This is a genomic window from Streptomyces sp. NPDC051219 (assembly GCF_040682335.1).
In the GTDB taxonomy this organism is placed as follows: Bacteria; Actinomycetota; Actinomycetes; order Streptomycetales; family Streptomycetaceae; genus Streptomyces.
On sequence record NZ_JBFBAS010000018.1, the window covers coordinates 1 to 56,493 of the forward strand.

47 protein-coding genes, 2 tRNA genes and 5 pseudogenes are annotated in these 56,493 nt (G+C 70.5%); 31 read left to right on the top strand and 23 right to left on the bottom strand.

The window, feature by feature from the left end:
- Nucleotides 1-29 precede the first annotated feature (29 nt).
- Together AB0M62_RS20930 and AB0M62_RS20935 are read right to left on the bottom strand one after the other, a co-directional pair.
- Nucleotides 30-260 (bottom strand): annotated as a pseudogene (locus AB0M62_RS20930) (recombinase family protein); the annotation flags it as partial.
- Between the two features lie 222 nt (nucleotides 261-482).
- Nucleotides 483-1,304, bottom strand: coding sequence for an SDR family NAD(P)-dependent oxidoreductase (locus AB0M62_RS20935; RefSeq protein WP_366075759.1), 822 nt, complete (start codon nucleotides 1,302-1,304; stop codon nucleotides 483-485).
- 95 nt (nucleotides 1,305-1,399) lie between these two features.
- Here AB0M62_RS20935 and AB0M62_RS20940 point away from each other — a divergent pair, with 95 nt between their 5' ends.
- From AB0M62_RS20940 to AB0M62_RS20970, 7 genes and pseudogenes are all read left to right on the top strand, one after another.
- The gene (locus AB0M62_RS20940) at nucleotides 1,400-2,059 is read left to right on the top strand and encodes a TetR family transcriptional regulator (RefSeq protein ID WP_366075760.1); all 660 of its coding nucleotides are present in this window, start codon (nucleotides 1,400-1,402) and stop codon (nucleotides 2,057-2,059) included.
- Nucleotides 2,060-2,201: 142 nt separating this feature from the next.
- A pseudogene (locus tag AB0M62_RS20945) lies at nucleotides 2,202-2,596 on the top strand (MBL fold metallo-hydrolase); the annotation flags it as partial.
- A 153-nt stretch (nucleotides 2,597-2,749) separates the two neighbouring features.
- A complete protein-coding gene (locus AB0M62_RS20950; RefSeq protein ID WP_366075761.1) occupies nucleotides 2,750-4,612 on the top strand; it encodes an ATP-binding protein in 1,863 nt (620 codons plus the stop codon).
- 45 nt (nucleotides 4,613-4,657) lie between these two features.
- Nucleotides 4,658-5,092 (top strand): roadblock/LC7 domain-containing protein, encoded by a 435-nt coding sequence (locus AB0M62_RS20955; RefSeq protein WP_366075763.1) that lies wholly within the window; start codon nucleotides 4,658-4,660, stop codon nucleotides 5,090-5,092.
- A gap of 2 nt (nucleotides 5,093-5,094) precedes the next feature.
- Nucleotides 5,095-5,469 carry a DUF742 domain-containing protein gene (locus AB0M62_RS20960; RefSeq protein ID WP_366075764.1) on the top strand — a complete coding sequence of 125 codons (375 nt, stop codon included), beginning with the start codon at nucleotides 5,095-5,097 and terminating at the stop codon, nucleotides 5,467-5,469.
- The gene (locus AB0M62_RS20965; RefSeq protein WP_366075765.1) at nucleotides 5,447-6,040 is read left to right on the top strand and encodes an ATP/GTP-binding protein; all 594 of its coding nucleotides are present in this window, start codon (nucleotides 5,447-5,449) and stop codon (nucleotides 6,038-6,040) included. The genes AB0M62_RS20960 and AB0M62_RS20965 overlap by 23 nt, the downstream gene beginning before the upstream one ends.
- A complete protein-coding gene (locus AB0M62_RS20970; protein WP_366075766.1) occupies nucleotides 6,037-6,615 on the top strand; it encodes a GAF domain-containing protein in 579 nt (192 codons plus the stop codon). The genes AB0M62_RS20965 and AB0M62_RS20970 overlap by 4 nt, the downstream gene beginning before the upstream one ends.
- A 51-nt stretch (nucleotides 6,616-6,666) precedes the next feature.
- On the opposite strand, the gene AB0M62_RS20975 is transcribed toward AB0M62_RS20970, so the two are convergent.
- Nucleotides 6,667-7,827, bottom strand: coding sequence for a dipeptide epimerase (locus AB0M62_RS20975; RefSeq protein ID WP_366075767.1), 1,161 nt, complete (start codon nucleotides 7,825-7,827; stop codon nucleotides 6,667-6,669).
- Nucleotides 7,824-8,861: a LacI family DNA-binding transcriptional regulator gene (locus AB0M62_RS20980; protein ID WP_366075852.1), complete on the bottom strand. Its 1,038-nt coding sequence runs from the start codon at nucleotides 8,859-8,861 to the stop codon at nucleotides 7,824-7,826. The genes AB0M62_RS20975 and AB0M62_RS20980 overlap by 4 nt, the downstream gene beginning before the upstream one ends.
- Before the next feature lie 206 nt (nucleotides 8,862-9,067).
- On the opposite strand from AB0M62_RS20980, the gene AB0M62_RS20985 reads away from it, so the two are divergent.
- The 3 genes from AB0M62_RS20985 to AB0M62_RS20995 all read left to right on the top strand — a co-directional run bounded on the left by AB0M62_RS20985 (nucleotide 9,068) and on the right by AB0M62_RS20995 (nucleotide 11,851).
- Complete coding sequence (locus AB0M62_RS20985) at nucleotides 9,068-9,940, top strand: ABC transporter permease (protein ID WP_366075768.1); 873 nt, start codon at nucleotides 9,068-9,070, stop codon at nucleotides 9,938-9,940.
- A gap of 69 nt (nucleotides 9,941-10,009) precedes the next feature.
- Nucleotides 10,010-11,026, top strand: coding sequence for an ABC transporter substrate-binding protein (locus AB0M62_RS20990; RefSeq protein WP_366075769.1), 1,017 nt, complete (start codon nucleotides 10,010-10,012; stop codon nucleotides 11,024-11,026).
- A 9-nt stretch (nucleotides 11,027-11,035) separates the two neighbouring features.
- Nucleotides 11,036-11,851, top strand: coding sequence for an ABC transporter ATP-binding protein (locus AB0M62_RS20995; RefSeq protein WP_366075770.1), 816 nt, complete (start codon nucleotides 11,036-11,038; stop codon nucleotides 11,849-11,851).
- Nucleotides 11,852-11,905: 54 nt separating this feature from the next.
- Here AB0M62_RS20995 and AB0M62_RS21000 read toward each other — a convergent pair whose 3' ends face one another.
- Nucleotides 11,906-12,772, bottom strand: coding sequence for a sugar phosphate isomerase/epimerase (locus tag AB0M62_RS21000; RefSeq protein ID WP_366075771.1), 867 nt, complete (start codon nucleotides 12,770-12,772; stop codon nucleotides 11,906-11,908).
- Between the two features lie 77 nt (nucleotides 12,773-12,849).
- Nucleotides 12,850-16,320, bottom strand: a complete 3,471-nt coding sequence (locus tag AB0M62_RS21005) for a ThuA domain-containing protein (protein WP_366075772.1) — start codon at nucleotides 16,318-16,320, stop codon at nucleotides 12,850-12,852.
- A gap of 246 nt (nucleotides 16,321-16,566) precedes the next feature.
- On the opposite strand from AB0M62_RS21005, the pseudogene AB0M62_RS21010 reads away from it, so the two are divergent.
- Together AB0M62_RS21010 and AB0M62_RS21015 are read left to right on the top strand one after the other, a co-directional pair.
- Nucleotides 16,567-16,877: pseudogene (locus tag AB0M62_RS21010) on the top strand (alpha/beta hydrolase); the annotation flags it as partial.
- A 125-nt stretch (nucleotides 16,878-17,002) separates the two neighbouring features.
- On the top strand, nucleotides 17,003-17,365 hold the full coding sequence (locus AB0M62_RS21015; RefSeq protein ID WP_366075773.1) for an MmcQ/YjbR family DNA-binding protein: 363 nt from the start codon (nucleotides 17,003-17,005) through the stop codon (nucleotides 17,363-17,365).
- A gap of 9 nt (nucleotides 17,366-17,374) precedes the next feature.
- On the opposite strand, the gene AB0M62_RS21020 is transcribed toward AB0M62_RS21015, so the two are convergent.
- Both AB0M62_RS21020 and AB0M62_RS21025 read right to left on the bottom strand, forming a co-directional pair.
- Nucleotides 17,375-18,274, bottom strand: a complete 900-nt coding sequence (locus tag AB0M62_RS21020) for a transketolase C-terminal domain-containing protein (RefSeq protein WP_366075774.1) — start codon at nucleotides 18,272-18,274, stop codon at nucleotides 17,375-17,377.
- 36 nt (nucleotides 18,275-18,310) lie between these two features.
- On the bottom strand, nucleotides 18,311-19,015 hold the full coding sequence (locus tag AB0M62_RS21025; RefSeq protein WP_366075775.1) for a transketolase: 705 nt from the start codon (nucleotides 19,013-19,015) through the stop codon (nucleotides 18,311-18,313).
- A gap of 148 nt (nucleotides 19,016-19,163) precedes the next feature.
- Here AB0M62_RS21025 and AB0M62_RS21030 point away from each other — a divergent pair.
- Nucleotides 19,164-19,237: transfer RNA gene (locus AB0M62_RS21030), tRNA-Pro, on the top strand.
- A 246-nt stretch (nucleotides 19,238-19,483) separates the two neighbouring features.
- Here AB0M62_RS21030 and AB0M62_RS21035 read toward each other — a convergent pair.
- Nucleotides 19,484-22,483 carry a BTAD domain-containing putative transcriptional regulator gene (locus AB0M62_RS21035; RefSeq protein WP_366075776.1) on the bottom strand — a complete coding sequence of 1,000 codons (3,000 nt, stop codon included), beginning with the start codon at nucleotides 22,481-22,483 and terminating at the stop codon, nucleotides 19,484-19,486.
- Nucleotides 22,484-22,665: 182 nt separating this feature from the next.
- On the opposite strand from AB0M62_RS21035, the gene AB0M62_RS21040 reads away from it, so the two are divergent.
- The 4 genes from AB0M62_RS21040 (at nucleotide 22,666) to AB0M62_RS21055 (ending at nucleotide 25,390) form a co-directional block, all read left to right on the top strand.
- Nucleotides 22,666-22,986: a hypothetical protein gene (locus AB0M62_RS21040; protein WP_366075777.1), complete on the top strand. Its 321-nt coding sequence runs from the start codon at nucleotides 22,666-22,668 to the stop codon at nucleotides 22,984-22,986.
- 38 nt (nucleotides 22,987-23,024) lie between these two features.
- The gene (locus AB0M62_RS21045; RefSeq protein ID WP_366075778.1) at nucleotides 23,025-23,309 is read left to right on the top strand and encodes a hypothetical protein; all 285 of its coding nucleotides are present in this window, start codon (nucleotides 23,025-23,027) and stop codon (nucleotides 23,307-23,309) included.
- Nucleotides 23,310-23,486: 177 nt separating this feature from the next.
- Nucleotides 23,487-24,626, top strand: a complete 1,140-nt coding sequence (locus AB0M62_RS21050; RefSeq protein ID WP_366075779.1) for an aminotransferase class V-fold PLP-dependent enzyme — start codon at nucleotides 23,487-23,489, stop codon at nucleotides 24,624-24,626.
- Complete coding sequence (locus AB0M62_RS21055) at nucleotides 24,623-25,390, top strand: cobalt-precorrin-6A reductase (protein ID WP_366075780.1); 768 nt, start codon at nucleotides 24,623-24,625, stop codon at nucleotides 25,388-25,390. The genes AB0M62_RS21050 and AB0M62_RS21055 overlap by 4 nt, the downstream gene beginning before the upstream one ends.
- Here AB0M62_RS21055 and cobF read toward each other — a convergent pair.
- Nucleotides 25,359-26,114 (bottom strand): precorrin-6A synthase (deacetylating), encoded by a 756-nt coding sequence (gene cobF / locus AB0M62_RS21060; RefSeq protein WP_366075781.1) that lies wholly within the window; start codon nucleotides 26,112-26,114, stop codon nucleotides 25,359-25,361. The genes AB0M62_RS21055 and cobF overlap by 32 nt on opposite strands.
- An 81-nt stretch (nucleotides 26,115-26,195) precedes the next feature.
- Here cobF and AB0M62_RS21065 point away from each other — a divergent pair, with 81 nt between their 5' ends.
- The 4 genes from AB0M62_RS21065 to AB0M62_RS21080 are packed head-to-tail and all read left to right on the top strand — an operon-like array spanning nucleotide 26,196 to nucleotide 29,465.
- Nucleotides 26,196-26,951, top strand: a complete 756-nt coding sequence (locus AB0M62_RS21065) for a (Fe-S)-binding protein (protein ID WP_366075783.1) — start codon at nucleotides 26,196-26,198, stop codon at nucleotides 26,949-26,951.
- Nucleotides 26,948-28,432, top strand: coding sequence for a lactate utilization protein B (locus AB0M62_RS21070; RefSeq protein ID WP_366075784.1), 1,485 nt, complete (start codon nucleotides 26,948-26,950; stop codon nucleotides 28,430-28,432). Before AB0M62_RS21065 ends, AB0M62_RS21070 begins: the two co-directional genes overlap by 4 nt.
- Entirely contained in the window at nucleotides 28,429-29,064 is a 636-nt protein-coding gene (locus AB0M62_RS21075) for an LUD domain-containing protein (RefSeq protein WP_366075785.1), read from the top strand. Before AB0M62_RS21070 ends, AB0M62_RS21075 begins: the two co-directional genes overlap by 4 nt.
- Nucleotides 29,065-29,078: 14 nt before the next feature.
- Entirely contained in the window at nucleotides 29,079-29,465 is a 387-nt protein-coding gene (locus AB0M62_RS21080) for a VOC family protein (RefSeq protein WP_366075786.1), read from the top strand.
- A 12-nt stretch (nucleotides 29,466-29,477) separates the two neighbouring features.
- Here AB0M62_RS21080 and AB0M62_RS21085 read toward each other — a convergent pair whose 3' ends face one another.
- Nucleotides 29,478-29,963 carry a DUF309 domain-containing protein gene (locus AB0M62_RS21085; protein WP_366075853.1) on the bottom strand — a complete coding sequence of 162 codons (486 nt, stop codon included), beginning with the start codon at nucleotides 29,961-29,963 and terminating at the stop codon, nucleotides 29,478-29,480.
- 183 nt (nucleotides 29,964-30,146) lie between these two features.
- Here AB0M62_RS21085 and AB0M62_RS21090 point away from each other — a divergent pair.
- Nucleotides 30,147-30,220 (top strand) — tRNA-Pro (locus AB0M62_RS21090).
- A 284-nt stretch (nucleotides 30,221-30,504) separates the two neighbouring features.
- Here AB0M62_RS21090 and AB0M62_RS21095 read toward each other — a convergent pair.
- Nucleotides 30,505-30,855, bottom strand: coding sequence for a hypothetical protein (locus AB0M62_RS21095; RefSeq protein ID WP_366075787.1), 351 nt, complete (start codon nucleotides 30,853-30,855; stop codon nucleotides 30,505-30,507).
- Nucleotides 30,856-31,260: 405 nt separating this feature from the next.
- On the opposite strand from AB0M62_RS21095, the gene AB0M62_RS21100 reads away from it, so the two are divergent.
- The 3 genes from AB0M62_RS21100 (at nucleotide 31,261) to AB0M62_RS21110 (ending at nucleotide 34,406) form a co-directional block, all read left to right on the top strand.
- Entirely contained in the window at nucleotides 31,261-31,710 is a 450-nt protein-coding gene (locus AB0M62_RS21100; protein WP_366075788.1) for a DUF1931 family protein, read from the top strand.
- Nucleotides 31,711-31,923: 213 nt separating this feature from the next.
- Entirely contained in the window at nucleotides 31,924-33,945 is a 2,022-nt protein-coding gene (locus tag AB0M62_RS21105) for an NADPH-dependent 2,4-dienoyl-CoA reductase (RefSeq protein WP_366075789.1), read from the top strand.
- A gap of 47 nt (nucleotides 33,946-33,992) precedes the next feature.
- Complete coding sequence (locus AB0M62_RS21110) at nucleotides 33,993-34,406, top strand: PaaI family thioesterase (protein WP_366075790.1); 414 nt, start codon at nucleotides 33,993-33,995, stop codon at nucleotides 34,404-34,406.
- Between the two features lie 13 nt (nucleotides 34,407-34,419).
- Here AB0M62_RS21110 and AB0M62_RS21115 read toward each other — a convergent pair whose 3' ends face one another.
- Entirely contained in the window at nucleotides 34,420-34,842 is a 423-nt protein-coding gene (locus AB0M62_RS21115; protein WP_366075791.1) for a DUF350 domain-containing protein, read from the bottom strand.
- A 96-nt stretch (nucleotides 34,843-34,938) separates the two neighbouring features.
- Between AB0M62_RS21115 and AB0M62_RS21120 the strand changes: the two genes are divergently transcribed.
- Nucleotides 34,939-35,166 carry a hypothetical protein gene (locus AB0M62_RS21120; protein ID WP_366075792.1) on the top strand — a complete coding sequence of 76 codons (228 nt, stop codon included), beginning with the start codon at nucleotides 34,939-34,941 and terminating at the stop codon, nucleotides 35,164-35,166.
- Here the strand turns inward: AB0M62_RS21120 and AB0M62_RS21125 are convergent.
- A complete protein-coding gene (locus AB0M62_RS21125; RefSeq protein WP_366075793.1) occupies nucleotides 35,124-37,058 on the bottom strand; it encodes an AMP-binding protein in 1,935 nt (644 codons plus the stop codon). The two genes, AB0M62_RS21120 and AB0M62_RS21125, sit on opposite strands and share 43 nt — an antisense overlap.
- A 121-nt stretch (nucleotides 37,059-37,179) precedes the next feature.
- On the opposite strand from AB0M62_RS21125, the gene AB0M62_RS21130 reads away from it, so the two are divergent.
- Nucleotides 37,180-39,069, top strand: a complete 1,890-nt coding sequence (locus AB0M62_RS21130; RefSeq protein ID WP_366075794.1) for an ABC transporter ATP-binding protein — start codon at nucleotides 37,180-37,182, stop codon at nucleotides 39,067-39,069.
- A gap of 329 nt (nucleotides 39,070-39,398) precedes the next feature.
- Here AB0M62_RS21130 and AB0M62_RS21135 read toward each other — a convergent pair.
- Nucleotides 39,399-39,707 (bottom strand): annotated as a pseudogene (locus AB0M62_RS21135) (ABC transporter ATP-binding protein); the annotation flags it as partial.
- Between the two features lie 523 nt (nucleotides 39,708-40,230).
- Between AB0M62_RS21135 and AB0M62_RS21140 the strand changes: the two are divergent.
- Nucleotides 40,231-41,883 (top strand): N-6 DNA methylase, encoded by a 1,653-nt coding sequence (locus AB0M62_RS21140; RefSeq protein ID WP_366075796.1) that lies wholly within the window; start codon nucleotides 40,231-40,233, stop codon nucleotides 41,881-41,883.
- A 39-nt stretch (nucleotides 41,884-41,922) separates the two neighbouring features.
- Here the strand turns inward: AB0M62_RS21140 and AB0M62_RS21145 are convergent, their stop codons facing one another.
- From AB0M62_RS21145 to AB0M62_RS21165, 5 genes are all read right to left on the bottom strand, one after another.
- Nucleotides 41,923-44,049: a UvrD-helicase domain-containing protein gene (locus AB0M62_RS21145; RefSeq protein ID WP_366075797.1), complete on the bottom strand. Its 2,127-nt coding sequence runs from the start codon at nucleotides 44,047-44,049 to the stop codon at nucleotides 41,923-41,925.
- Between the two features lie 40 nt (nucleotides 44,050-44,089).
- Nucleotides 44,090-45,328 (bottom strand): restriction endonuclease, encoded by a 1,239-nt coding sequence (locus AB0M62_RS21150; RefSeq protein WP_366075798.1) that lies wholly within the window; start codon nucleotides 45,326-45,328, stop codon nucleotides 44,090-44,092.
- Nucleotides 45,325-47,151: a DUF4357 domain-containing protein gene (locus AB0M62_RS21155; RefSeq protein WP_366075854.1), complete on the bottom strand. Its 1,827-nt coding sequence runs from the start codon at nucleotides 47,149-47,151 to the stop codon at nucleotides 45,325-45,327. The genes AB0M62_RS21150 and AB0M62_RS21155 overlap by 4 nt, the downstream gene beginning before the upstream one ends.
- A 210-nt stretch (nucleotides 47,152-47,361) precedes the next feature.
- A complete protein-coding gene (locus tag AB0M62_RS21160; RefSeq protein WP_366075799.1) occupies nucleotides 47,362-47,763 on the bottom strand; it encodes a hypothetical protein in 402 nt (133 codons plus the stop codon).
- 2 nt (nucleotides 47,764-47,765) lie between these two features.
- On the bottom strand, nucleotides 47,766-50,204 hold the full coding sequence (locus AB0M62_RS21165) for an AAA family ATPase (RefSeq protein WP_366075800.1): 2,439 nt from the start codon (nucleotides 50,202-50,204) through the stop codon (nucleotides 47,766-47,768).
- A gap of 312 nt (nucleotides 50,205-50,516) precedes the next feature.
- On the opposite strand from AB0M62_RS21165, the pseudogene AB0M62_RS21170 reads away from it, so the two are divergent.
- Nucleotides 50,517-50,891, top strand: a pseudogene (locus AB0M62_RS21170) (hypothetical protein).
- Nucleotides 50,892-51,081: 190 nt separating this feature from the next.
- Nucleotides 51,082-51,222 carry a hypothetical protein gene (locus AB0M62_RS21175; RefSeq protein ID WP_366075801.1) on the top strand — a complete coding sequence of 47 codons (141 nt, stop codon included), beginning with the start codon at nucleotides 51,082-51,084 and terminating at the stop codon, nucleotides 51,220-51,222.
- A gap of 1,016 nt (nucleotides 51,223-52,238) precedes the next feature.
- On the opposite strand, the gene AB0M62_RS21180 is transcribed toward AB0M62_RS21175, so the two are convergent.
- Nucleotides 52,239-52,736, bottom strand: a complete 498-nt coding sequence (locus AB0M62_RS21180) for a hypothetical protein (RefSeq protein ID WP_366075802.1) — start codon at nucleotides 52,734-52,736, stop codon at nucleotides 52,239-52,241.
- Nucleotides 52,737-53,304: 568 nt separating this feature from the next.
- Here AB0M62_RS21180 and AB0M62_RS21185 point away from each other — a divergent pair.
- The gene (locus AB0M62_RS21185; RefSeq protein WP_366075803.1) at nucleotides 53,305-55,530 is read left to right on the top strand and encodes a protein kinase; all 2,226 of its coding nucleotides are present in this window, start codon (nucleotides 53,305-53,307) and stop codon (nucleotides 55,528-55,530) included.
- A 42-nt stretch (nucleotides 55,531-55,572) separates the two neighbouring features.
- On the opposite strand, the gene AB0M62_RS21190 is transcribed toward AB0M62_RS21185, so the two are convergent.
- Both AB0M62_RS21190 and AB0M62_RS21195 read right to left on the bottom strand, forming a co-directional pair.
- The gene (locus tag AB0M62_RS21190; RefSeq protein WP_366075804.1) at nucleotides 55,573-55,809 is read right to left on the bottom strand and encodes a hypothetical protein; all 237 of its coding nucleotides are present in this window, start codon (nucleotides 55,807-55,809) and stop codon (nucleotides 55,573-55,575) included.
- A gap of 53 nt (nucleotides 55,810-55,862) precedes the next feature.
- The gene (locus tag AB0M62_RS21195; protein ID WP_366075805.1) at nucleotides 55,863-56,246 is read right to left on the bottom strand and encodes a hypothetical protein; all 384 of its coding nucleotides are present in this window, start codon (nucleotides 56,244-56,246) and stop codon (nucleotides 55,863-55,865) included.
- Between the last annotated feature and the right edge of the window lie 247 nt (nucleotides 56,247-56,493).

Consider the following 56,493-nt stretch of genomic DNA (forward strand, 5'->3'; position numbering starts at 1 on the left):
GATCGGACTGAGCGGCTTCTTACGCTCGTTCACTCCGCGGCCGCCTCAAGCGCTTTCTGCGCGCGGTTCCTCGCGGAGCGGCGCCCGTACAGGCGGGCGCAGAACGAGGTCAGGACCTCGGTCATGTCGCGGACCAGGTCGTCTTCGACCTCGCCCTCGTCGAGGATGACCAGGCGACGTCCGTGCGCGGCCAGCGCGGCCTCGACGAGTTCGACGTTCATCCGCCCGAGGCGGTCCTTGTGCTCGACGACCACCGTACCTTTGCCCAGGTCAGGCGGAGTGGCCAACTGTGGTACTCAGGATGGCCAAGTAGGCCACAGTCACATCAGTGATAGTCCGCCATGCACAGCGATAGTTGGCACGTGCTATCCCGTGCCCCGAGGATCGAGGGGTCTCATCGAAGCCCGTCCCGGCGGTCCGGGCGGGTTCAGCGGTCCGGGCGCCTGAAGCTCTGCACGCACCCGGACCACCCTCGAGGGGGCTCAGCTCCGGCCGGCCTCGGCCTCGGCGGACACCTCGGCCCACTCCTCCCAGGTCTTGAGCCGCTCGGCGTAGACCTGCGGGACGACCTGGTGGGGGAAGGAGCCGAAGAAGACACGCAGCGGGGGGTTGTCGGCGTCGACGATCTTCAGCAGCGCGGGGCCGACGCCGGCCGGGTCGGGATTCGGCATGGTGGCGAAGCCGGCGTTGACCGCCTCCCGTACGCCGTCGTAGGCGGCTACGGGCTCGGACCAGGCGGAGGACGTGGCGAACTCGGTGCCGAAGGGGCCGGGTTCGACGACGGTGACCTTGATGCCGAAGCCGACGACTTCCTGGGCCAGGGAGTCGGAGAGCCCCTCGATGGCGGCCTTGGAGGCGGAGTAGCCGCCCGTGGCGGGGAAGGCGGCGAGGCCGAGCAGGCTGGACACATTGATGATGTGGCCGCTGCCTTGAGCGCGCAGGTAGGGCAGGGCCGCCTGGGTCACCCACAGGGTGCCGAACACGTTCGTCTCGAACTGGGCCCGGACGTTCTCTTCGGTCAGTTCCTCGACCATGCCGAACAGGCCGTAGCCGGCGTTGTTGACGACGACGTCCAGGCGCCCGAAGTGCTCGTGGGCCTGCTTCACCGCCTCGGTCACGGCGGCCTTGTCCGTGACGTTCAGGGCCAGCGGCAGTATCGCGTCGCCGTGGGCGGCGACCAGGTCGGCCAGCGACTCGGTGGTGCGGGCGGTCGCCGCGACCTTGTCGCCGCGCGACAGCGCCGCCTCGGCGAACCGGCGGCCGAAGCCGCGGGAGGAACCGGTGATGAACCAAATCTTGCTCATGAAGGTACTCCTGGGGAGGTGGTACGAGGCCAACATGAGGGACTGTAATCCATGATGGAACTAAGTACCACTTAGGGCCCGTGTACACTTGTGGCGTGGCCGAGACATCCAGGACTTCAATCGCTCGCGGCGCCGCGCAGTCCGCGCGCTCCTCGCTGCGCGAGCGGACCCGCGCCGCGATGCGCGCCGAGGTCAGCGAGGTCGCGTTCCGGCTCTTCGCCGAGCAGGGCTTCGACAAGACGACGGTCGAGCAGATTGCCGCCGAGGCGGGCCTGTCGCGCACCACCTTCTTCCGGTACTTCGGCACCAAGGAGGAGGTCGTCCTCGGCAAGTTCGGAGAGTTCGGCCACGAGGTCGCCGCGACGCTCGCCGCCCGCCCCGCAGGCGAGCGGCCCTGGGATTCGCTGCGCCGCGCCTTTGACGTGGTCACCCAGGCCGATCCCGACGAGCCCGAGCAGGCCCTGAGTCTGATGCGGCTGCTCAGCGACGCCTGCGCCTTGATGACCCGCCAGTGGGAGAAGACACAGGGCTGGCAGAGCGTGCTGGTGCCGGAGATCTCCCGTCGGCTCGGCGGCGATTCGGAATCCGCCGACGATCCCCGCGCCCGGGCACTCGTGGCGTCAGCGATCGCCTGCCTGGACGCCGCCACCGACGCCTGGACGGCCGGCAATGGGACGACTCCGCTGTCCGTACTCCTGGACCAGGCGATGGGCGCGCTGAGCGAACTGAGCGAAGAGAACTCGACCGGGCGATGACGAGGCGCTGGACGGCAGCGCGACTTTCTGAGCCCCCGTAGCGGACTCCCGAAGTGGAGACTGCGGTGGCCAACTACCTCTGAGCGAAATGGCCAACCACCGTTGAACATCGGCCGCTCACCAGCGGGCTTCTCGACGTCTCTGGCCCGACATCCCATGACTCCGGCGGAAGGTATGAGGGCGCATCTGGACCTCCAGGGCGGCCGGCCCGCCGGTACGATGCTGCCCATCCACTGGGGCACCTTCAACCTCGCGCCGCATCCGTGGGCCGAGCCCGGGGAGGGCACGCTCGAGGCCGGGGCCCGGGCGGGCGCCGCGATCGCGCTGCCGCGCCCCGGTGAGCCTTTCGAGCCGAACACCGAAGGCGTCCCCGCCGCACCCTGGTGGCGTGCTGTCGCGCGAGTGCCGGCCGGGGGGTGGCCCACGACCGCGACTGCGGTGGATACCGGCCGGCCGCCGGCCGCCGGGTCCGCTGCCGAGCCGCCCGGAGGTCGGCCGACCGGGACCGGCGAACCCGAAGCCGTTACGTCCGTGTAGCCACTGGCATATTCGGGCTGTCGTACGAGGAGTCATACCAGAGCGGGAAGCGCGGCGCGGAAGTTTGTCAACTGCCCATCGGCGGGCGGATTTTGCCGACTACTGTGTGTGCCCGGTGATCAACGCTGGGCACCCCCACTTCCGAGGACGCCGATGTCTCAACTCCGCGCACCCGCAGCGCGCGCCGACCGCCGGGAGGGCGGACGGCACGGCCGGCCGGCCACCCGCCTCGTGCTGATGACGCCCGAGACCCACATCCGCTCCCAGCTCGTCCGCACCGCTGTTCTGCCCGCTCTTGCCACCGGTCTCAGCGGCGCGGCCGCCGTGCTCATCACGCTCCGGGCCGGCTCCGTCAGGCCGACGACGGAGCTGTGGGCACTTCTGCTGGGTTGTGCCGTGCTGGCAGTCGCCGCCCTGGCCGCCGCGGCGCTGGGCGCGAACCGCACGGCCAAGGCCGTCCTGGACCGCTGCAACGCCCTGCGCCGCTCGAGCGCACGCGGACAGGCCGAACTGCGCGGTGTGGTGGAGCAGTTGCGGCGCGGGGAGGGGCCGCCCGCCCCCAGCGCCCCCAAGTCCCCTCCGCCCGCGGGTGATGAACTGGACCTGTTGGGCCACGAGCTGGGGCGGGCCCAGGAGCTGGCCGTGGCCGCCGTGGTACAGGCCTCACAGCTCTCCAGCAGCGCGGACAACGACCAGAGGGTCGAAGTCTTCGTCAATCTGGCCCGCCGCCTCCAGTCGCTCGTGCACCGCGAGATCCAGCTGCTCGACGAGCTGGAGAACGAGGTCGAGGACCCGGACCTGCTCAAGGGTCTCTTCCATGTGGATCACCTGGCCACCCGTATCCGCCGGCACGCGGAGAACCTTGCGGTGCTCGGCGGTGCGGTCTCGCGCCGTCAGTGGAGCCATCCGGTCACCATGACCGAGGTACTGCGCTCCTCCATCGCCGAGGTCGAGCAGTACTCGCGGGTCAAACTGGTGCCCCCGATCGACGGAACGCTGCGCGGGCACGCCGTCGCCGACGTCATCCACCTCCTCGCCGAACTCGTGGAGAACGCCACGGCGTTCTCCGCCCCCCACACCACCGTGCTGCTGCGCGCCCAGCACGTCACAGCCGGTCTCGCCGTGGAGGTCGAGGACCGGGGCCTGGGCATGGCTGTCGGCGAGCAGCACAAGATGAACGCCCTGCTCTGCGACCCCGACCAGGTCGATGTCGCTCATCTGCTGGAGGACGGGCGCATCGGACTCTTCGTGGTCTCCGCGCTGGCGCGCAGGCACGGCATCGCCGTCCGGCTGCAGACCAACATCTACGGCGGTATCCAGGCGGTTCTGGTGCTGCCGCAGGGCCTGTTGGGCGCCGAGCCCGAGACCGGCACGTCCCAAGCGGTGGAGGGCAGGACGGCCGGTCCCCGCATGCACGCGTCCACCGGCCCCATGTCCACCGGCCCCATGTCCACCGGCCCCGTGTTCACCGGCCCCGTGTTCACCGCTCCACCGGCCGCCCGGCCCGTGCCCGCCACTCCACAGCGGTTACGGCAGCCGCAGGCCGCCCCACCCGGCGTTGCCACCCCTCGAACCGAGTCCGGTGCCGGCATTCTCCCCGTACGGGGGATTCGGTACGACCGGCCCAACCCCGCCGGGGCGCGGCCCGGCCCGGTCCCGGCGGCCACGCCGGAGCACTCCGCGGCCGATGCGGCACCCCTGGCCCCCCACGTCCAGCCCCCCGGCGTCGTGCGGGGCACCATGGGCCGGCCACAGTTGCCGAAGCGGCGCAGCCAGGAGCATCTCGTCCCGCAGTTGAGGGACGCGCCCGCCAGGCGCAAGGAAACCGAGCAACCGGTCCACGATCCGGGCCTGATGGCGGCCTTCCAGCGGGGCATCGGCCTCGCCGAGGCACAGCCGGCCCGCGGGCCTGTCCGCGAGCCGGCCCGGGAACCCGCGCGGCCGCCCCGCGAACCCGGCGGTGTGTCCCGCGAGCCCGGCCGGGAACCCCACGGCGACGAACACGTCGGTCACTGACCCACCCCCCCACTTCCGTCCAGTCCCCCAAGGAGTCGATCCCCCATGGCGAGCGATGTGCCGACCGGACAGGTTTCCGACCTCAGCTGGTTGTTGAGCGGTCTGGTCCAGCGCGTGCCGTACACCCGCAGCGCGGTGCTGCTCTCCTCGGACGGACTCGTGAAATCGGTCCACGGCCTCGACACCGACAGTGCCGACCACATGGCCGCGCTCGCCTCGGGGCTGTACTCACTCGGCCGCAGCGCGGGTGGGCGCTTCGGCGACAGCGGCGAAGTCCGGCAGATCGTGGTGGAACTCGACTCCACTCTGCTGTTCGTCTCCGCCGCCGGCTCCGGTACCTGTCTGGCCGTACTGGCCGGCCGGGAGGCCGACGCGGCGGTCCTCGGCTACGAGATGGCGATGCTGGTCAAGAGCGTACGGCCGTATCTCGTGACTCCCCCCAGGCAAGGGGCCGGACCGGCCGGCGCCACGGGGCACTGACGGTGCCGGCCAAGCACGACCGGCCGTGGCTGGACGAGGCCTGCGGCCGGCTCATCCGTCCGTACACGGTGAGCGACGGGCGTACGCGCCCCACCACCGCCCTCGATCTGCTTTCGCTGGTGATGTCGACCGGCACGGTTCCGCAGACGCATCTCGGCCCCGACCATGCGCAGGCACTGCGGCTCTGCTCGGGGCCGACCTCGGTCGCGGAGATAGCCGCGCGCCTGCGGCTGCCGGCCGTGGTCACCAAGGTGCTGTTGTCCGACCTGGTGGACTGCGGGGCGGTCACCGCGAAGGCCCCGCGCTTCCACGACGACTCGACCGATGACCGGTCACTGCTGGAGGCGGTGCTCGATGGCCTTCGACGACAGCTCTGAACTCTTGCCCACCGCGCTGAAGATCCTTGTCGCGGGAGGCTTCGGCGTCGGCAAGACGACGTTCGTGGGCGCCGTCAGCGAGATCGCGCCCCTCAGCACGGAGGAGCTGCTCACGCAGGTCAGCGTGGGGACCGACAGCCTGGAGGGGGTCGAGTCCAAGGCCACAACGACCGTCGCCATGGACTTCGGCCGGCTGACGCTCGACTCGCGGCACGTGCTGTATCTGTTCGGCACGCCGGGGCAGGCGCGCTTCTCGTTCCTGTGGGACGAGCTCTCCGAGGGCGCGCTCGGCGCCGTCGTCCTCGCGGACACCCGCCGCCTGGAGGACTGCTTCTGCGCGGTCGACTTCTTCGAGCGGCGCGGCATCGGATTCGTCGTCGCCGTGAACGAGTTCGACGGTGCCTTCCGCTACGACGCGGACGAGGTGCGGGCGGCCATCGACCTCCGGCCGGAGGTCCCCGTCGTACTGTGCGACGCCCGGCGCTCCAGCTCCGGGATCAAGACCCTGGTCATCCTTCTCCAGTACTTGCTCAACTCCACCACGGCGCCGAACCACGGAGCACCCTCATGACGTACGACCCCACCGGGCACCTGCTGCTGACGCCGATCGACCGGGAGGCGCCCGTGCGCGTGAAGCGGCTGCGCCGGCTGGGGCTCGGGGACCGGCCCGACCCGGCTTTCGACGCGTTCGCCACCCGGCTCGCGGAGGTGACGGGAGCCCTGTACTCGATGGTCAACTTCATCGACGAGAACCGGCAGTTCTTCGCGGGTCTGCACATCCCTTCGGACAGGCACGGCGGTACGGACCGGAGGGATCCCACCGCGGCGGCAGCAGCCGCGGCACCGGGCCGGGTGATGGCCCGTGACCACGGCTACTGCCCGCACGTCGTGGTGCGGCGGAAGGCACTGGTGCTGGAGGACGTGCGCGACTACCCGCGTTTCGCGGGCAACCCGGTGGTCGACGAGATCGGCATCCGGTCGTATCTCGGCGCGCCGCTCATCGACCGCACGGGCATCGCGCTCGGCACCATCTGCGTGGTCGACACCGAGCCGCGGCCCTGGGGGCGGCCGGGGCTCGAGACGATCAAGTCGATGGCGGCGGAGATGGTGGATCAGATCCACCGTCGGGAGGACGGGGGGATCTGACGCCGCTCCCTCAGCAGGCGACAGGGGCTGCACAATCGCCTCGCGCGCCCCTCAGGGCCGGCGCTCCAGCACGTCCACGGCCAGAGCCCGTACCACCTCCTCGTCCACCTCGACCCCGAGTCCCGGTGAGTCGGGTACCTGGGCCATTCCTTTCTCGATCCGCACGGTCGGCCCCGCGTACGGGGATTCGATGAACTGGCGGCCGTTGAGGTCCACCGGTGAATCGATTCCGTAGGCGGCGAAGAGGTGCAGCGAAGCGGCGAGCCCGAGGTCGGAGTCCGTCAGTCCCGACCCCATCAGCCGCACGCCGCTGTCCTCGGCCAGCGAGCACAGCCGCCGTGACAGGGTGAGCCCGCCGCTGCGCTGGACCTTGGCGATGGCCACGTCCACCGCGTCGAGCCGTACGAAGGTGGCGAGGTCGCTGGGATGGCGCAGGCTCTCGTCGAGCGCGACGGGCACCGGGGAGGCGTCGCGCAGTCTGCGCAGCCCGGCGATGTCGTTGGCGGGCAGCGGCTGTTCGAAGGCGGTGACACCGAGTTCGTCGAGCCGGCGGGCGACCCGCAGGGCGGTGGAGGCGGTGTAGGCCTGATTCGCGTCCACCCAGACCGGGGCGTCCGGGGCCCGTTCGCGTACCGCCCTGACCACGGCGACGTCCGTGTCCTCGTCGTGCAGGCCGATCTTGACCTTGAAGGCGCGATGGCCCGCGTCCGCGCCCTCCGCGACGCTGTCCCCCGCCTCGGCGGGGGACTGGCCCGAGACGATCCACCCGAGCTCCACCGTCTCGCTGCGGCGCTGTCCCCACAGCGCGCCGAGCGGGACACCCGCGGTCCTGCCGAGGAGATCGTGCAGCGCGACGTCCACGGCGCTCTTGGCCAGCGGTGCGCCGATGGTGAAGCCGCGGTTGACCGCCCGGTCGAAGGCCGTGTCGACCGCGTCGAGGTTCCAGGCGGGGCGACCGAGCACGGCGGGGGCCAGATAGCGGTCGATGGTGGTCACGATGGACTCGGCGGTCTCGTACGTCCAGGCCGGGATCGGGGTCGCCTCGCCCCAGCCGTGCACACCGTCGGCGCTCACCTTCACCAGTACGCGGATGCTCGGGCGGCCCGCGACGGCGACCGAGCCGCCGGAGACGCCGAAGGAGCGGCGGGTGGGCAAGGCGACGGCGAACGTCTCCACCCGGTCGATGACCGGGCCGGTGAGCAGCGGCATCATGAAGGAGTCCTCTCTGCGGACGGGCTGGGCGGTGCGGTACTGGCGCGCAGGACGACCTCTCCGCCGATGCGTTCCACCCGGGAGCGCCGGCCGCGGCTCTCACGCAGCGCGAGCGCGATGACGCTGCGGCCCATCAGGGTCAGTGGCAGTGAGACGGTGGTCAGCGGCGGGGAGAGGTCCTGGACCAGCGGGATGTCGTCGAACCCGGCGAGCGAGATGTCCTCGGGGACCCGAAGGCCGCGCTCCCGGAACGCTGCCAGTGCCCCGACGGCCATCACGTCAGTGACGGCGAACACGCAGGTGGGACGGACTCCTCGGGCGAGCAGCTCATGGGCCGCCGCATACCCGCCCTCCCGTGTGAAGGCCCCGCCCACGACCTGGCCGGCGGGGAGTGGCACCCCTGCCTCGGCCAGCGCCCCGCGGAACCCGGCGAGCCGGTCCGCGACCGTGGTCAGCGCCGGCGGCCCGCTGAGTACGGCGAACTCCCGATGCCCCAGGGCCAGCAGGGCTCTGGCCAGTTCGGCCGCGCCGGCCCGGTTCTCGGGCAGAACGGTGTCCACGCGCAGGCTCCGGTGCCGGCTGACGGCCGCGACCCGCCCGCCTCCGCGGAGGTAGCCCTCGAGCTCGGTGCTCATGGCCCGCTCCCACGCGCGGTCCTCGAAGCCCGAGCCGATCAGCAGTATGGCCCGGGCCCGTTGGGCCCGGAGAGCGGAGACGTAGGCGATCTCCCGGGCGGGCTCACGGAACGTACTGGCCAGCATGACCAGCAGGCCCCGCTCGGCGGCGGCCCGCATCACCCCGCTGGCTATCGCGGCGAAGTAGGGGTCGCTCACGTCGTGGCAGATGACGCCCACCGTGTTGCTGGAGGCGCTCGCGAGCGCCTGGGCGTGGGCGTTGGGGATGTAGCCGAGCAGATCCGCCGCCTCCAGCACTCGGGCCCGCAAATCCTCGCGCACCCGGGTGGTGCCGTTCAGGGCCCTGGAGGCCGTTGCCGGCGAGACGCCCGCGGTGCGGGCGACGGCATGCAGCGTCACATGGGCCTGTGCTTCCTGTTCACTCAACTCGACCCCCGGGTCGGTGGTGGGGCCCCGAAACTTCGGGACGACCTATTGACCGTGCGTACAGGCAGTCATTAGCGTGGCGACACCTTAGCAGAAAGCGCTTTCTGGAAGCGCTTTCCGAACACTTCCGATCCCAGGACTTTTCTCAGTAACCGCCCCTGCTCCCCTAGGAGTTCACCGTGAGCCAGAGCGCCGTCGCCAAGACCCCCCCGACTGCCGGGCCGGTCGCGGGCGTTGCCGAGCGCGGCCGGCCGGGGGCGCGCGACCGCGCCGTTCGCGCGGCGGAGCAGACCTGGCGGCCGGCCGTACTCCTGCTGGCCTGTTTCGGCGCCTGGTGGGCGATCGCCGCCACCGAGGTGGTGGAGGCGTACCTCGTCCCCTCGCCCGGCGCGACCTTCGACGTGCTCGCCGAGAAGGGCGGCTACGTGTGGCATCACACGTGGGTGACCACCTACGAGACGCTGCTCGGCTTCGCCATCGCCGTCGGGGTCGGCGTACTGGCCGCCGTGATCATGGTGTACTCGTCGACCGTCGAGAAGACGCTCTATCCGATCCTGCTGTTCGCGCAGGTGGTGCCGAAGATCGCCATCGCCCCGCTGTTCGTCGTCTGGCTCGGTTTCGGTATCGCGCCCAAGATCCTCATCGCCGTGCTCATCGCGTTCTTCCCGGTCGTCATCTCCATGGTCACGGGCCTCAAGGCGGTCGACCCGGAGATGCTGCAACTGTCCAGCACCATGGGGGCGCGGCCCTGGCAGACGTTCGTCAAGATTCGCTTCCCTGCCTCGCTCCCGCACCTGTTCTCCGGTCTGAAGGTCGCCGTCACACTTGCCGTCACCGGTGCGGTCGTGGGGGAGTTCGTCGGAGCCAACGAGGGCCTCGGCTATGTGATCCTCCAGGCCAACGGCAACCTCGACACCCCCATGCTCTTCGCTGGGCTGCTCGTCATGTCCCTCATCGGTGTCGTCCTGTTCGTCCTCGTCGAGATCGCCGAGAAGCTGATGCTCCCGTGGCACGCCAGCCGCCGGGACGCCTCCGTCACCACCACCTACTGACACCTACTGACCCTTTGCCGGTTCGGGCAGTGAACCGAACCGGCCTCCCGCTCCGAGAAGGGCCGCACCATGCACGTGCGCAGAGTTCTGACCGGCCTCGTCCCGTTGCTCCTGGTCGCCACGGCCTGCGGCGAGGACGGCTCCGGGTCCACCACCAGCGATTCGGGCAAGAAACTCGACAAGGTGACGCTGACCCTCAACTGGTACCCGTACGGCGAACACGCCCCGTTCTACTACGGCAAGCAGCAGAAGATATTCGAGAAGCACGGCATCGATCTGGAGATCCGGGCGGGCCAGGGCTCGCAGAAGACCGTCCAGGCCACCGGCGCCGGGCAGACCGACTTCGGCTGGGCGGACACCCCCGCCCTGCTCGGCGGCGTCGACCAGGGCATCAAGGTCAAGAGCCTCGGAGTCTTCCTGCAGACCACTCCTTCGTCCGTGCAGTTCTTCGAGGCGCAGGGCATCAAGACGCCGGCCGACCTCAAGGGCAGGACGATCGCGGGGACCGCGGGCGACGCCCTCTCCAAGACCTTCCCGATCTTCCTGGAGAAGAACGGACTGAACGAGTCGGACGTCAAGGTGCAGAACACCGACCCGGCAGGCAAGATCGCGGCCGTCATCTCGGGGAAGACCGACGCCCTCCTCGGCTACGCGAGCGACCAGGGGCCGACCATGCAGAACAAGGCCGGCAAGGAGGTGTCGTATCTGCGCTTCTCCGAGCACGGACTCAACTTCTACTCCAACGGGCTGATCGCGGGCACGAAGACGCTGGCCCGGGCCGACCTCGCACAGCGCATGGCGCAGGCCGTCAGCGAGTCCTGGACCGCGGCGGAGAAGGCGCCGGACCCGGCGGTCGCCGCGATGGACGGCGCCTCGGAGCAACTGCCGCCCAAGGAGGTACTCGGCGAGCAGCTCAGGACGACGCTGACGCTGCTGCACACCGATGCCACGAAGGGGCGGGCGCCCGGGGCCAACGCCGAGGCCGACTGGAAGCAGACGATCGACGTCTTCACCGAGGCGGGCCTGGTCAGGAACGCCAAGCCGGTGGGCGACTACTGGGCCGCGGACGCGGCACCGAAGGGCTGAGGGCTGAAGATGGCAGGCGAGGCGACTCTCCGGAAGCGTGCAGTGGGCAAGGACACCGCGGCGGTCGGGCTGGACGGCGTCGCCGTCCGGTTCCGTACCAGGAACCGGGACGTCACCGCGCTGCGGGACATCTCGCTGGACGTGGCGATGGGGGAGTTCGTCGCCCTCGTCGGTCCGTCGGGCTGCGGCAAGTCGACCCTGCTCAAACTGGTGGCCGGGCTACTGCAGCCCTCGGCCGGCACCGTACGGCTGCGCGAGGAGCAGGTGAAGGGGCCCCGCCACGACGTCGGTTACGTCTTCCAGCGTGCCGCGCTGCTGGAGTGGCGCTCGGCCCGCCGCAACATCCTGCTCCAGGCCGAGATGCGGAAGATGCCGGCCGCCAGGGCCCGCGAGCGCGCTGACGAGCTCATCACGATGACCGGCCTCGGCGGCTTCGAGGACGCGTATCCGCACGAGCTGTCCGGCGGGATGCAGCAGCGGGTGGCGCTCTGTCGCGCGCTGCTGCACCAACCGCCGGTGCTGCTGATGGACGAGCCGTTCGGTGCGCTCGACGCGCTGACCCGCGAACAGATGAACGTGGAACTCAACCGCATCTGGCGGGAGACGGGCACCACCGTGCTGCTGGTCACCCACTCGATCTCGGAAGCGGTCTATCTGGCCGACCGCGTGGTCGTGATGAGCCCGAGGCCCGGCACCATCACCGAGATCATCGACGTGGGCCTGCCGGCCGAGCGGGACTACGCCGAGACGATGGGCCGTCCGGAGTTCCGGGAGGCCACCGACCGGATCCGCGGCCTGCTGGGCGCGGTGTCCGCGGACGGCTGAGTCGGAGCAGGACGGAAAGAGCGGGGGGTGGCCGGCCACCCCCCGCCCTGCTTCTCAGTACCGCAGGTCGCTCAGGTGGTTGTAGCTGTTCCTGGCGGTCGCCAAGGGGTCGGCGGGCCGGTCGTGCTCGACCAGCCACTGCTTGACACCCCCGCTTCGCGCCTCGTCGAACATCGCGGCGAAGTCCAGGACCCCGGAACCCACGTCCGCGAAGTCTCCGTCCGGCGCCATGTCCTTGACGTGCAGCGCCGGGAAGCGGCGGCGGTGGCGTGCGAAGTACGTGGCCGGGTCGGCCCCGCCCTTCACACCCCAGTACACGTCGAACTCGAAGCCCACCAGGTCGGGATCGGTTTCCCTGACGAGGATGTCGAAGAGATTCTCGCCCTCGACGACCGCGTGGTCGCTGCCGTGGTTGTGGAACAGCACCTTCAGCCCGGCCTCGCGTGCGGCGAGTCCGGCCCTGTTGAACTGCCGCGCGGCCTCACGGAATCCGGCCGGTGTGTGCATCGCGGCGGGCAGGCTCGGCACCACGATCCACTTGCCGCCGAGGGTCGCCACGTCGTCGAGTGCCTGCGGCAGCCCGCTGCCGGTGACCGTGTCGTAGCCGACGTGCTCGAGCACCGCCTTCAACCGCGTCTCGTCCAGCATCCGCCGGATCTCCGCGGCGGTGTGGCCGTGGCGCCCGCTGACTCCGACCGTCGCGTAACCGATCTTCGCGAGCTGTTCGAGCGTGCCCCGGAAGTCCTGGGCCAGGGAGATACGCATGGTGTACAGGTGCATGCCGATGCCGCCGGGCGGGATGCGCCGCCCGCGGCGCTCCGCGTCGTGGGCGACGGCCGGCGAGCCCAGCGCCGCCGCCGCTGTGACGCCGAGGGCCGTACCGAATGCCTTGCCGAGGAATGCGCGTCGTGTGCCGTCCATGTCCTTCACCTCTCTGCCAGCACCCTTCCGTGACCGCCCTCTTGCTCTGTGCAAGCCCTTCTGCCGATCCCCGGCCGTCACCGGTTCGGCCCGCTCACCTGGATCCGGACGGCTCCCGTCGTCGCGTCCCCCTTGTCGTCGGTGACGGTCAGCCGGGCGGTGTACGTCCCCGGCCGCGCGTAGGTGTGCTGCGCGGTCGCGCCCTCCGGGCCCGCGGGCTCGGTGTTGTCGCCGTAGTCCCAGTGGTACGTGGTGATCGTGCGGCCGGACAGCGTCTCGACCCTGCCGGCCAGCTGAACCGCGAGCGGGGCGGCCCCGGTCGTGGGTGCGGCCGTGACCGACACCCTTGTACCGGGGCGCTTCTCCACACCCGGGCCGTTGAAGTGCAGCCAGTCCACGGCGAAGAGGTCGGGCCGCTCCGCCGACCACTGGGGGTTGGTGAAGACCGCGTACAACGCGACAGTCCGGCCCGGATCCTTCAGCGCGACCGTCGGCGACACGACATTGCCCCAGTCGCCCGTGTACGGCACGGTCGCCCGGCCGAGCAGCGGTCCGGCCGGGGAGCCGGCACGGAATTCGATGTCACCGCCCAGGCCGCCCGAGGCCGCGCCGACCGTCACCGACCCGATCCCCTTCAGGTTCACCGGATCGAACCTGACCCAGTCGCCGTGCTCGATCTCGGTCAGCCGTTTGCCGCCCGAGGCGTCCGTGCGACTGCCGACGACCGCGCCGTGGTGAGCACCGCCCGTGGCCGTGAAGTGCTCGGCCTCGCGGAACGCCGTCCGCAGCGTCAGCGACGACGAGCCGGTCAGCGCCGGGGCACCGGTTGCGCCCCGGTCGGTGTACTGCGCGGTGATGCCGTAGTAGAGGTTCTGCCCGGGGCCGTGGCTGTCGCCGGCGTCGGTCACGATCTCCCCGGCACATCCGGTGTAGTTGTCGAGCGGATGCAGATGCGAGTCATGGCCGAGCTGGGACTGTACGACCACGCGCGAGCAGTCGATCCTCCCGTCCTCCGGGTCCTTCACCTTGACCCGGAAGGGAATGGTGTCGCCGAAGCCGAACATGCCGCCGTTCGGCGGCTGCTGGATCGTCACCTCGGGCCTGGTGTTGCCGACGGTGATGTCCTGCACGGCCAGGCCCGTCAGCTGCCGGGGGCCGGTGACTTCGAGACGGGCGCTGAACTGCCCCTTCGTACGGTAGGTGTGGACCGGGTCGGGCTCGGTCGAGTCGGTGGTGCCGTTGCCGTCGAAGTCCCAGGCGTAGGTGACGGGCTTGCCGTCGGGCAGTCCGGAACCCGCGCTGGAGAACTTCACGGTGAGCGGTGAACGTCCGTTGTCCCGGTCGGTGGTGATTTTCGCGTCCGGCAGCCGCCCGTCGGCCACGTAGTCGATGCGGTAGATTCCCGATCCTTCGTTGCTGCCGCCCCGTCCCGTACCGCTGCCGAGCCCGAAGTCGATGACGTACAGCGCGCCGTCGGGACCGAAGTCCGCGTCGAACGGCTGGTTCCACTCCATGTCCTCGAACACGCCGTTGATCGACTGGAGATCGCCGCCCCTGGCGGGCGGGAACCGGGCATCGGTGAAGGTCTGGTCCTTCTTCTGGACCGAGAAGGCCTTGAACCACTTGCGGGTCAGCTCGTAGTTCAGCCACTTCCCGTCGAAGTACTCCGGAAACTTGGTGCGAGAGGTGTTGGCCGGGTCGTAGTCGTACACCGGACCGCTCATCGGACCGCCGCCGCCCGTACCCAGCTCCGGGAACCGGTCGGAGGCCGAGTACGCGTACCAGACGTTCGCGGGCTGGGCGGGCGGCAGCTCACGCAGCCCCGTGTTGTTGGGCGAGTCGTTGACCACGTTGCCGCAGTCGAACTTCGCACCGGAGGTCTTCGTCGCGAAGTCGTAGTCGCTGAAGGGGGTGTTGTCCCCGGTGCAGTACGGCCAGCCGTAGTTGCCCGCGCCGGTGATGCGGTTGTACTCGACCGTCCCTTCCGGGCCGCGGTCCGGTTTGGCCTGCCGCGCGTCCGGCCCGTAGTCGGCCACCAGCAATGCACCGCTCAGCGGATCGGTGGTGATCCGGAACGGGTTGCGCATGCCCATCGCGTACACCTCGGGACGGGTGCGGTCCGTGCCGGGGGCGAAGAGGTTGCCCGCCGGGACGGTGTACGTGCCGTCGCCCTGCGGGGTTATGCGCAGGATCTTGCCGCGCAGGTCGTTGGTGTTGCCCGAGGTGCCCTGGGCGTCCCAGGCGCGGCGTCCCTCACGCTCGTCGATGGGAGCGAAGCCGTCCGACGCGAACGGGTCGGTGTTGTCGCCGGTCGCTATGTAGAGGTCACCCTTCTTGTCGAAGGCGATGGACCCGGCCATATGGGAGTTGGCCCGTCCCTCCCCTCGCAGGGTGGGCACCGTGAGCAGCCGCTTCTCCGAGGCGGGGTCGACCTTTCCGCCCGTCTCGGTGAACCGGGAGAGGTTGATCCGGTTCTCCGTCTTGTCGGAGTGCAGCAGATAGAGCCAGTGGTTCGTGTTGAAGTCGGGGTCCAGGGCCAGACCGAGCAGGCCGTCGGACTGGCTCGTCATCTCCGGCGTGTACGCGAAGTCCAGCGCGGTGGTGACCTTCAGCGTCTTCTGGTCGATCACCTTGAGCTTGCCGGTGCGCTGGATGAAAAACACGCGGCGGTCGGGGGCGACCGCCAGCTCGAACGGGTCTGCGAGGTCGCTCGTGGCCAGCGGTGTGCGCTGGAAGCTGCCGGTCTTCGTGGCGGTGCAGTCACCGGGCTTGTGACCGGCGGCCCACTGGATGCCGCCCAGGAGGTGCTGGAGGAAACCGGCCTCCTGGAATGCCGACTCGGCATGCCCGCCGGCGGTGAACCAGGAGCGCCCGCCGTCGTAGTTCTGGCACCAGGACCACGGATGGTCCACGCCCTCGTCCAGCCCGGCGATACCGTCGCGCACCTTGATCTGGGCGAGCGTGTGCACCTTGCCGGTGGGGTTGGTGCGCCAGTTGTACCACTCCTCGGTGCGCTCCCAGAGCTCCGGGAGCCCCTTCGTGGAGGGGTGGGCGTGGTCGAGCACCTTGATCCGGCCCGTCTGTACGGCGGGGTGCTTGTCGAAGATCGCGCCTACCAGGCCCTCGTACCAGTCCCAGTCGCGCTCGCTGGCGGAGGCGGCGTGCAGTCCGACCCAGCCGCCGCCCGCGCGAATGTACGTCTGGAGCGCGGCGCGCTGATCCGCGTTCAGCAGGTCGCCCTTCTCCGGTGTGGAGTTGGTGTTGTTGAAGACGATGGCCTGGAAGCGGGCGAGGTTGGCGTCGGTGAAGGCCGTGGCGTCGTCGGTGGCCTCGACCTCGAAGCCGTTCTCGTTGCCCAGGTTTTTGATCGCTGCGACGCCGGCCGGTATGGAGTCGTGGGCGAAGTTCGTGACTTTGGAGAAGACGAGAACACGGAACGGTGCTGCATCGGCGGGGGGCGGGGAAACCGTCCCGAGTCCGAGGAACAGGGCCAGAACTGACGTGACGACGGAGATGGGCCGGAGGAATCTTCGCTTCGGACGACTCATGGGCGCTCCCGGTGCTGGTGAGGCGGCTGCGGGGATAGAAAGCGCTTTCTAAAGTGCGTCGTTCAGCGTAGGTTGTCGGGCTCCGGGGGGTCAATGGGTGCGGAGTGGGTGCTGTGGCACGGGAGTTGGGCGCTGCGGCGGCGGGAGTGGCAGCTGCGGTAGGGGAGTTGACAGAAACCGCATGAGCGGTGCGCGGCGGGGGGAGGGTCGGGAGACAGACCCGGCCATCCGAAGGAGGCGCGACACATGACTCTCCGCCCGTCGACCGGTACCACCCATACCGCGGGCTTGCTGAATGCCGCGGACGGCGTACAGTTCGCGACGTACAGCTGGCTGCCCGACCACGGCAGGCCCCGCGCCCTGGTTCAGATCGCGCACGCCGCCGCGGAACACGCCCTGCGCTACGACCGGTTCGCCCGTCACCTGGTGGCCCACGGTAACGGGTGATCGCCTCCGACCACCGTGATCACGGTGCCACCGCCGCTGCCACCGGTGGCTGGGGAGTGACCGGGGAGGACGGCTGGCGCGCGATCGTCGACGATCTCAAGGGCGTCGGGTGGCTCGACAAGCGGGTATGACCGGGCGCGGGTCATGGCCGGGGGCGGTTCTGGCCGGGCGACTGTCAGTGGGCACGGCTACGGTCGTTTCCGGACCGCAGTTCCCGCCGGAACGGAGACGCTGGATGGCCACCGCCGACGATGTACGTACGATCGCGCTCTCACTCCCCGACACCTCGGAGAAGCTTTCCTGGGGCATGCCCACGTTTCGCGTCGCGGGCAAGATCTTCGCCGCCCTCGGCGACGACGACGCGTCGATCGGCTTCAAGTGCCCCAAGGAGGACCGGGCCGAGCTGATCGCCGCGGAGCCGGAGAAGTTCTTCGTACGGGAAGGGCACGACGACAACTACGCCTGGCTGCGGGTGAGGCTGGCGGTCCTGGAGGACGCGGGCGAGCTGCGGGCGATTCTCGTCGACTCCTGGTTGCAGGCCGCCCCGCGCAGACTGGCCGACGCGCACCCGGATTTGGGGAGGTCCGCGGCGAGCTGAGCCGGTCCGTCACCGGCTGAGGAAACCGTTGATCCGCTCGCGCAGCGTGGTCGCGTCCAGACCGTGGGCCGCGAGGTGCTCGGGCAGCTGTCCGTAGCGGCGCAGCTCCTGGCGCTGTACGCCGAGTCCCAGCACCCGGTGCGGGATGTCGTTGAGCGCGTCGCCCGCTGCCCCGCTCGACGTGCCCGCCAGATACGGCTCGACGATCACGACGTCCGCACGCCCCCTGCCGGTCGCCGCCCGCACAGCGGCGCCGTCGAAGGGGCGTACGGTCGTCGCGTACAGCACGCTCACATCCAGCCCCTCGACGGCCGCGAGGACGTTGTCGAGCATCGGGCCCACGGCGACGACCACCCCGTCGCGCCCCTCGCGCACGCTCAGCAGACCTGCCCCGTCGACCGGCCGCGCGGCCGCGTTGGACTGCATCGACAGTCGGACGTACACCTTGTCGTCCCCGGCGGCCGCGGCGTGCCGGAGAAGCGTCTCTGCCTCGTCGGGATGGCCCGGCACATGTACGGTCCAGCCGTCCAGAGTGTCGAGCAGCGCCACATCGCCGGGTGCCATGTGCGTGAATCCGCCGGCCGGCCAGTCGTAAGAACCGCCCGCGCTGACCAGGATCCCGCCCACGCCCTGATGGCCGAAGTCCAGCTTGACCTGCTCGAAGGGCCGCTCGACGAGGAAGGCGGCAAAGGTGTGCATGACCGGCCGCATCCCGGTGAGGGCGAGGCCGCCGCCCGTACCGATGAGCAACTGCTCGCGGATGCCGACGTTGATCACCCGGTCTGGGTGCTTGTGCTGAGCCTGCCGGAAGCCGTCGGCGCCGATGTCGGCGAGCACGAGCGCGAGCCGCGGGTCCTCGTCGAGCAGCCGGGAGACGGTGGACGTGAAACGTTCACGCATGGTGTCCATGGGGGGAAGAACCTTTCGGAGAAGTCGTCCGGCGAGTCAGGAGCTCTTGGGCTCGACGCGGGCCACCACGGCGCGCGGCCGGCCGGGATGCGGGGCCGTGAAGGCGGCATGGAGGGCCGTGTGGTCGCGGCCGTCGACGGTCTCGGCGGACCATCCGGCAGCCTCGAAGCGGGCCGCGATGCCGCCGGGCCAGCCGTGGGTGGACGAGGCGTTGTCGATCACCAGGGTGTGCAACCGCGCCAGACCGGCCGGGCCCGCGTATGCGAGCGCCTCGTGGTTGCTGCCTTCGTCCAGCTCGGCGTCGCCGACGAGGACCCACACACGGGGATCGGTGAGTCCCTGTGCCCGCAGCCCGAGCGCGGTGCCCACGGCGAGTGGCAGCCCGTGGCCCAGGGAGCCGCTGCCGATCTCGGCCCCGGGAACGAGAACGCGGTCCGGGTGGTGGCCGAGGGGGGAGTCGTAGGACCCGAAGCCCGGCAGCCACTCGACCGGGAAGAACCCCTTGGCGGCGAGCACCGTGTAGTAAGCCATCGGGCCGTGACCCTTGGAGAGCAGGAAGCGGTCCCGGTCGGCGGCCCCGGCAGTCGCGGGCGTCACCCGCAGCACCCGGTCGTACAGCACCCAGAGGGCGTCGAGGGTGGATGTGGCGGCCGGACCGTGCTTCTCGTCGCCCGTCATGAGGCTCATCAGCGCGGGCAGGTCTTTGTAGCGGTACGGGCCGGCGAACGTCGTGTGTGTCATGCGTAGACCCTGCAACCTCAAGTTTGATTGAGGTCAAGAGCGGGCCGTACGGCGAGGGGCGAGTTGAAACCGGTGCGCGACCACCCGGGGAAGTGCGGTATTGTTTCCGTGCGCGTTCGGTCGGGGGAAACCCCAGGTCAGCGGGCATCGGGACGTGGCGCAGCTTGGTAGCGCACTTGACTGGGGGTCAAGGGGTCGCAGGTTCAAATCCTGTCGTCCCGACTTGCGAAGTTGCAGGTCGGAGGCCGTGTCGGAGTGATCCGACACGGCCTCGTGATCGTTTGTGGGGCTGCGGTTGGGAAACGCGCCGCTCAGGCGCCTCAGCCGAGTCCCGTGTCCCGGCGGTCGGTCCGCTCAGGTCGGTGCCCACTCGAGCCATCAGCATGGGCGCGCCGCGGCCGTGCTGCCGCACCACCCACGAACACCCCGGGGGCCACACGGCTGCACCCGGGCTCGCGCACCGTTGCATCAGTGAGCGGCCGGCGCGAGGTGGCCGCCCAACCTGCGCCGGGACGGGGTGGTTGCCGGGCGCAGGTCGGGGGACAGGCCGAGGGCGGCGCGTAGGGCTGTCGCCTCGTGACGCGCCCGGTCGCCGGGGCCGTCCTCCTCGTGGATGTCGGCGAGGACGTCGAGCGTACGCGCGGTCCAGTAGGGGGAATCGAGCCGCCGCCAGATCGCCAGCGACTGCCGGGCAGTTTCCTTGGCCACGGTGCGGCGCCCGGCGTGCAGGTGCAGGTCGGCCAGTGCGCGCAGGGTGATCGCTTCGCCGAAGCGTTCACCGAAGCGGCGATAGGCGGCCAGACAGCCGTCCAGGATGCCCTCGGCGCGCTCCGTGTCGCCGTACACGTCGGTGAGATGGCCGAGCCACTGCAGGGCGTGCACCTCGCCGACATGGTTCTCCTGCCCGGCGGCGATACGGCGAGCCAGCTCCAAGTGCCGGCGGGCGGCGGCAAGCCGGCCGGAGGCGAGTTCGACGAGGCCGATGCAGCGCTGCGCCGAGAACTCGCCCATGGGGTAGTCGGCCGTGCGTGAGAGCGCCAGCGAGCGTCCGAACGCGATCCGCGCGGCGCTGGTTTCGCCGCGCTCCAGATGTACCGTGCCGAGCGCGCACAGTGCGTAGGCTTCCGCGCGCGCGTTGCCGGTCGCCCGCGCGCCCGAGATCCCGCGTTCCAGGCAGAGCGCCGCCTCGCGGTATCGGCCTCGCAGCCGTAGCAGGACCCCGAGGCCCACGGCGGCCGCTGCCTCCCCCGGATCCGGTTGCCCGCGCCGTGCGTAGGCGTCCAACGATCGCCGGAAGCAGGCGATGGCCTCGGCGTAGCGGTCCTGCGCGGTGTTGAGTTCACCAAGCCCTCGATGCATGACGGCCTCGCCGAGCCGGTCGCCCGCCGCGCGTGCGGAGGTGAGCGCCGTCTCGTGGGTGTCCCGCCAGTCGTCGAAGTGAGCCGCTGATTCGAAGTAGTCGGCCAAGGCCGCGGCGAGCCGCCAGGCTGTGCCGGGCTCGGCCTGGCGCACAAGCGCGCACAGGGTGGTCCGTTCCGAGCTCAGCCAGGCCAGTGGCCGAGCCGGCAGACCGCCGGCGTGGTGCGGCTGCCAGGGGGGCGTCGGGGTGGGTACGGGGCCGGCCAAGCCGGAGGTGAGCATTCGGTCGGCGCGCTGAGCGAGTTCGAGGTAGGCAGCGCACACCCGGGCGAGTGCGGCGGCCTGTTCGTGCGGCGGCTCGTGCGCGGCGGCCTGCTCCTGCGCGCACAACCTCACGAGGTTGTGCATGCGGAAGCGCGGTTCTCCCGTGGCGTCGGGCGCGGCGACCTCCAGCAGCCGGTTGTCGACGAGCTGGTCCAAGGCGCGTTCAGCTTTCGCAGGCCCGCAGCCGAGGAGCGCGCCGACAACCCAGCCCGGAACCGTAGGAGCGGACAGCACGCCGAGTAGCCGGAATGCGCGTTCCGCGCTCGGTTCGAGGACCTCGTAGCTCAGCGAGACGCTGGCCCGTACCTCCAGATCCCCGGCGACCAGCTCGTCCAGGCGTCGCCGCTCGTCGGCGAGCGCGTCCGCGATGCGGGCGGGGGAGAGATGGGGGCGGGTGGCCAGCCGCGCGCCGACGATGCGCAGTGCGAGCGGGAGATTCCCGCACTGGCGGGCGATGCGGGCGGCGGCGTCGGGGGAGTGCCGCGTACGGTCGTCGCCGGCAGCGCGTGCCAGAAGTGTGAGCGCCTCGTCGTCGGGGAGCAGACCCAGGTCGATGCGGAGGGCACCCTCCAGGCCCGCAAGACCAGAGCGGCTGGTGATGAGGATGGCGCTGTCGCCTGTGCCGGGCAGCAGGGGGCGCAGTTGCTGTTCGTTGTGGGCGTTGTCGAGGACGACGAGAACGCGGCGGTCGGCGAGTTCTGAGCGGTAGCGCCGGGACCGTTCCCCGAGCCCTTCGGGGATGGCGGCGCCGCTCACGCCGACGGTTCTCAGCAGGGAGACGAGGATGTCGCCGGGCTCGGCAGGGCGATGGGAGGAGGTGCGCAGATCGGTGTAGAGCTGGCCGTCGGGAAAGGAGCCGCGCAGCAGATGTGCGGCATGCACGGCGAACGAGCTTTTGCCGACCCCGGCCACCCCCGTGACGACGACGATGCGCGGCACGCTCGCATTCGGGCTGCCGAGCAGGCCGAGCATTCGGTCCAAATGCGCCTGCCGCCCCACGAAATCCGGTAGTCGGGGCGGTAATTGGCGCAGGGGATGGTGCTTTTGGCGCTCGGCGTCGTCGAGTACGGTCTTGAGCGCCTCCTGCAGCCTGGCGCCCGGCGCGACCCCGAGTTCGTCGAGCAGGAGTCGGCGGGCCGAGGCGTACGCGTCCAGGGCGTCCGAGCGGCGCCCCGAGCGATGCAGCGCGATCATCAAAGTGGCCCACATCGGTTCGTGCAGCGGCTGCTCGGCCAGCACGGCCCCCAGCTCCGCTGCCAGTTCGCCGTGCATGCCGACGGCGAGTTTGGCCTCGGCCAGAGCCTGCCGGGCGGTCAGCCGACACTCCTCCAGACGCGCGGACTCGGTCAGGACCGACATCGTGGGCGGTACGTCACCAAGGGCCCGTCCGCGCCACAACCCCAGGGCCTCGGCCAGAGTGCCGACGGCTTCCTCCGGTCGCCCGTCGGCCAGCGCGGACTGGCCGGCCGCGGCGAGAGCGGCGAACCTCCCGGCATCCGTCTCACCCGGGCACACGGAGAGTTCGTAGCCGCCGGACCGGGTGAGCAGGGCGCCTTCGGCCGTGCCCAGGGCCCTGCGGAGCCGGTGCACGTACACCTGGAGGGATTTCGCCGCCGACCTGGGAACCTGATCGCCCCACAGCTCGTGCACGAGAGCGTCGGTGGAGACGAAGTGGTTGGCGTTGATGAGCAGGAGACCCAGTACCGCCCGCTGTTTGGCCGCGTTCAACGAAGTCCACTGCGTGCCGTCGAAGACATCGAGCCGCCCGAGGATTCGGTAGCGCATCACACCGCCCAGGTCGCGGTCAGAAGGTTCGGTCGGGGCCCGGGATGGCCTGCCGGTGACCGAAGTGAGCATGTCAAGGCGCGCAACCGTTGCGCAACCACCGCGCAACGCCTCTGCTCCAGAACTGACCTGCGAGCGCCCCTGACCCCCCACCCAACTGATGTGATGCTGGGAGCATTTGCATGAAGAAGAACCTTCGGCAGGTCGTTGTGGCCTGCGCTCTGGTGACCGGTTCCCTGGTGGTCACCTCCCCGACCGCGTACGCGGAGCCCACCACGCCGGAACACGCCGTCATCGTGTGTGACAGCGCCAGCCTCTTCGGCAACTACGACAGCGCGAACGGACCGACCGGCCTGAAGCGCACGCTGTTGCGCGGCAACAAGGTCGGGCACACCCGGGGAGCCCACCCGGTCTACAACGGCTGGGCGGCCACGTTCGACTTCGGCCCCAACGACTGGGGATATGTCCGCCACGAGTGCCTTGGCGGCTTCGGCTCCTGGTAAGTCCCCCGCAGCCCTCAGTACCCTCGAAGGAGTCGTTGATGAAACGTACCGCTCTGCGTGCCGCCGTCCTGCTGGGCTTCGCGCTGGCCGCCACCCTCACCGTCACGCCGGCCCAGGCCGCGAACGGAACCGTCGGGGAACGCGAGACCGTCTGCGCCACTGATCTCTTCGTCCGTGTGACCGCCCCCCACGGAGCCTGGATGGGCACGCTCTACAAAGGGCAGACCTTCCTCGTCGAGAAAGTGAACGGGGACTGGGTCTACGGCTTCGCCTACGGTGACATCAACCGGCGAGGCTGGGTCCAGAACGGATGGTTCTGCTGACCCACGTCAAACGCGGGGGCAGCCGGCGAACAGCGTGACCCGGAGCCGTCGCGGTGAGCATCCGCGCGGAACAGCCCCGGTTATCGGGTGCTGTTCCGCGTGTCCGGGGCCGGTCCTCAGACGGTTGTCCTGCCCCCGAGGCCGCTCTCGCGCCGGATGACTACGCTGAGGCCCACCATGCCTCACTCCTTTCCCGGTGGTCCCGGCCTGTTCCGGCTCGACCCCGCCGTCGCCCACCTCAACCACGGCTCCTTCGGCACCGTCCCGGCCCCCGTTCAGGCCGCGCAGGGCGCCCTGCGCGAGGAGCAGGAGCGCGACCCGGACGCCTTCTACCTCGCCGTGCCGGACCGGGTGGCCGAGGCACGGGCGCGAATCGCCGCCCACCTCGGGGCGGAAAAGGACGGGATCGCGCTGATCCCGAACGTCACCGAGGGCATCAACGTCGTACTGAACAGCCTGCGACTGGACACCGAGGACGAGGTACTGGTCACCGACCACGGCTACGGCACGGTCAGCGAGGCCGCGGGCCGCCGCGCCCGGCTGCGGACCGTGTCCCTCGGTCCGGACGCACCCGACGAGGAGGCGGTACGAGAACGCGTCCTGGCCGCCGTCACCGGCCGCACCAAGGTCGCCGTACTCGACCACATCACCTCGCCCACCGCCCGCATCGTCGCGGGGCCGCGGCTGCTCGCGGCCCTCGCCGAGCGCGGGGTCACCACGGTCGTCGACGGCGCCCACGCCCCCGGAATGCTCCCGCACCCGCTGGCCGGCGCCCCCGACTTCTGGTTCGGCAACCTGCACAAATGGGCGTACGCGCCACGCGGCACCGCCGTCCTCGCGGTCGCCCCCCGGTGGCGGGGGCTCATTCGCCCCCTCGCCCCGTCCTGGGAGGACCACCACGGCTTCCCGCGCTCCCTCGAGTGGCGCGGCACGATCGACTACACCCCCTGGCTCGCCGCCCCCGACGGCCTGGACCTGCTGGCGCGCCTGGACGCGCGGAGGGTCCGCGCCCACAACTTCGCCCTCGTCGCACACGGGCAGCACCTGCTGGCCGAACGCGCCGGCCTGCGTCCGCTGCCGTACTCCGAGGGTGTGGCGATGCGCGCGCTGCGCCTGCCGCCCGGCGTCGCCGAGACCCGTGACAGCGCGCACGCCCTGCTGCGCGAGATCGCGGACCGCCTGCGGACCCGGGTACTGGTGTGGCCCTGGCCGGGCGGCGGGGGCCTGCGGATCTCCGCGCAGATCTACAACCGTCCACGCGAGTACGAACAGCTGGCCACGGGCCTCGCCGCCCTGCTCGACGGCCGCCGCCCATGACCGCCCACGTCCTGATCCTCGGCGGCACCGCGGAGGCCCGCCGACTCGCGCAGGAGCTCGCCGGCCGCCCCGGCCTGCGCGTGACGAGCTCGCTCGCGGGCCGGGTGGCCGAACCCAGAATGCCGCCGGGGGAGATCCGGGTCGGCGGGTTCGGCGGCGTCGCCGGGCTCGCCGGCTGGCTGCGCGCGCACGAAGTGGCCGTTCTGGTGGACGCCACCCACCCGTTCGCCGAGACCATGAGCGCCCATGCCGCCGAGGCGGCCGCCCGTACGGGAACCGAACTGCTGGCGCTCAGCCGCCCCGGCTGGGAGGCGGGCCCCGGCGACCGCTGGCACTGGGCCGCCTCACTCGCCGAGGCCGCCGCTCTGCTGCCCGCGCTCGGCACCCGGATCTTCCTCACCACAGGGCGGCTCGGCCTGGCCGCCTTCGCGGACCTCGGCCGGCTGCGCTTCCTCATACGGTCGGTGGAGGCGCCCGAGCCGCCGCTGCCGCGGCACACCCGAGTCCTTCTCGACCGGGGGCCGTACACCGTCGCGGGCGAGCGCGAGCTGCTCCGTACCCACGCCATCGACGTCCTCGTCACGAAGGACAGCGGCGGACAGGCCACCGCGGCCAAGCTCACCGCCGCCCGTGAACTCGGCGTGCCCGTCGTCGTGGTGCGCCGCCCCGCCCGTCCCGCCGGTGTCACCGTGGTGACCGGCGTCGCGGAGGTGCTCGACCGGATCCGCCGGATCAGCCGCGCCGCAGCAGATACGTGTCCATGATCCAGCCCTTACGGGCACGGGCCTCGGCGCGCAGTTCCTCGATCCGGTCGCAGACGTCCGCGAGCCGCCCCGACACCAGGATCTCGTCCGGGGTGCCCACGTACGCGCCCCAGTAGATGTAGAGATCCTGGTCGAGATGGCGAGTGAAGGCCTGCCGGGCGTCGAGCATCACGACCACGTCGTCCACGTCCTGCGGCCAGCCCTCGGCGAGCCGCCGGCCGGTGGTGATCTGCACGGGGCGCGCCACCCGGTTCAGCCCGGTCCGGTGCCGGGCGAGCAGCGCCGAGACACTGCTGATGCCCGGGATCACCGCGTGGTCGAAGGCCACCGCTCCCCGGTCGAGGATCTCCTCCAGGATGCCGAGCGTGGAGTCGTAGAGGGCCGGATCGCCCCAGACGAGGAACGCGCCGCACTCGTCCTCGGCCAGATCTTCCGTGATGAACCGCTCGTAGAGGTCGGCCCGGCGGCGCCGCCAGTCGTCGACGGCGGGGGAGTAGTCGGAGGTCTTGCGGTCCCGCTCCGGATCGCGTGCCTCGACAAGACGGTACGGGCGGTCCTCGATGTGGGCGTCCAGGATGTCGCGCCGCAGCCGGGTCAGATCGGACTTCTCCTCGCCCTTGTCGAGGATGAAGAACGCGTCCGCCTCGTTCAGCGCCTTGACCGCCTGCAGGGTCAGGTGGTCAGGGTCGCCCGCCCCGATGCCGATGACATAGATCTTTCTCACGCCGTCGAGTCTGCCCCATTCGCCCGTCCGCCCCCGTCGTGGGGGCTGCCACGGCCCAGAGGTGCGACATATCCTCCGACCATGCGCGTCGCCCTGTTCGTCACGTGCGTCAACGACGCGCTCTTCCCGGACACCGCAATCGCCGTCGTCAGGCTGCTGGAACGGCTCGGTGTCCAGGTCGACTTCCCCGTCGCGCAGACCTGCTGCGGCCAGGCGCAGTACAACACCGGCTACCGGCACGAGACCGAGCCCCTGGTCCGCCGGATGGGCCGGGCCTTCGAGGGTTACGCGTACATCGTCACCCCCTCCGCGTCCTGCGCGGCGATGGTCCGGGACAACTACCCGCGGATCGGCCGGAAGGCCGCGGCCGAGGGCCGGGGCGGGGAACTCGCCGAGGTGGCGGACTCGCTCGTCCCGCGCGTGTACGAGCTCACCGAGTTCCTGGTGGACGTCCTCGGCGTCACGGACGTCGGCGCGTACTACCCGCACAAGGTCACCTATCACCCGTCCTGCCACGGGCTGCGCCTGCTCGGACTCGGGGAGCGGCCGCGCAGGCTGCTGGGGGCGGTCAGGGGGCTGGAACTCGTCGAGCTGCCGAACGCGCAGGAGTGCTGCGGTTTCGGCGGCACGTTCGCCGTCAAGAACCCCGACGTCTCGGCGGCCATGGGCGCGGACAAGGCACGCAGCGCCGTCTCGACCGGCGCCGAGGTGCTCTGCGGAGCCGACAACTCCTGTCTGATGCACATCGACGGCATCCTGCGGCGTCAGGGAGCGCCCCTGCGGGCGGTGCACCTCGCGGAGATCCTGGAGAGCACCGAAGAGGAGCCCCACGCGTGAGCGGTACTCACCTCGGCATGCCGTCCTTCCCCCTGGCCGCCCACGACGCCCTCCGGGACCAGAGGCTGCGCGGCAATCTGCGGCACGCGACGCACACGATCCGCGACAAGCGGGCCAAGGCGGTCGCGGAGCTGGACGACTGGGCGCGGTTGCGTGAGGCCGGCCGGCAGATCAAGGACCACACGCTGCGTCATCTCGACCGGTATCTGGTCCAGTTGGAGGAGTCGGTCACCGCGGCCGGCGGCACCGTGCACTGGGCGGCCGATGCCGCCGAGGCCAACCGCATCGTCGCCGGCCTCGTGGGGGCGACGGGTCACCGCGAGGTGGTCAAGGTCAAGTCGATGGCCACCCAGGAGACCGGCCTCAACGAGGCGCTGGAGGCCGAGGGCATCGACGCGTACGAGACCGACCTCGCGGAACTGATCGTGCAGCTGGGCGACGACCGGCCCTCGCACATCCTCGTCCCGGCCATCCACCGCAACCGCGGCGAGATCCGGGACATCTTCCGGAAACGGATGGGAAGTTGGGGCCGGCCGGCGCCCGAGGGGCTCGGCGACACCCCCGCCGAGCTGGCCGAGGCCGCCCGGCTGCACCTGCGGGAGAAGTTCCTGCGCGCAAAGGTCGGCGTCTCGGGCGCGAACTTCATGGTCGCGGAGACCGGCACGATGGTCGTCCTGGAGTCCGAGGGCAACGGCCGGATGTGCCTGACCCTTCCCGAGACCCTGATCTCGGTCGTGGGCATCGAGAAGGTGGTGCCCACATGGCGGGACCTCGAGGTGTTCCTGCAGACCCTGCCGCGGTCCTCGACGGCCGAACGGATGAATCCGTACACGAGCATGTGGACCGGCACCACCGAGGGCGACGGTCCGCAGGCCTTCCACCTCGTCCTGCTGGACAACGGCCGCACCGACACCCTCGCCGACGAGGTCGGGCGGCAGGCCCTGCGCTGCATCCGCTGCTCGGCCTGCCTGAACGTCTGCCCGGTGTACGAACGAGCCGGCGGACACGCCTACGGCTCTGTCTACCCGGGCCCGATCGGCGCGATCCTTAGCCCCCAACTCCGCGGCACCGCAAGCGAGATCGACGCCTCCCTGCCCTACGCCTCGTCATTGTGCGGAGCCTGTTACGACGTCTGCCCGGTCGCCATCGACATCCCGGAAGTCCTGGTCCACCTGCGCGAACGCGTGGTCCAGGGCGGCGCCGTGACCCGCGAGGGAGTGAAGGTGACCATCAGGCCGGCGAAGGGCCACGCGGCCGAACGCGCGGCGATGCGGGCGGCCCGCTGGACGCTGGACCACCCGGCCGCGCTGCGCGCGGGCCAGCGGCTCGCGTCCCGTACCCGCCGCTTCCACCCCAGGCGGCTGCCCGGCCCGGGGCGCGCCTGGACCGCCACCCGGGAGCTGCCCGCGCTGCCCGCCGAGTCGTTCCGCGACTGGTGGCAGCGCAACCGGGGCGAGGGACGCGCGGGAGGTACGAAGTGAGCGGCGGCAGGGAGCGGGTACTGGGTCGGGTGCGGCGGGCACTGGAGGGGGTGGAGCGGGACGGGACGCCGGTGGCGCGCGACTACCTCCGCGTCCACGGGAAACTCAGCCCGCCGGAGACGGTCGATCTGCTCGCGGAGAATCTGGCCGACTACCGCGCGGTCGTGCACCGGACGGACGAGGACGGGCTGCGGCCGCTGCTCGTGCGGCTGCTGGCCGAGCGGGGCTCCGACAGCGTTCTGGTACCGCCGGGGCTGCCGCCCCGGTGGCTGTCCGCCGCCGGCCCTGTCCTTGTTCCCGACCGCCCGGACTCCACCGCGAGGGAACTCGACGCCGTCGGAAGCGTCGTCACGGCCTGCGCGCTGGCCATCGCCGAGACGGGCACCATCGTCCTGGACGGCGGTCCGGACCAGGGCCGCCGCCGCATCACTCTCGTCCCCGACCACCACATCTGCGTGATCCGGGTGCCGGGGCAGGTCGTGGGGTCGGTGCCGCAGGCACTCGAACGCCTCGACCCCACCCGTCCACTGACCTGGATCTCGGGCCCGTCCGCCACCAGCGACATCGAGCTGGACCGGGTCGAGGGCGTCCATGGCCCGCGCACCCTCGAAGTGGTCCTGGTCGGCTCGTGAGCCACAATGGCCCCATGGCTCACATCGCCCTGGTGACTCTTGTCGTCCACGACTACGACGAGGCGATCCGCTTCTACACCGGGGCCCTGCGCTTCGAGATGGTCGAGGACACCCGGCGTCCCGACGGCTCCCGCTGGGTCGTGGTCCGCCCCCGCGGCGCCGGCGCCACCGCCCTGCTGCTGGCCCGGGCCGAGGACGGCGACCAGCGCGGGCGAGTCGGTGACCAGACCGGCGGCCGGGTGGGCTTCTTCCTGCACACCGAAGACTTCGACGGGGACCACGCGCGTATGACCGCCGCCGGCGTCCGGTTCCTGGAGGAGCCGCGCCACGAGCCGTACGGCTCGGTCGCGGTCTTCGAGGATCTGTACGGCAACCGCTGGGATCTCCTCCAGCCCGCCTGAACGCGTCCCGCCTCAGCCGCGCAGCCGCGGGGCCGAGCCCGCCGCCGGTACCGGCTCCGGAAGCCGGCCCAGGTGTTCCGCCAGCTCCCGGGCCCAGGCGGCGAGTCCCGCCGCATCGATTCCGTACGGGTGCTCCTTGGCGTACGGCTCGATCCCGCCCGCGCCCCTGAGCAGCAGTGTCGCGCCGCCCGACGCGTTGCCACGCGCCGCGTGCGTCAGCCCCACCGCCAGCTGCGCGAGCCCGCGCCACAGGGCCCGCTCAGCCTCCGGCCCCGACTTCCACGCGTCCTCGAACACCTCGTGCGCGTGGAACGGCATCCCGGCGTCCAGGAGCCGCTGCGCCTCGCGCAGTGTCTCGTCCGGAGTGCGCACCACGCCCTCCGGCTGGCGTGCCACCCCGTCCGCCCCGTACGGCAGCGGGCGGCCCAGACCGTCTCGCGGCCGCGCGTTGCGCGCCTTGCCCTCCGGATCGCGATCGCGTCCGTTCCGCCCTCGCATCTCGTTCACCCTCCCATCTTCACCCGCGGAGCCCCGGCTCGGCCGACCGCGGATACGACGTACGAACGTGCTGCGGCCCGTGCCGACTTCGCCGGCACGGGGGACGGGGCGGTGCAGGGCCCGGTGTGAGGTAGTGTTCTACCTGCGCGAACACGCGGGGCCACAGCCCGTGCACCCGCGCATCGGGACGTGGCGCAGCTTGGTAGCGCACTTGACTGGGGGTCAAGGGGTCGCAGGTTCAAATCCTGTCGTCCCGACTGGAGTTTCACTCCGAAGTCGCAGATCAGGGCCCTGTCTCACTTGCGTGAGGCAGGGTCCTTGATCATTTTTCGGTCAAGCAGGCGTCGGCACTCCACCGCGGGGCAGCCCCGGGACGATCACATCGGGGTGGTCCCGGTAGTGCTCGAGGAGTCCGGCCAGGACCCTGCCGGCATCCTGCGGTCGCGGAACAGGCGATCCGGCATCTGCGGCCTTCTGCCTTACGGATGTGCTGGAGGTGGGGCCTCGGTTTCTGCCGGGCCGGTGGCGGTGACCGTGCCGTTCACGCCAGTTCGTCCAGCATTCCATGCAGATGAGCCAGGGCGAGCTCTATGTCGGTGTACTTGTTCTGCCCGGCACGTGACTCCGCGGAGAGAACTCCGCAGCGGTGCACCTTCTCGAAGTCGCCATAGGGAAACTTGTACCGCCCCTTGGTCTCTTCGCCCTGTTCGTCGTCGAGGCCGAGATACCACCTCTGGTACTCGGCGAATCCATGCTGTTCCAGGTAGCTGTTCTCGTCCCGCGCGGAGGGGCGGTGCTCGCTCCAGTCGTCACGCTCGTCGAGTACGACCTGCCGCTCCTTGACCAGCTTCTTCGCGTGCTCGTAGGCCCGCTGGTTCAGCTTCACCACCACGAAGTTCACACCTCCCACGGGTCGGCGTGCTGCGCAGTTCGCGTGAAAAGTCTTCGGGACAAAGGCTCGCAGGGAGGGCGGAGAGGACGGACATTCGACTGTCCCCGCATCCCGGCAGGGCCGCCGGTGAGCTCCCATGAGCTCCCACGGCTCACATGGTTCGGTGCTTCGGGTCCCTCTCCCCGGCCAATTCTACGCGGTCCGTTGCCGGCCGCCCGTTGCCGCCGGCGGTCGTGGAGACGTCCCGCCTCTCCGGCCTGTCAGGTGAAACGCGCGCCACGGTCTTCGGCCTGGCATGCGCAGGCGGGGCCCGGGGCTGTCTGCAACGCTGGACGGGGTCATGGCCCGGCGGTGAGCACACGGTCACGGCCGGGGTGCAGTCAAGCTGGCGAGGAGGCGAGAGGCATGACCGTGATGGGTGTGTCCAGGTTCGAAAGGTTCTTCCGTGCCGCCGCGGGTCTCGACGTGGACAAGGACGATCTGAAGCGTCACAGCAACTTCGTCGACGCCAAGCTCTACGATCTCCTGCTCGTCGCCCAGGCCGCGGCCAAGGCGAACGGCCGGGACATCGTCGAACCGTGGGATCTGCCGATCACCAAGGGGCTTCAGGAGAGCATTCACCGATTCCGGAGGCTGGACCAGGAGGTCGAACTCAAGCCCATCCTTGAGCAGCTGGCTACGCACCCACCCCTCGACCGGGCGCCCACCGAGGAGACCGAGTCGCGATACCCGGAGATGGTGGGCGGGCTGAGTCTGGCTCTCGCCGAAACCTTCAAGATCATGTATCCCGACGTCAAGAACCCCCAGACCAAGCACTGGGAGGGCGCGACGGCCATCTTCGATCTGCTCCTGTAGCCGCCCCTTCCGGTTAGCGCAGATCCTCTCGCCGGCTTCGCACTGGCCGGCCCCGAGCAGGTCCGAGGCCGTGTCGGAGAATTCCGGTGCGGCCTTTCCGGCGCTGCGGGGCGGGAGTGGATGAGGCGGTCGTCACTTCCTTTTGCACTTTGTTGCAAAAGCTGCCTCCGGGGTCTAGAACTGGACCCGACGACCCGCCGGAGGAGGCGCCGAATGAGCCAGTACCCGCACCTGCTGAGCCCGCTGGACCTGGGCTTCGCGACGCTGCCCAACCGCGTGCTCATGGGTTCCATGCACGTCGGGCTGGAGGAGGCGGAGCGTGGCTTCGAGCGGATGGCCGCGTTCTACGCGGAGCGCGCCCGAGGCGGCGTCGGGCTCATCGTCACCGGCGGCATCGCTCCCAACGAGCAGGGACGGCCGTACGAAGGCGGCGCCAAGCTGACCACCGAGGCCGAAGCCGTACAGCACCGGACGGTGACCGACGCGGTGCACCGCGAGGGCGGCCGGATCGCGATGCAGCTGCTGCACTTCGGCCGGTACGCGTACCACGAGGACCTGGTCGCTCCCAGTGCCATCCAGGCTCCCATCAGCCCGTACGTTCCGAACGCGCTCACCGACGACGAGGTCGAGCAGACCGTCGAGGACTTCGTCCGGGCGGCCGGCCTGGCGAAGCTGGCCGGCTACGACGGTGTCGAGATCATGGGCTCCGAGGGCTACCTGATCAACGAGTTCATCGCGAGTGCCACCAACCGGCGCGAGGACCGGTGGGGCGGCTCGTACGAGAACCGCATCCGCTTCCCTCTGGAGATCGTCCGGCGCATCCGCGAGCACGTCGGCCCGGACTTCATCCTGATCTACCGGCTGTCGATGCTCGACCTGGTCCCCGGCGGCTCGTCGCTGGAGGAGGTCGTCACCCTGGCCCAGCGGATCGAAGCGGCCGGCGCGACCCTCATCAACACCGGCATCGGCTGGCACGAGGCCCGGATCCCGACCATCGCTACCTCCGTGCCGCGCGGTGCGTACACGTGGGTGACCAAGAAGCTCATGGGCTCGGTGTCCATCCCGCTGATCACCAGCAATCGCATCAACACCCCCGAGGTCGCCGAGCAGTTGCTCGCCGAGGGCCGCGCCGACATGGTGTCGATGGCCCGTCCCTTCCTCGCGGACCCCGACTTCGTGGCCAAGGCCCGCGACGGGCGCGCCGAGGCCATCAACACCTGTATCGGCTGCAACCAGGCCTGCCTGGACCACACCTTCAGCGGGAAAATCACTTCCTGCCTGGTCAACCCGCGCGCCTGCCACGAGACCGAGCTGGTGCTGTCCCCGACCCGGCGCCGCAAGCGCATCGGTGTCGTCGGCGCGGGACCCGCGGGGCTCGCCTTCGCGGTATCGGCTGCCGAACGCGGGCACTCGGTCACCCTGTTCGATGCCGCGGACCAGATCGGCGGACAGCTGAACATCGCCAAGCGGGTGCCGGGCAAGGAAGAGTTCGAGGAGACCCTGCGCTACTTCCGTACCCAGCTCGAAGTGCACGGAGTCGACGTACGGCTGAACACCCCGGTCGACGCGGGGGTCCTCATTGCCGGCGCGTACGACGAGGTGGTCATCGCCACCGGTGTCACCCCCAGGACGCCCGAGATCCCCGGCGTCGACCACCCCAGCGTCGTCAGCTACCTCGACGTCCTGCGTGACGGCGCGCCGGTCGGCGAGCGCGTGGCGATCGTCGGCGCGGGCGGTATCGGCTTCGACGTCGCCGAGTACCTCACCGACGGGGGTGACGCGGCGAGCCTGGACCCGGACACGTACTTCCGTCAGTGGGGCGTAGACACCGACTACCGCAGCCCCGGCGGACTTCGCGCTCCCGAGCGCCCGAAGCCGCCGCGGACCGTACACCTTCTTCAGCGCAAGACCACCAAGGTCGGCGCGGGACTGGGCAAGACGACCGGCTGGATCCACCGGACCGAACTCAAACACCGCGGCGTCACCATGGTGGCCGGCGCCACGTACGACCGGATCGACGACACGGGACTGCACCTCACGGTCGACGGCGTCTCCACGGTGCTGCCGGTCGACACCGTGGTGCTGTGCACCGGACAGGAGCCGAGGCGCGCGCTGTACGAGGAGCTGGCGGCGGCAGGCACGTCCGTCCACCTCATCGGCGGCGCGGACGTGGCCGCCGAGCTGGACGCCAAGCGGGCCATCAAGCAGGGCACGGAACTCGCCGCCGCCCTCTGAGGCGAGGGGTGTTGTAGGGGGAGGGGCCCGACCGCCACACTCTCCCTGTGACGCTGACTCTCGCACAGGCCGACAAGATTCTGGCGGACAACTTCGCGCCTTGGGTGCTCGACCTCGGGCTGTCCGTGGTCGAGTGCGGCGACCGGCACTCCGTGCTGCGGCTGCCCTGGTCGGACCGGCTGGCAAGGGACGGCGGCGGCTTGTCCGGGCAGGCGCTGATGGCGGCCGCGGACACGGCGACGGTGATCGCGGTGGCCTCGGCCCGCGGCGAGTACGGGCCGATGACCACCGTGCAGCAGTCCTCCACCTTCCAGCGGGCGGTGGTCGGGGCGGATGTGCTGGTCGATGCGCGGATCACCAAGCTCGGCCGTCGGCTGGCGTTCGCGGACATCACCATGACGGCCGAGGGAGCGGTGGACGCGGCCGCCCGCGCCTCCACCGTGTACGCCCTGCTGGGGTGACGCGGGCCAGGACTCAGGCGATGGACGCCGAGACGATGGCGGACACCGCGAGGTTGCAGGACGCCGTCACCCACACCGCGGGGTGCGGCTCCCGCTCGACGAGCGTGGCGCCCAGCTTGCCCGGCGTGACCAGGTCCACCACCAGGAACGCCACCGCCATCATCACCAGACCCAGCAGGCCGAACGCGGCGGTGGACACCAGGCCCTTGCCGAAGTCCTCGTACGTCGTCCAGATGGACGTGAACACGATCCCGCCTATGCCGAGAAGGGCGGAGCTGAGCAGCACGGTGGCGTTGCGATTGCGCTCCTCCCAGATCTGCCGGCCTAGCTTTCCAGGTGTCAGCAGATCCACCAGGACGATGCCGAGGATCAGCAGAACCACGCCGAGGGCGCCGTAGGCGGTGGCGCGGCCAAGTCCGTTGATGATGTCGCTCATTGAGAAGCCTGTCTCCGCGTGTGAAGGTGATCGTTGCCAGGGGGGACGCAAAACTATCGCACGGCTGTACGGCGACGGGGGCGGGAGGGGGCGCCGATGGATTTCGTCACCGACGCGGCGGGGCGACTCGCGCCGACCGGGACGAACCTGCGGCTGACCGGGCCCTCGGTGGCGGTGGCCTTTATGGGCAAGGCTGATCAGGAGCGGCCGGCCGCGGAGCGGCTGATGTCGCCGCGCCCACGCGAACCCGGCATGACCGACCGGACAGGGGCCGGGGCCCGTCAGTCCTCGTCCGCCCGGCCGGAAGGCTTCCGTGCCACGTAGACCGCGACGATGGCCGCCGCGATCATCAGTGGGACATTGAAGGTGTAGACCAGCGCGGCCTGCCGCGGCCAGTCGTCCTTCGCGGCCAGCCGGTGGAAGTTGTCCTGCGGCCACCACGAGACCAGCAGCCAGACGATGGCCAGATGGGCCGCCGTGGTCAGCCCGCGCGGCTTTCCGGCTTTCCGCATCCAGAAGCGTCCGGCGACCAGGAACACCACGCCGGCCGCGAAGGCCAGGCACTCGAAGAGGTACAGCGCCCGGAAGAACCACGACCACGGTCCGGGCACGGCGGAGAGGTCGGTCGACCCGGGCCAGATCAGGTCGGTGAACAACAGCGCGAAGAGCGCCGGCAGGAACATGCCGCAGCCAACCACGATCGCGACCGGGAGGCCGTCGCCCGTGGCCTCGCCGGACTTTCCGCCCCCGGCCGCTCTGCCGTCGGCCGGCCGCGCGGGATGCGGCAGCGCACCCCGGTCCTCCTGCCCGGCCCGGTTGCGGGGCAGCGACCGCAGCCGTACGACCGTCCCGGGGATCTCCTGGTCAGGCACCTTGCCGGTGAGAAACGTCCGGATCCCGGCGGCGTCCGGTACGGCCGTGCCGGACGGCACCACGTACGCCGCCGGCCGCCGGCTGCGCGCTCCGCCGTCCACGGCCGCGACCAGGCACGCGCCGATCTGCGGGTGATCGTGCAGCAGCGACTCCACGTGGTACGGATCGAAGGACCGACGGCCGACGGCGACCCGGTGTCCGGCGCGGCCCCGGTACTCCAGCAGCCCGTCCTCGCGCAGCCGCCCGAAGTCGCCCGTGAGTATGGCGTCGCCTCCGCCCGGCGGAGTCAGCCGGATCCCGCCGTCGCCATCGGTCTCCACCCGGCAGCCGGGGAACGGCGTGCCGATCAGCGAGACGCGGCCCGGATGCTCGACCGGGGCGGACAGCTGCGAGAGTTCGAACCAGGTGCCGCAGCCGGCGGCCTCCGTAACCCCGTAGACATTGAGCAGCCGCACCTCCGGCCGGAGCCGTCGGCACAGCTCTTCCTGCTCGTCGAGGTAGAGCCGGTCGCCGGCGACGGTCACCACCCGCAACGACGACAGGGCCGGGTGCTGCCCTGTCGTGCCCCGCAGGAGACGCGCCGCGCCCGACGGATCGGTGTCCACGACGGTGACCGACTCGGCGGAGATCAGCCGGTGCGCCTCGCCGGAGCGCCGCTCCGGCAGCACCAGCGCGCCCCCGGAGCACAGGGCCCGCACCCAGGCGCCGGTGAACATGGTGGCATCGGGCCGGGCGGTGACCAGATGCCGGTCCTGCGGAGTCAGGCCGTACACCTCGGCCCACCCCTCGTACGCGGCCAGCAGCCGCGCATGGCCGACCGGCACGGCGCGCGGGCTCCCGGCAGCGGTGAAGAGGACCGCGGCCGTGTCGCCGGGAAGCACATCGAGCGGTTCTGCCGGGTGTGCGGCGATCGCCCGCGCCTCGGAGTCCAGGCAGATCGTGCGACGGCCGTCGCCGTGGTCCAGCCTGGCCCGGTTGTCATGGTCCGTGATCACCGCGAACGGGTCTATTCGATCCAGCTGCTGACGCACCGTCGCGGGCGTGGTCCGCGGGTCGATGACCGTGTACGCCCCGCCCGCCTTGAGGGTGGCGAGGACCGCGACCAGAACATCCGGCATACGGTCCGTCCCCACGGCCACGGTCCCGTCGGCCGGCAGTCCCGCATCCCGCAGATGGCGTGCCAGCCGGTTCGCCCGGAGATCGAGTTCCCGGTAGCTCAGGTGCGTGCCCCCGGTGACGACGGCTCGGGCTTCGGGGGTGCCGCGGACCCATCGTTCGAAGAGGTGGATGATGGCCTCAGTGGTGCGTGGACCGGGGCGTGCGGACTCTGGTTCCTGCGACATCTGCAGATGATGGCAGCCGGCACCGGCAGTGCACGAGAGTCCCACCTCGTCGGGTCTTGACCTCAATGTCGCTTGAGGTTTTAGCGTTCCGGGTGCGCTCACAAGATTCCGGAGGCACCTCATGAGCATGGAAGTCACCGCGTGGACATCGCTGCACAGCGCGATGAACGCGCAGCAGGACCGGCGGCCCTTCTCCCGCGCGACGTTCCGCCGGATCGCCGCCTTCGCCCGGCCGCACCGCCGGCAGATCGGCCAGTTCCTGCTCCTCAGCGTTGTCACGGCGCTTCTCGCGGTGGCCACACCGGTCCTCGCCGGCCGGGTCGTCGATTCGATCGTCAAGGGCCAGGCGGCCGGGACGGTCATCAGGCTCGCCGCCCTCATCGCCGTCATCGCCCTCGCGGAGGCCGGTCTGGGGCTGCTCACCCGCTGGCTTTCGGCCACCCTCGGCGAGGGGTTGATCCTCGATCTGCGGACCGCCGTCTTTGACCATGTTCAGCGCATGCCGGTCGCCTTCTTCACCCGCACCCGCACCGGTGCGCTCGTCAGCCGGCTGAACAACGACGTCATCGGAGCCCAGCGGGCGTTCAGCAACACGCTGTCCGGCGTCGTCTCCAACCTCGTCACCCTGCTGCTGACGCTGGCCGTCATGCTCAGCATCTCCTGGCAGATCACCTTGCTCGCCCTCGTCCTGCTGCCGGTCTTCGTCATTCCTGCCCGGCGGATGGGCTCCCGGATGGCCAGACTCCAGCGCGAGGCCGCCAACCACAACGCGGCCATGGGCACTCAGATGACCGAGCGGTTCTCCGCACCCGGCGCGACCCTCGTCAAGCTCTTCGGACGGCCCGCCGACGAGTCGGCCGAATTCGCCGCCCGGGCCCGCCGAGTGCGTGACATCGGCGTCCGTACCGCCATGGTTCAGTCCGCCTTCATCACCGCCCTCACCCTGGTCTCGGCCCTGGCGCTCGCGCTGGTCTACGGACTCGGCGGCTACTACGCGCTGCGCGGCACGCTGGAGCCGGGGGCCGTCGTCGCGCTCGCGCTCCTCCTCACCCGGCTCTACGCCCCGCTGACCGCCCTGGCCGGCGCCCGCGTGGAGGTGATGAGCGCCCTCGTCAGCTTCGAGCGGGTCTTCGAGATCCTCGATCTGAAGCCGCTGATCAGCGAGAAGCCGGACGCCCGGCAGGTGCCCGAGGGAGCGGTGTCCGTGGAGTTCGACAGCGTGCGCTTCGGCTACCCTGCCGCCGACAAGGTCTCCCTCGCCTCCCTCGAAGAGGTCGCCATCCTCGACACCCGCGGCGGCACCGAAGTCCTGCACGACATCTCGTTCCGCGCCGAACCCGGCCAGATGGTGGCCCTCGTAGGCTCCTCCGGCGCGGGCAAGTCGACGATCGCCCAGCTCCTGCCGCGGCTGTACGACACCGAGTCCGGCTCCGTACGGCTGAACGGCATCGACGTACGCGACCTGAGCGCCCAATCGATCCGCGAGACGCTCGGCATGGTCACCCAGGACGGCCACCTCTTCCACGACTCGGTACGCGCCAACCTGCTCCTCGCCCGGCCCGACGCCACCGAGGACGACCTCTGGGAGGCGCTGCGCCGCTCCCGCCTGGAGGGCCTGGTCGCATCCCTGCCCGACGGCCTGGACACCGTCGTCGGTGAGCGCGGCTACCGGCTCTCCGGCGGCGAACGCCAGCGGCTGACGATCGCCCGGCTGCTGCTCGCCCGCCAGCGGGTGGTGATCCTCGACGAGGCGACGGCCCATCTGGACTCCACCTCCGAGGCCGCGGTCCAGGAGGCCCTGGCCGAGGCGCTGGACGGCCGTACCGCCGTGATCATCGCCCACCGGCTGTCCACCGTCCGGGCCGCCGACCTCATCCTGGTGATCGAGGACGGCCGGGTCGTCGAACGCGGCACGCACACCGACCTGCTGGCCGCCGGGGGCCGTTACGAGGAGCTGTACCGCACCCAGTTCGAGCGGCCGGGATCGGAGACGGCCGAGCCCGTCCACTGACGACCCACCTGGCGCCGCATGGCCGGCCGCTCGCCGTGCGGAACCGTGGGTCCGCAGCGGGATCTCCCGCCAGGTCACGGATCACGAGGGTGCTGATGCTCAGCAGAGCATCAGCACCCTTTGGTGGATTTCCTGCGTGTGTTCAGGGCGCCGCGGCGCTGAGGGCCGGTGCTCGGTCGGCAGTGGGACGGCCCGGGACCGGCCGCACCGGCTTGCTCAGAGCGGTGGGGCGATCACCGGCAGACCGATCGCGGCCGGCAGCAGGGCGATGCCGGCCGGCTGCACGGGCAGCAGCCGCAGGAGTTCGCCGAGGTCGGCGGTGGCGAGGGTCACCGACCCTCCCGCAGCCGGCCCGCGGCCATCTCCAGTACCCGGTCGCAGCGGTCGGCCAGTGCCCGGTCGTGCGTGACGACGACCAGGGTCACCGGCAGGAGGTGAGGACGTCGGCCGCCTCCTCCTGGCCTGAGAAGTCCAGGGCCGCGGTGGGCTCGTCGGCCCTCGGCCCCGGCGGCGACGCAGCCGATCGCCCGGGCGAGATACATCCGCTGCAACTGGCCACCGGAAAACGTGTGCAGGGGCCGCCCGGCCAGCGACCCCACACTCAGCCGGGTCGCGGCATCGGCGACCTGTGCAGGAGCGGTGCTGCTGGTTCAGCAACTGAGCCAAGATCCTGGAGTGCCTCCATGTTGCGCACCATGTTCAAGTCCAAGATCTGCGTTTGGGTATCTGTGCAGGTCAGGGGCATGAGGCCGCTCAGGTCAGCAAACGGTCAGCATCGGGTGCTGGGGCGTCCCGGCTGTTGATTCGGTGACCATCACGACAGGGTCGTCGGCGTAGGGGCATGGTCCGACAACGTGGTGACGTCCCAGCGGACACTTCTGCAGGCCACGCTTGCCGCGCACCTTGCGGGTGCGGGGCGCTCCCGGGTCATCAGGCGGCCCAGGGGGCAACTCCGCCCGCCGACGCTCCCGATCCGTGGTTGGTGATCCTCGCTACGTGGACACAGACGACTGGAGTCCGACGGCCTGGAACGTGTGGTGAGTAGCTCTTCCTCTTCGAGGAGTCCTTCCAGGAGCAGGCATGGAAGGCCTCCGATGTTGTTAACGTCGTCAACGAATGCGCGCATTGATAGCGGGTTGGGTCCTGTGTACGGTTGCCCGTATGGCAGACACTCACGCCCCAGAGACCAACCCGCTGGTCACCGGCTCCGAGATCGCCAGGCTGGCGGGCGTCACCCGCGCCGCCGTCTCGAACTGGCGGCGACGTTACGACGACTTCCCCAAGCCGACCGGCGGGGGTGTCAACAGTCCGCTGTTCGACCTGGCTGAGGTGCAGGCCTGGCTGGACAGGCAGCGCAAGGGGCAGGAAGTGTCCGTGGAGGTGCAGCTGTGGCAGGCGCTGCGCGGAATGTACGGCGACGACATGCTCGGCGGGCTCGTGGATGTCGCCCGTCTCCTCACCGAAGGCGAGGCACGTGAGGAGCTTCCGGCGGACGTCGTCCGGCTCGCGCGGGACCTGGCCGAGAGCGGTGGCGCGGCAGAGGCGGTGAGTGTCCTCGCGGAGCGCTTCACCGACTCCGTACGCCGGGCCGGATCGGACCAGGTCACCGCACCGCGCATCATCCGTGCCGTACGCCACTTCGCCGGTGAGGTGGCACCTGACGCGACCCTCTTCGACCCGGCCTGCGGCATCGGCTCCCTCCTGCTCGCCATCGGTCCCGCACAAGGCCCCAGGCGCTGCGGGCAGGAGACCGACGCCCACAGGGCCATGTTCGCGCAACTGAGGGCCGACCTCACCGGGCGCATCGGTGCCGGCATCGTCACGGGGGACTCCCTGCGTGACGACCGGTGGACGGACCTCAAGGCCGACCTGGTCGTCTGTGATCCCCCGGTCGGCGAACCCGACTGGGGGCGTGAGGATCTGTTGCTCGACTCGCGCTGGGAGTTCGGCACCCCGTCTCGTGCCGAAGGCGAACTCGCCTGGCTGCAGCACGCCTATGCGCACACCGCGCCCGGCGGTCGTGTCCTCATGGTCCTGCCCGCCTCGGTCGCCTACCGCAAGGCGGGCCGCCGTATCCGCGCCGAGCTCGTACGAAGGGGCATCCTCACCCAGGTCACCGCCCTTCCGTCCGGCACGGCGGCCTCGCATGCGCTTCCGATCCACCTCTGGCAGCTGCGTCGCCCGCGGACCCCGGGGGATGCCGTCACCAGTGTCCGCATGGTCGATCTGACGGCGGGCGATCCGGACGGCTCACTGGAACCGGACCCCGAGCAAATGGCGGAAGTTCCCCTGATCGATCTGCTTGACGATGTCGTGGACCTCACGCCGGGCCGTCATGTCGAGGACTCCCATCGCGACTATGCGGTCGAATACCAGACCTTGCGAGCGGAACTGACCGAGCAGGTGCGGCTGTTGGCGGAGCTGCTGCCGGTGTTGGCCGCGGGCGATGGCCCCAGCTCTCTGGACGGACCTACCGTCAGCGTCGCAGAGCTTGTGCGTGCCGGGCTCGTCGAGTACGGCGATCCGGAAGCGGTCTCGATCAGCGACCAGCTCGACACCGACTACCTTCAGGGCTTCCTGCGCAGCGCGGCCAACACCCGCCGCTCCACGAGCACCAGCGGCACCTACCGCCTCGATGGCAAGGGCGCCCGCATCCCGCAGATGGACATCACCGAGCAACGGCGGTACGGGGCAGCCTTCCGCGCGCTTCAGGAGTTCGAGGAGCGAGCGCGCAGAGTGGTGGAGCTGAGCCGGGACGCGGCGACACTGGCAAGGGACGGGCTCGGCAACGGCGCGCTCACCCCGGACAGCTGACGGAGAGCGCCACATCGCTTGCCCTGTCCGCCGATGCGGTTACGGCACGAACGAACTGGCCGACCCGCTCCACGTGACCGCCAACGCCTCCCGCGCACGGGTGCACGCCACGAACAGCAGGCACCGCTCCCGCAGCAGATCCGAGTCGCGCTGCAGCACGTCCACGGAGGCCGAAGTCACCTCGCGGGCGAACGGCACCGCGCTTGCCGTCACTCCCAGGACGGTGACGCAGCGAAACTCCAGCCCTTTCATGGCATGCATGGTGGCGAGCCGCACGCCGTCCGCGCCGGGCCCCGGGTTGTCCCTGACCCGGACCACCGGGATCCTGGCCGCGGTCAGCTTGTCGTACGCCTTGTCGAGCAGCACGTTGAAGCGGGCGCACACCCCGATCTCCGACGGCCGGATGCCTTGATCGATCCAGCCCTCGACACGCTCGACGAGCGCCGCCACCTCGGCCTGCTCGGAGCCGTACCCGTCCACGTGGGGCCTCCGGCCGTGCAGCAGGGAGCGGTAACCGGCCAGGCTGTCGCTTCCCTCGCCGCCCAGATCGTCGACCGACACCGGGCTCAGGATGCCGATCGACCAGCCGAGTATCTCCTCCGTGGAGCGGTAGTTGATGCGCAGACGGTGGGTCCGGCCGGCCACCGAGATGCCCAGGGAGCCGAGCGACACCTTCGAGTCGTAGATGCGCTGGTGCGGGTCGCCCGTGATGAACAGGTCGTCGCTGCCGGGTGCCACCGCGCCGCGCAGGACACGCCACTGCGCGGGGTGCAGATCCTGCGCCTCGTCGACCACGACATGGTCGTGCGTGGGCGCCGACCCGGCCAGGAGGTCGGCCGCACGCGCGCACACCTTCAGATGCGTGGTGGCCTTCTGGGCACGCAGCATCGACTCGAACAGCTCGACGGCCGACCAAAGTTGATCGCGTCGCGCCGACGGCAGCGCGCTGCCGCGCCCGCGCCGCAGGGCGCTGCGGTAGGCGTCAAGTGTGCGCAGGTCCTGTGCGAGTACGACGTGCCGGTACTCCTGAGCCAGGAACTGCTCCGACCACGGCAGTCCCAGTTGCTTGACGACACGCTGCCACAGCTGCCGTTCCTCCCGATCGTTCATGGGAGAGGGAGCCTTGCCGTCGAGGCGGGTCACGACGCCGTGCGCGTAGGCGTTGACCGTGGTCACATCGACGCGGTCGAGCAGCGCGTCGTCACCGTCCAGGAGCAGGGACAGGTTCTCGCGCAGTGAGCCGGCCAGGGCGTTCGTGTACGTGGTCAGCAGGACGCGGGTGCCGGGCGAGCGTGTGAGGAGATGCTTGACGCGGTGCAGGGCCGCGACCGTCTTGCCCGTGCCGGGACCGCCGGTGATCTGGACCGGGCCGCCGTACGACACCCGGTAGGCGACGCGGCGCTGTGAGGGGTGCAGGAACACTCGCCAGGCCGTGAACGGCTTCTCCAGGATGTCCGCAAGCTCTTCGGGGCCGGTGACCAGGGTGATGCGGTGCTTGGTGTTGGCGATGGCGACGGCGAGGCTCTCGTCGGGGTCGGGGCCCGCGCCGACCGGACGGCGGACGGTGACCACGTCTCGATACACCTCGTCGGGACTGAACTCCTCGGCGAGGTACTGGAGCACCTCGCACTGGTCCTCCGGCAACAGGGTCTCGAACGCCTTGAGCTGTGCCTTGTCGATGATCGTTCGCACCGCGCGCAACACCTGGTCGTCGATGCCCAGTTCGCGCAGCACGGTGTCCGAGTACTGCGCGAAGAGCAGGGAGTCGGCGGCGGCAGCCGCCTTTTCCAGGGCCGGCGTCAGCTGCTCGATGGCGACCACGTTGCGGACTTCGAGGGCGCGCGTCGCGGAGTTCGTCGTGTACAGCCGCTTGGCGGCCCAGGTGTATGCGTCGTCGTGCCGTACGACGTTGACGAGCAGGAACACATCACTGCCGTCGTCCGGGGCGAGGACGACACCGCGCCAGAAGTCGTTGATGCGGATGGTCCGCATACGGGCGTCCTGCGCGTTCTGCACGGTCTCGAGGTGGAGCCCTTTGTCTGCGTGCAGTTCGGGCACGGAGAGCAGCTGGAACTTCTGCATCGCCTTGCGGACGCCTGCCTTGACGGGCTTTTCCAGGACGTCGTAGCTCTCCCAGAAGCTGTTGGCGAACGCGAGCTGCGGCACGCGGTGCACTCCCCACCCTGGACGGACACTTCGCAGTCGATCATACGCGCGGTGTGTTCGCCAGCCGCTGGGCCACCTCCTCGATGTCCGTGAGCAGTCCGGGGGGTTCCTGGTTTAGGTCGAGGGCGTGCTGATGGATGACGATGCCCGCGTGCCGCACCCGGTGCGCGGCGTGCGGAGCATTGCCCTTCGCGTACACAAGATGCCCTTCGCGCAGGCCGAGGGCCGTGCAGTATGCCAGCATCTGGTACAGGTCGGCGTCGGGATAACCGCCCGGTCGCTCGGCCTTGTACTTGGCGTCCGCCACCGCGCACGGGGTACCGTCCGGTCCGTACAGGACGAAGTCCGGCTTCATACGGATCGCGGCGGCCTCGTCGAGGTGGTGGGAGTCCTGGAGACGGGCCGTGTGGCCGCCCAAACCCCGGCCCCGGTCCTGGAAGGTCTCCCGTAGGGCGGTTGTCACGAAGTCCTCGAAGAGCTTGTTCATGTCGAAGAGGAACCCGTCGATGCGCAGATCGCCGGGGCCGTGCTCGGCGGAGGCACCGTCCAGGACGACGCGCGCAAGACGCAGGGCCTGGTGGTAGCGAGAGTTGAGGCGGGTGGGACGCCAGCCGGGGATCGGCTGTCCGCGCACGATCGCCGTGACGTCGGTCAGGCGGGCGCGCTGGTGCAGCAGCCTGCGGCGTACGCCGCGCGGTATGCCGGGCAGGCGCAGGAGACGTTCGACGGCCGCACGGAGAATGCGGTTCTCCGCGATGTCGGTGGTGAACTCGTCGTACGCCACTTCGATCGGCAACATCGCCCCGAAGCGCCGCCGTATCTGTTCGGCCTCCCTGATCCGGCCGCGGACGACGAGCGCGGATTCCTCAGTCGCCCGGTACCCCTGCAGCAGGCCCTGTCGCAGGGCCCGGTCCACCTGCCGCTCCACAGCGTGGGCGAGCGCGGGCAGCAGATCGCGGTGCTCGGCGACCTCGACCTCGCCGTCTCGCCAACTCCGCCTCGGATCAAGGCTGTAGCCGAGCAGGAAGAAGAGCCGGACGATGGGCACCTTGGGTGTGATGCGCACGGTGACCGGTTCGCCGCCGCCCGTGACGGCCACGGCCCCGACCTGGCTGCCGGCCCTCAGCGACCAGTGCCCGGGCGTGTACGGGTCGGGGGTCGCGTCCACGATGTCGGAAGCGGCGAGGGCTCGGCCGACGGCATCCGGCAGGGCGAGACGCCTCGCCGGCGCGTGCTCGACCAGTTCGACGGACCGCAGGGCGTCTACGGCGGACGTCACCCCAGCGACTCCCGCAGCGAGGCCAGTCCGTACCGCTTCTCCATGTCCACGCCCTCCCCGTAGTGATGCTCCTCCATCAGGGGCAGGATCTTCGTCCGCCAGGTCCGCTCCAGGCCGCCCTCCCGGTACACGCCCTTCTTCATCAGGTACGAGGGCCCGATACGGAAGTCGGGATCGTCGATACGGGAGTTCAGCGCCTCGAGCAGGTCGGCGGGCTCCACGCCCTTGCCCTCCTTGGCCAGCCAGCGGCGCAGCAGACCGCGTGTCGGCTCAGTACGCGGCGACAGTTCGACGAAGGCGAAGCGGCGGCGCATTGCCGCGTCCACGAGGGCGATGGACCGGTCGGCGGTGTTCATCGTGCCGATGACGAACAGATTCGGCGGCAGCGCGAAGTCGTCGCCGGAGTAGGTCAGCCGAACCGACTTGTTGCGGTACTCCAGCAGGAAGTACAGCTCGCCGAAGACCTTCGCCAGGTTGGCACGGTTGATCTCGTCGATGATCAGGAAGTGCGGGATGTGCCGGTTTCCCTCGCGGGAGGCCAGGTCGGCGAGTTCGCGCAGCGGGCCCGCGGTGAGCCGGAAGGCGACCTCTCTGGTCTGCGGGTCCTCCTGAGGCCGGAAGCCCTCGAAGAAGTCCTCGTAGGCGTACGACGGATGGAACTGGACCAGCTTGACCTGCTCGGGCCCGCCGCCGAGGAACTCGGCGAGCTTCAGTGCGAGGTAGGTCTTGCCGGTGCCTGGTGGCCCGTAGAGCACCAGCTGCCGGTCGTCCCACAGCAGATCACGCACTTCCCGAAGCCATCCCGCGTCGTGCACGAGCAACTCGGCGGCCAGCTCGTCCGTGGGCACGGGAAGCTCCAGCTCTCGGCGTGCGGTGAGCGCAGGGATCTCCACGCTCGGGTCCCGCTCCACCGCTTCCGCCTCCGCGACCAGCTCCTGGTCGGACCGGCCCAGTCCTTCGATATGTGCCTGTACGGAGGTGAGGTCGACGACATCGTGCTGGACGGACAGCTTCTGCTGAAGCTCTTCCGGCAGGTCGTCGTACGGATAGCCGGCCGCCTCCCATTCGACCGGTCGCCGCAGGTTGCTCCGTCCGTCGTCCGACGCGATCTGTTCGACCTCGCCCGCAATCTCCCCGGCGTACAGCCGGCCGCCGGAGATGGTGCACACCGTGTCTCCCGGTTTCATACGGGAGAGGAAGGCGTGCAGGTCCTCAACGAGCTGCTGCTTCTGGCTGTAGGTGGCGGTGGACTCGTAGTCCTCCTGGACCAGGGTCCGCAGTTCGTCTTTGCTGACGCCCTGCCCGACTCCCTGCCGAAGGCGGGAGGCGGCCAGCGTGACGCGGCCTTCAGGGAGCCACATCCTCTGGACCAGGTCGAGCCCGGTCACGTTCGACCCGCGTACCAGCCAGGGACGGTTCGGCCCGTGCCACACCGCCGCCATGAAGTCGGACAACGGCGCGCCGTCCTCCGTCCGCCATTCCTTCCACCCGTTGCGCGGGGCGCCGACCAGGAGGACGGCGGCGAACGACGGTGAACCGACGACCACGTCCTCGGTCAGCTCCAGCCAGCCGGGCCAGCGCGTCGACGGCACGAGCACACCCCGGGCCTTCAGCTCCTCCCGGTGCTTGAGGGGGGCTTTGAAGTGTGTGGCGAGCGACGGCATCAGGTGATCCCGGGCCGGAGATCCGGCCCGGATCAGGAACCTCCGGCTTCCGTTCGTGCCCGTCTCGTCCAGCAGCGCGCCGCGTGCCCGGCCGATGCCGTCGCCGTTGGGCAGACGCAGCTGAAACTCCGGATATGTAGCGGACTCGGCCACGGTCATCACTCCCCACTCGGACACCGTCTGATGAGAACGATAGGTGCGACCACCGACAGATCGGTCTCCCACCAGGACGCGGGTACTGTTCCGTGGATCGCCGCATGGCGGCAGGGCCTCCGTCGCGCGCGAGTTCAGCGCGCTGAGCCGACCCGTCCTTCGGTCCAGCCGGAGCACGAAGGCCCTGGTCGTACGGCCGGCGCGCGATGTGCCTGGTCAGGAGCTTGCCGTCGGCCTGACCGGGGGCGTGCCGGTTCCGGGCCGCAGGGCCGGCAGAAGGCCGGTGACCTCCAGCAGCCGGGTGCGGATCTCGGCGGGGGAGGGCGGCAGTTCACCGGTGCGGTAGTGGCAGGCCGCGCTGAGCGCCGACCAGGTCGTACGGCACCTGCGGGCGGTGTCGTGGCCCGCGTACCACTCCAGGCAGAGCATGCGGTGCTTGCCGACCCGCGTCATCGACGGGGTGATGCCGAGCCAGTAGGCGTCCAGAGCTTGGTCGAGGGCCATGCGGAGCAGGACGGCGGCGGCGCGGGCGCGCAAGCCGGGCGTCAGCGTGCAGGCCGTTGCCGGGCCGGGAGCCAGGAGACGGCCGGCGGCGGTCACGAGGGTCTCGGGGGACACGGTCACCGGGCACCCCCGGCACCGTGGGATCCCGCTTCGCGCCGGACGGCCGTGACGAGTGCCTTGGTGCGGCGTACGAGATCCTTACGGCTGTCCACGGTGGGCAGGGGCGTGTGCGCGCCGGAGTTGAACGTCGTGATCAGCGCCCAGCCGCCGGGGCAGATCCGTTCGACGGCCTCGCGGGCGTGCTGCCGCTCGTCGCCCAGCAGGGCGAGGGCCACGTAGGTCTTCGTGCGGTCCAGCGATCCGATCCGCTCCTCCACCTCGCGGATGCCGAGCCCGTCCTCGTCGCGCAGCCTGCGACGTGCGGTCTCCAGGCAGGCCGCCTCCAGGGCCCTGCGGCACATCGCGGGCAGTACGTGATCGGCCACGTCCTGCGGTACGCCCGGGTCCAGGGACACGGCGCGGGCCTCCGTCAGAGCCTGCTCCACGGGGTCGCTCGCGGTCTCGACGCCGACCACGGAGTCGTTCCCGCGGGTGACGTGCAGGACGGTCGCCCGGATGCCGAGGTGGTCGACGGCCTGCGCGAGACGGGTGTCGTGGGTAAACACGATCACCTGCCGGTCCCGGGCACAGGCGTCGAGGACCCGGGCCAGCCCCTCGACCTTCTCGGGGTCCATCGACTGCACGGGGTCGTCGATGACGAGGAACCCGAAGGGGCTGTCCGTGTGCGTCGCGCGCGGCAGGAACAGGGAAAGCGCGAGGGAATGCAGCTCCCCTTGGCTCATCACGCTGTACGCCGGGGCCGCCATGTCGTCCACGGAAACGTCGAGAACAACTCTGCCGCGTCCGGGAGTTCCGGCGAGGGTGACGGACCCGAGGCTCACGCTGCTGTGCTCGCACAGCCGCTGCCACACCTCCTGGGACCGCAGCGCGAAGGGCCGCAGCCGTTCGTTGCGCAGCTCGTCGATGATCGGCCGCAGCCAGGCGCGGGCCTTCCGCGCGTGCGGGAGGCGGACGCGGGCCGCCTGGGCAGCTTCCTCCACCCCCAGCCACTCGGCGAGTCGCACGGCCACCGGCTGCCACGCCTCGTCGTGGTCGGAGAGCCGCCTGGTGTTGTCCTCCCGCACCTGCCGGCACGCGTCGTCCAGGGCCGCCGCCGCACGCTCGGCCCGGTCCGCCAGCTCCCGCGGATGGGTGATGTCGCGGCACAGCGTCCAGTCCCGCCAGACCGACACGAGCGGAGTGTCCTCGTCGCGCAGCCACACCGGAACCGGCTGTACGAGGTCGTGGACCGCCCGCAGGGTGGTCGCCACGGCCTTCCGGGCGGCTTCGGCGGCGACCGCCTCCGCCTGGAGCCGCTCCACGTCGGCTCGTGCGTGTTCCGCCCATGCACGGTCGAGCCGGTTCGCGCCGCCGCAGACCGGACAGTCCGTGCTCCCGGAGCGGTGGCGGTGGTCCAGCGCCGCCTCCAGCAACCGGGCCAGGCGACGGGCGTCCTCGGCGCTGCCGTACCGGGCTTCCTCGGCGTCGGCCGCGGCCTCCCGCAGCCGCGCGACGGCTCCGCCGACCTCCCGCAGGTCCGGCCCGGCGAGGCTCGCGTACTGCCGCAGCCCGGAGAGTTCGGCCTCGGCCGCCGGGGAACGACTCTCCAGCAGCGCCCGCACCCGTACGAGGTCCGGCGTGGTCCCGGACAGTGCCGAGGCGGCCTCGCGGGCCTTGGGGCCGTCGATTCGGGAGAGGTCGCCGAGGAGCTTCGCGGTGAGGGCCTTCCCCGCCTTGTCCGCCTTGTCGTACTCGCTCACGGCGTCCTTGGCCCGGGTGTCGAACTCGGCGAGCAGTTCGAGCCCGAGGAGCCTGAAGAAGGCATCGTGCAGGTTGCCGAGCGTGCCGTTGATCATCGATCCCAGCTCGCTGTACGGCAGGAACGGCCGGGCCAGCTCCAGCGCCCCGGTATCGATGACCTCCCCCAGCTTCCGCTCCGAGCCGTCCTGCCCCTCGACCCGGGTCCGCGCCTCGTCGACCTTGCTCCCGTGCCAGGTCCGCCGCACGGTGACGGCCTCGGCCCCCTCGCCCACGGACAGTTCGACGCAGACCTCGGGGGTGACGTCGGGACTGTGGAGGTTGCGCCAGCCTTTCTGCCAGTCACCGGCCCGCCGCCCCTCCCAGCGGGAGTTGCGTCCCGTGATCGCGGTCTCGGCGGCCTCGGCGAAGCTCGACTTGCCGGACCCGTTCGGCCCCGCGACGACCACCAGGCCGGGCCCGGGCGGCAGTTCGAGTGTGGCCCGCGGCCCGATACCGCGCCAGCCGGCCGCGGTGATGGACCGGAGCTGGACGGGACCGGCCCGCCCCCCGCTGTTCCCGACCTCCTCCTCCGGGAGCAGTTCGATCAGCAGATCCCGCGCTTCCGGCGTCAGGCCGGGGCCGGCGAGGCGGCTGAGAAGGAGCTCGCGAAGGGAGCCGGAGGTAGCGGGAGAGGGCTCGGGGGGCTGGTGACTCACGTTCGGTTCCTTGGTGCCGGGCGCGACGCAGGACTGCGATGCGGACTGATGGGACGTCATGTTGTCGTGAACGAGCATGGCAAGACCGTGTTAGCAGTGTCAACATAGTTGTGAAACTTCCAGGATTCGAATCTGTGTACATATCTCGAAGGTGTGGCCACCGAGGCGTGCGCTGTGCGGAAGGGAGGTCGCCATGACGTCGGGACCGGCGGCGTTTCGCCTCGGTGAGGGGCACCACACACGGCAACTCTGTTGGCGTTCGGCGCTGTTGCTAACTTTGGACGGGAGTCGGTGATCGGAACGGGGCAGACGATGACCTTCGGCGACGAGTGGGCGCAGCTGGTCTCGGAGGCCAGGCAGCGCCAGTCCGCAGGGATGCGGCTCAATCAGCTGGAGCCGGGATCAGGCGGTACGCGTGGCGAGGCCGGCATAGATTTGGTGGTCACGCAGGACGATCTCGGGACGGTCGGCCATGAGGCCTTCCTGCTCCACGGCGAGCTCTACACGACACTGTCGGTGTGGGACTCACAGGTGAAGACCGTCCTGAGATGTGCGCACACATCTCGAACCACCTGGACTACTCGAAGAAGCTGCACGCCCGTGACGACGCGGCGATCGTTGCCGCCCTTCGCGGGCCGGGACGGGACCGCCATGCCGGTTTCCGAGATCTCCAAGCACGTGCGCTGACGGGAGGGCTGCCCATCGATGGGCAGGTTCACCTATTCCGACCTCATGGCACTGGACCTCGGCAGGCTGAGCACCGCCGTCACCGACTGGGAGACGATGGCGGAACACCTCGCCACGCTTCAGGACCGATGCCAGGGATGGTCTGCTGAAGAAGTCCGAAGCGGCCCGTTGGCAGGGTGTCAACGCGGCCGTGACCAAGGACTTCGTGCGCAGGGCCGCCAAGGAGTTCGGTGATCTGCACAAGGAGGCGCACAGCATCCACGCGGTGCTCGCCGACGCCCACACCGAGCTGTCGCAGATCCAGAAGAGGGCGAAGGCCCTGACCGACTAGGCTCGCAAAGGCGCTCCGGAGCGATCCCCCGACCCCGACCACGGCCTGCTTGTGACGGACGGCGGGAACGGGACGGTGGAGGTGATAGAGGCGGAGTGCGACGTGAAGGGAACCTCGCAGCGCACCAAGGACAGGATGCAGTGGTACGCCGACACCCTCACCGGCAGGTCACCCGGGCCCTGCGCAAGTCCCACGGCGGTGACCCGCACAACGCCGGCCACGCCTCGTACACCTCGCTCGACGAGGACCAGTTGTCGCGCGCGATGAAGCTCGCCTCGCTCGGTGAGGACGCGAATGACAGACAGCGGGCCGAGTTGCGATGGCTGTGGCAGTCGCTGAGCCCGGAGGCGCGCGGTGAGATGTGGGCGAAACACAAGGACGATCTCCTCACCGCCGCGATTCTCGCGCCCCATTCGAAGTGCATAGCCGCGGACCCGGGGGCGGGCGGGTACGGCATCGAGTCCCCCGCATACGACCAGTGGATCCAGGCGCAGGCTGTCGCGATGTCCACCGCAGGTGACTTCATCGGGAACACCGATGCCGCGTACCACATGGATCACTACCTGCGCGGGCTCGGAAGCCCGGTGGGCCTGGATGTGGACCGGATACTCACGGACGACGCGGCACTCCGGCAGACCGCGGAGTACGCCATCCGGGACGAGCAGGAAAAGTGGCGCGAGCAGGCTTTGGCCGCGTTCGAGGAGTCGGGCGGCAAACCCGTGGCCATCCCGGTCGAGACCCCGCCGCAGAGCTACACCCACACGGACCGCAACTGGTACCTGGCCACCGGCAGCGGCATGACGAACACGACAGGTGCCGTCACGGTGGTGCCGGGCGAGAACGGCGAGCCTAAGGTCAGTCTCGACTACCAGGTGAACGTGTTGGACCGATACAACTGGGACCCAGGAAAGAAGACCCCCATTGGTCCGACCGAGGTGACCGACGCCGACATGGCGCGGCTGCACACCACGGGTCTGGCCAGAGAGTTCGTTGCCGTGGTTCCGTCCGTCGTCCTGTCAGGAGTAGACCCAGCGCCAGGCGTTCGCGCTGTAGGTGCACGTGATCCGGGTGCCGCCCGCGGTCGTGGTGGAGGCTCCGTGATCGCTGTTCCGGCAGAACTGCCCCGCCTGATAGCAGTTGCCGGAGCTGGAGACTATGGAACACGTCCCGCCACCACTGCCGCCGCTGCTGCCACTGCCGGATCCGGCTGCCCGAGCGGCTTTGGTGACGGTGACGGTGGGGCCGGGCCGCGTGACCGTCTTGGTCCTGGTGACCGTCGGAGCGGGCGTGGGCTCGGCGGTGGTGGTGACAGTAGCCGTGACGGTAGCTGTCACGGTGATGGTCGGCGTGGGCCGCGAGGCGCCCGTGCGAGCGGTGTCCGCGTCGTCCTGCCTGGCCTCCTGGCAGCCGACGAGTCCGAGAGCGAGCACTGCCGCGCCGACGGCCCACAACCTCCTGCGCGTGCGCATCGGTCGGGAGCCGGCTGGGTGCGACGGACTGTTGTTCGAGTTCATGAATCCCCCCTCGGGCTTCAAGTGTTCGCAGAGACGTTCCTGTGAACACGTCGACCAGCGCCGGGCCTTGCCTGACGCTCAGGAAAGGCGCTGCGGGCGATGACCGGAACACCGTCGGCAGGCGACGGCGTTGACGGGAGCATGAAGCATCAATGTTGGCACTGTCAACAGACTTGTCTCGCCGGGCGCATGTATCCCTGTGTACGATAGGCCGAGCGGATGTCGGGGAGGTCGAGCCGCGGAGCGAGCCGTGATGCCGACTGATCACCGGGACTGAACGCCGGTGGTGCCAGCAGCCCCTCTGCCACCGGTCGGAAGCCCGGTACTAGAGTGTCTGCGCTGATGAGGGGGGCTTCATCGCACGACCGCCGCCCGCCCGCAAGGGCGGGTCGCCGGTCGGCCGCAGGCTGGCCGACGCCCGAAGTCGGCCGCGTCGCACCGTCCCGATCGGTACGTGAAGGCGCAGAACACCAGGGGGGTACATGACTCGTCAGCACGGTCCGCGGTGTGATCTCCGCGGGCGGACGGTGTCGGCCGTGCGGCCGTGCCCGGCCTCGGGGAGTGTCCCGTGCCGGTGAACCTGCCCGAACGCATCGGCCCCTACCGGCCGATCCGGCGCCTCGGAACCGGCGGTATGGGCACGGTCTACTACGCGACCGACCCCGACAGCGGACGTCCCCTCGCCGTCAAGGTCCTCCACCATGGCTTCGCCGACGACCCCGCGCACCGGGCCCGCTTCCGCCGGGAGACCACCACGCTCCGCAAGGTCACCGGCCCGTACCTCGTACCGCTGGTCGACGCCGACCCCGATGCCCCGCTGCCCTGGCTGGCGACCGCCTACGTGCAGGGCAACACCCTGCACCAGCACGTCCGGGACACCGGGCCCCTGCGCGCGGACAACCTGCTGACCTTCGCGGCGGCCGTCGCCCACGCGCTGGCCTGCGTCCACGGCGCGGGGGTCGCCCACCGCGACCTGAAGCCGACGAACGTCCTCCTGGCGGCCGACGGGCCCCACGTCGTGGACTTCGGCATCGCCCACCACCTGGACGCCACCGCCATCACCGCGACATCGGTGACGACGGGCACTCCCGGCTGGATGGCACCGGAGCAGCTCACCGACGGCACCACCCTCCCGGCCTGCGACATCTTCTGCTGGGGGCTGCTCGTCGCCTACGCCGCGGCTTCGGCCCACCCCTTCGGAGCCCCCACCGGGATCAACCACCGCATCATCAGTGCGGCGCCCTCGCTCCAGGGCGTGCCCGACGCCCTGCTGCCCCTGGTCCGTGACGCCCTGCACAAGGACCCCGCCCAGCGGCCGAGCGCGGCGGAGACCGCCGAGCGGGCGGCAGCCGTGTACGGGCCGACGGGGACCGTCGTCTTCCCCACCATGGCCTACACGCGGTCCTTCGAACGGGCCGACACCGCCGGCACCGTGCCCCTGGACCGCATGCGCTGGGACGTCCCTCTGCCCGCCGAGCCCTCCGCCGAAGAGGAACCGGCGGCGGGCAAGGCGCCCGTGGCCGACGAGGAACCGGTGGGCAAGGAGCCCGTGGGCGATGAGAAGACCGATGCTCCGCCGGTCCCGTCGAAGCCCCCTGTCCCGCAGGCGTCCGGAGAGCCGACGCCATCGGCGACCGCGCAGGACGCACGCAGGGACGTTCCCCCGGTTCCCCCTTCTACGCACGCTCCGAAACCGCCTCCCGCCGCCCCGGGGGTCGCACCCGCCGGGCGCCGTACGCGACGACGCCGGGGCGCCCTCTACACGGTGGCCGCCGCCGCGGTGCTGGGCGCCGTTGCCAGCGCCGTGGCGGCCGGTAACAGCGGTACCGGAGGCGCCGCCCGACCCCCCGCCGCCGGCCCGACGGCCGAGCCGAAGCGGACGCCGGCGAGCCAACATCCGATCGCCGCGCCTCCCTCCGCGTCCGAGTCCCCGAGTGTCGAGGAGACCCCCGTACAGCAGCCGGAGCCGGTGGACCTCTTCGGGGGCCTGCGGGTCACGCTCCCCGCCGGTTCGACGCTGGAGTTCTTCCGGTCGGGCGACGAGGACGCGGACACCGGATTGTCGGGGGAGACCTCGGAGACCTCGGCAACGACCGCCGCGACCAGCGCCGACTTCATCCTGCACGGGGACTCCGACACCGGTGTGCGCCTCATGTACTCCCCGAGCCTGACGCTGGACCAGATCAAGGAGGGCCAGACGGACTCCGGCGCCATGTGGTCCGTCGAAAGCGAGGACGGCGACACCGTCACGGACGAGTCGGTGATCTCCGTGAAGGATGGGCCGCTGACCGACGTCGGCGGCAAGAAGGCCATGAGCTGGACGTTCGGCACGGATGTGCTCCCCGACTATGACGGCTCCCGCAAGAGCAGCCACCGCGTGTGGTGGCTGCCGTACAGCAAGTACCTCCTCTACACCTACGGGAAGCACGACAAGGTCGCCGACGCGGCCGTGGACGAACTGATCGAGGGGATCGGCTTCGAGGCCACGGAGATGCCGCGCGACTGCGCCGACGCCGTCGTGGCCCTGGACAAGGCTGCCGCCAGCGGTGAACAGACGGACGACCACGGCGCCCTCACCAACTGTTACGACGCCGCGGTGAACGGCGCCGAACAACTCGACCCGGGGACGGTGCACACCAAGACCGAGGCCGCGTGCGTCGCCCTGGTCGAGGCCTACGTCGGGTACGGTGCCTACCCCGCGTACGACGAGGCGAAGGCCTACAAGGAACTGCGCCCTTGGTGCGACATCCCCGGAAAAGTCAGCAATCCGCGCCTGCCGGACTGGACCCTCTGACGCCATAACGACCCGGCCCGGCCCCTCAGCCGGCGGGTCCGGTCACTTCCCGGCACGGCCGGTCGCGTTGCGGGACTGCGCCGGCAGTGCCCACACCGTCTTGCCCGAGGGCGGGAACGGCTCCGTGTCCCAGTGGTCGGCCTCGACGCGTTCGGCGACGGTGGGGACAACTGCCAGGCCTGAGCCGCTCGACGGCGAGCAGATGAGCGAGGCGCGCGCCGCGACGGGTAGAGATGCGAGGAGCGCTATGAGCAGTACGACCGGCCTTGACTGGTTCAAGCTACGAGCCAGTCGTACTCGCGCTGCCGTACTTCGCGAAGACGCGGGCTTGTTCACGCTTGGATATCGACGCCGACGTCCCCCAGCCACTCGGGCGGAGCGGCTTCATCTGCGAAGAGGGACTCCTGCCACTCGGAACGGTGCTCGGCGGGAGCCGGTTCCCCGCGATCGGTCGGCTCGCACGACACCTCCACGTCCCAGGCCTTCAGGCCTCTGCCGAGCACGTCGGCGATGTCCGCCACCGAGGCGTCCGCAAGGGGTACCCCCGGCGTGGGCCGCGTACTGCGCCACAGGTTCCAGGCCAGATCGACACGGCCCCAAGCTCCGCATTCCGCGAGGTACACATCCACCAGCCAGCCGAGGGCGGGCTTGAGCGAGACGCGGACGAACGCGTCGGGGAACTCGGCCTCGACGAAGCTGCCGTCGCGTCCGCCCACGATGTCGAGTTTCGGCGGGTGGCGCGCCGTACGGGAAGTAGCCGTTTCCCGCCGCCACGCGCCGCACTCGGACACCCCGGGCTTCCAGGAGGTCGGCCAACTCGGTCATGTCGGACGGCTCGCTCTCGTTCCAGCGCCACGGTGAGGCAACCGGTACGTCAGTGAGGTGCGCCGACGCCACGGCGTGCAGGGCGTCGACGAGCACCTCGTCGGGCGTGTGCAGCGGCCAGACGTACGGCTCACTGTT

Coding starts and splice junctions, on each gene's coding strand:
- AB0M62_RS21020 (WP_366075774.1), bottom strand. CDS start 18,274: ATGGACACCATGCGTGAACGTTTCACGTCCACCGTCTCCCGGCTGCTC.
- AB0M62_RS21080 (WP_366075786.1), top strand. CDS start 29,079: ATGGCTCACATCGCCCTGGTGACTCTTGTCGTCCACGACTACGACGAG.
- AB0M62_RS21130 (WP_366075794.1), top strand. CDS start 37,180: ATGAGCATGGAAGTCACCGCGTGGACATCGCTGCACAGCGCGATGAAC.
- AB0M62_RS21180 (WP_366075802.1), bottom strand. CDS start 52,736: ATGAACTCGAACAACAGTCCGTCGCACCCAGCCGGCTCCCGACCGATG.
- AB0M62_RS20935 (WP_366075759.1), bottom strand. CDS start 1,304: ATGAGCAAGATTTGGTTCATCACCGGTTCCTCCCGCGGCTTCGGCCGC.
- AB0M62_RS21050 (WP_366075779.1), top strand. CDS start 23,487: ATGCCTCACTCCTTTCCCGGTGGTCCCGGCCTGTTCCGGCTCGACCCC.
- AB0M62_RS20955 (WP_366075763.1), top strand. CDS start 4,658: ATGGCGAGCGATGTGCCGACCGGACAGGTTTCCGACCTCAGCTGGTTG.
- AB0M62_RS21045 (WP_366075778.1), top strand. CDS start 23,025: ATGAAACGTACCGCTCTGCGTGCCGCCGTCCTGCTGGGCTTCGCGCTG.
- AB0M62_RS20950 (WP_366075761.1), top strand. CDS start 2,750: ATGTCTCAACTCCGCGCACCCGCAGCGCGCGCCGACCGCCGGGAGGGC.
- AB0M62_RS21085 (WP_366075853.1), bottom strand. CDS start 29,963: ATGCGAGGGCGGAACGGACGCGATCGCGATCCGGAGGGCAAGGCGCGC.
- AB0M62_RS21125 (WP_366075793.1), bottom strand. CDS start 37,058: ATGTCGCAGGAACCAGAGTCCGCACGCCCCGGTCCACGCACCACTGAG.
- AB0M62_RS21015 (WP_366075773.1), top strand. CDS start 17,003: ATGGCCACCGCCGACGATGTACGTACGATCGCGCTCTCACTCCCCGAC.
- AB0M62_RS21105 (WP_366075789.1), top strand. CDS start 31,924: ATGAGCCAGTACCCGCACCTGCTGAGCCCGCTGGACCTGGGCTTCGCG.
- AB0M62_RS21100 (WP_366075788.1), top strand. CDS start 31,261: ATGACCGTGATGGGTGTGTCCAGGTTCGAAAGGTTCTTCCGTGCCGCC.
- AB0M62_RS20965 (WP_366075765.1), top strand. CDS start 5,447: ATGGCCTTCGACGACAGCTCTGAACTCTTGCCCACCGCGCTGAAGATC.
- AB0M62_RS20995 (WP_366075770.1), top strand. CDS start 11,036: ATGGCAGGCGAGGCGACTCTCCGGAAGCGTGCAGTGGGCAAGGACACC.
- AB0M62_RS21055 (WP_366075780.1), top strand. CDS start 24,623: ATGACCGCCCACGTCCTGATCCTCGGCGGCACCGCGGAGGCCCGCCGA.
- AB0M62_RS21025 (WP_366075775.1), bottom strand. CDS start 19,015: ATGACACACACGACGTTCGCCGGCCCGTACCGCTACAAAGACCTGCCC.
- AB0M62_RS21000 (WP_366075771.1), bottom strand. CDS start 12,772: ATGGACGGCACACGACGCGCATTCCTCGGCAAGGCATTCGGTACGGCC.
- AB0M62_RS21115 (WP_366075791.1), bottom strand. CDS start 34,842: ATGAGCGACATCATCAACGGACTTGGCCGCGCCACCGCCTACGGCGCC.
- AB0M62_RS21040 (WP_366075777.1), top strand. CDS start 22,666: ATGAAGAAGAACCTTCGGCAGGTCGTTGTGGCCTGCGCTCTGGTGACC.
- AB0M62_RS21035 (WP_366075776.1), bottom strand. CDS start 22,483: ATGCGCTACCGAATCCTCGGGCGGCTCGATGTCTTCGACGGCACGCAG.
- AB0M62_RS20990 (WP_366075769.1), top strand. CDS start 10,010: ATGCACGTGCGCAGAGTTCTGACCGGCCTCGTCCCGTTGCTCCTGGTC.
- AB0M62_RS20975 (WP_366075767.1), bottom strand. CDS start 7,827: ATGATGCCGCTGCTCACCGGCCCGGTCATCGACCGGGTGGAGACGTTC.
- AB0M62_RS21120 (WP_366075792.1), top strand. CDS start 34,939: ATGGATTTCGTCACCGACGCGGCGGGGCGACTCGCGCCGACCGGGACG.
- AB0M62_RS20970 (WP_366075766.1), top strand. CDS start 6,037: ATGACGTACGACCCCACCGGGCACCTGCTGCTGACGCCGATCGACCGG.
- AB0M62_RS21140 (WP_366075796.1), top strand. CDS start 40,231: ATGGCAGACACTCACGCCCCAGAGACCAACCCGCTGGTCACCGGCTCC.
- AB0M62_RS21065 (WP_366075783.1), top strand. CDS start 26,196: ATGCGCGTCGCCCTGTTCGTCACGTGCGTCAACGACGCGCTCTTCCCG.
- AB0M62_RS21005 (WP_366075772.1), bottom strand. CDS start 16,320: ATGAGTCGTCCGAAGCGAAGATTCCTCCGGCCCATCTCCGTCGTCACG.
- AB0M62_RS21155 (WP_366075854.1), bottom strand. CDS start 47,151: ATGACCGTGGCCGAGTCCGCTACATATCCGGAGTTTCAGCTGCGTCTG.